Origin of the sequence: Corynebacterium renale, from assembly GCF_002563965.1 — a bacterium.
Taxonomy (GTDB): domain Bacteria; phylum Actinomycetota; class Actinomycetes; order Mycobacteriales; family Mycobacteriaceae; genus Corynebacterium; species Corynebacterium renale.
Genome location: NZ_PDJF01000001.1, coordinates 2,070,702 through 2,127,690, shown reverse-complemented (window position 1 = coordinate 2,127,690; position 56,989 = coordinate 2,070,702). Strand labels below are relative to the sequence as shown.

The 56,989-nt window shown below is 58.8% G+C and carries 54 protein-coding genes and 2 tRNA genes (2 of these 56 only partly in view); 44 read left to right on the top strand and 12 right to left on the bottom strand.

Annotated features, from left to right (window positions below; translation table 11 throughout):
- The 12 genes from ATK06_RS09970 to ATK06_RS09915 all read left to right on the top strand — a co-directional run.
- Positions 1-87 carry the 3' end of a F0F1 ATP synthase subunit epsilon gene (locus ATK06_RS09970; RefSeq protein WP_048380571.1) on the top strand. It extends 285 nt beyond the left edge of the window, so the window shows 87 of its 372 coding nt (coding positions 286-372); the start codon falls outside the window, past its left edge; its stop codon occupies positions 85-87.
- Positions 88-294: 207 nt separating this feature from the next.
- Positions 295-816 carry a DUF2550 domain-containing protein gene (locus ATK06_RS09965; RefSeq protein ID WP_143341417.1) on the top strand — a complete coding sequence of 174 codons (522 nt, stop codon included), beginning with the start codon at positions 295-297 and terminating at the stop codon, positions 814-816.
- A gap of 46 nt (positions 817-862) precedes the next feature.
- On the top strand, positions 863-1,555 hold the full coding sequence (nucS, locus tag ATK06_RS09960) for an endonuclease NucS (RefSeq protein ID WP_048380575.1): 693 nt from the start codon (positions 863-865) through the stop codon (positions 1,553-1,555).
- A gap of 34 nt (positions 1,556-1,589) precedes the next feature.
- Complete coding sequence (locus tag ATK06_RS11455; protein ID WP_098389285.1) at positions 1,590-1,877, top strand: hypothetical protein; 288 nt, start codon at positions 1,590-1,592, stop codon at positions 1,875-1,877.
- A 61-nt stretch (positions 1,878-1,938) separates the two neighbouring features.
- Positions 1,939-2,259: an MTH1187 family thiamine-binding protein gene (locus ATK06_RS09950; protein ID WP_048380577.1), complete on the top strand. Its 321-nt coding sequence runs from the start codon at positions 1,939-1,941 to the stop codon at positions 2,257-2,259.
- A 5-nt stretch (positions 2,260-2,264) separates the two neighbouring features.
- Positions 2,265-3,194, top strand: a complete 930-nt coding sequence (locus ATK06_RS09945; RefSeq protein WP_098389284.1) for a tetratricopeptide repeat protein — start codon at positions 2,265-2,267, stop codon at positions 3,192-3,194.
- A 44-nt stretch (positions 3,195-3,238) separates the two neighbouring features.
- Positions 3,239-4,066 carry an ABC transporter ATP-binding protein gene (locus tag ATK06_RS09940; protein ID WP_098389283.1) on the top strand — a complete coding sequence of 276 codons (828 nt, stop codon included), beginning with the start codon at positions 3,239-3,241 and terminating at the stop codon, positions 4,064-4,066.
- 112 nt (positions 4,067-4,178) lie between these two features.
- Positions 4,179-4,982 (top strand): NUDIX hydrolase, encoded by an 804-nt coding sequence (locus tag ATK06_RS09935; protein WP_048380579.1) that lies wholly within the window; start codon positions 4,179-4,181, stop codon positions 4,980-4,982.
- 30 nt (positions 4,983-5,012) lie between these two features.
- Positions 5,013-6,152 (top strand): THUMP-like domain-containing protein, encoded by a 1,140-nt coding sequence (locus ATK06_RS09930; RefSeq protein ID WP_098389282.1) that lies wholly within the window; start codon positions 5,013-5,015, stop codon positions 6,150-6,152.
- Between the two features lie 50 nt (positions 6,153-6,202).
- A complete protein-coding gene (locus tag ATK06_RS09925) occupies positions 6,203-6,982 on the top strand; it encodes an electron transfer flavoprotein subunit beta/FixA family protein (protein WP_098389281.1) in 780 nt (259 codons plus the stop codon).
- Positions 6,983-7,936, top strand: coding sequence for an electron transfer flavoprotein subunit alpha/FixB family protein (locus ATK06_RS09920; RefSeq protein WP_098389280.1), 954 nt, complete (start codon positions 6,983-6,985; stop codon positions 7,934-7,936). It begins immediately after the preceding gene.
- Between the two features lie 7 nt (positions 7,937-7,943).
- Entirely contained in the window at positions 7,944-9,080 is a 1,137-nt protein-coding gene (locus tag ATK06_RS09915) for a cysteine desulfurase family protein (protein WP_098389279.1), read from the top strand.
- A gap of 18 nt (positions 9,081-9,098) precedes the next feature.
- Here the strand turns inward: ATK06_RS09915 and ATK06_RS09910 are convergent, their stop codons facing one another.
- Positions 9,099-9,935 (bottom strand): spermidine synthase, encoded by an 837-nt coding sequence (locus ATK06_RS09910; protein ID WP_231913496.1) that lies wholly within the window; start codon positions 9,933-9,935, stop codon positions 9,099-9,101.
- Positions 9,936-9,973: 38 nt separating this feature from the next.
- Here ATK06_RS09910 and ATK06_RS09905 point away from each other — a divergent pair, with 38 nt between their 5' ends.
- From ATK06_RS09905 to ATK06_RS09895, 3 genes are read left to right on the top strand one after another with little or no spacing between them, the layout of a single operon-like run.
- Entirely contained in the window at positions 9,974-10,477 is a 504-nt protein-coding gene (locus ATK06_RS09905) for a GNAT family N-acetyltransferase (RefSeq protein WP_053072806.1), read from the top strand.
- Between the two features lie 46 nt (positions 10,478-10,523).
- A complete protein-coding gene (gene mnmA / locus ATK06_RS09900) occupies positions 10,524-11,603 on the top strand; it encodes a tRNA 2-thiouridine(34) synthase MnmA (protein ID WP_098389278.1) in 1,080 nt (359 codons plus the stop codon).
- A 2-nt stretch (positions 11,604-11,605) separates the two neighbouring features.
- Complete coding sequence (locus tag ATK06_RS09895; protein ID WP_098389277.1) at positions 11,606-12,472, top strand: hypothetical protein; 867 nt, start codon at positions 11,606-11,608, stop codon at positions 12,470-12,472.
- On the opposite strand, the gene ATK06_RS09890 is transcribed toward ATK06_RS09895, so the two are convergent.
- The 3 genes from ATK06_RS09890 to ATK06_RS09880 form a co-directional block, all read right to left on the bottom strand.
- Positions 12,447-13,838 carry a DHA2 family efflux MFS transporter permease subunit gene (locus ATK06_RS09890; RefSeq protein WP_083986077.1) on the bottom strand — a complete coding sequence of 464 codons (1,392 nt, stop codon included), beginning with the start codon at positions 13,836-13,838 and terminating at the stop codon, positions 12,447-12,449. The genes ATK06_RS09895 and ATK06_RS09890 overlap by 26 nt on opposite strands.
- A gap of 26 nt (positions 13,839-13,864) precedes the next feature.
- Positions 13,865-14,077, bottom strand: coding sequence for a heavy-metal-associated domain-containing protein (locus ATK06_RS09885; RefSeq protein ID WP_048380588.1), 213 nt, complete (start codon positions 14,075-14,077; stop codon positions 13,865-13,867).
- Between the two features lie 69 nt (positions 14,078-14,146).
- On the bottom strand, positions 14,147-14,818 hold the full coding sequence (locus tag ATK06_RS09880; protein WP_098389276.1) for a 3'-5' exonuclease: 672 nt from the start codon (positions 14,816-14,818) through the stop codon (positions 14,147-14,149).
- 205 nt (positions 14,819-15,023) lie between these two features.
- On the opposite strand from ATK06_RS09880, the gene ligA reads away from it, so the two are divergent.
- Positions 15,024-17,030 (top strand): NAD-dependent DNA ligase LigA, encoded by a 2,007-nt coding sequence (ligA, locus tag ATK06_RS09875; RefSeq protein WP_408608308.1) that lies wholly within the window; start codon positions 15,024-15,026, stop codon positions 17,028-17,030.
- On the opposite strand, the gene ATK06_RS09870 is transcribed toward ligA, so the two are convergent.
- Entirely contained in the window at positions 17,027-17,689 is a 663-nt protein-coding gene (locus ATK06_RS09870) for an ACT domain-containing protein (protein ID WP_048380593.1), read from the bottom strand. The genes ligA and ATK06_RS09870 overlap by 4 nt on opposite strands.
- 152 nt (positions 17,690-17,841) lie before the next feature.
- Here ATK06_RS09870 and gatC point away from each other — a divergent pair, with 152 nt between their 5' ends.
- From gatC to ATK06_RS09825, 9 genes are all read left to right on the top strand, one after another.
- Positions 17,842-18,135: an Asp-tRNA(Asn)/Glu-tRNA(Gln) amidotransferase subunit GatC gene (gene gatC / locus ATK06_RS09865; RefSeq protein ID WP_048380595.1), complete on the top strand. Its 294-nt coding sequence runs from the start codon at positions 17,842-17,844 to the stop codon at positions 18,133-18,135.
- A 3-nt stretch (positions 18,136-18,138) separates the two neighbouring features.
- On the top strand, positions 18,139-19,623 hold the full coding sequence (gatA, locus tag ATK06_RS09860; RefSeq protein ID WP_098389274.1) for an Asp-tRNA(Asn)/Glu-tRNA(Gln) amidotransferase subunit GatA: 1,485 nt from the start codon (positions 18,139-18,141) through the stop codon (positions 19,621-19,623).
- A gap of 145 nt (positions 19,624-19,768) precedes the next feature.
- Positions 19,769-20,800, top strand: coding sequence for a 6-phosphofructokinase (locus tag ATK06_RS09855; RefSeq protein WP_048380597.1), 1,032 nt, complete (start codon positions 19,769-19,771; stop codon positions 20,798-20,800).
- Positions 20,801-21,862, top strand: coding sequence for a ribonuclease H family protein (locus tag ATK06_RS09850; RefSeq protein ID WP_048380599.1), 1,062 nt, complete (start codon positions 20,801-20,803; stop codon positions 21,860-21,862). It abuts the gene before it with no gap.
- A 129-nt stretch (positions 21,863-21,991) separates the two neighbouring features.
- Positions 21,992-22,963, top strand: coding sequence for a bile acid:sodium symporter family protein (locus ATK06_RS09845; protein ID WP_048380601.1), 972 nt, complete (start codon positions 21,992-21,994; stop codon positions 22,961-22,963).
- Positions 22,964-23,091: 128 nt separating this feature from the next.
- On the top strand, positions 23,092-24,594 hold the full coding sequence (gene gatB, locus ATK06_RS09840) for an Asp-tRNA(Asn)/Glu-tRNA(Gln) amidotransferase subunit GatB (RefSeq protein ID WP_048380602.1): 1,503 nt from the start codon (positions 23,092-23,094) through the stop codon (positions 24,592-24,594).
- A gap of 147 nt (positions 24,595-24,741) precedes the next feature.
- The gene (locus ATK06_RS09835; protein ID WP_048379053.1) at positions 24,742-26,100 is read left to right on the top strand and encodes a YkvI family membrane protein; all 1,359 of its coding nucleotides are present in this window, start codon (positions 24,742-24,744) and stop codon (positions 26,098-26,100) included.
- Between the two features lie 18 nt (positions 26,101-26,118).
- On the top strand, positions 26,119-27,201 hold the full coding sequence (locus ATK06_RS09830; RefSeq protein ID WP_143341416.1) for an aldo/keto reductase: 1,083 nt from the start codon (positions 26,119-26,121) through the stop codon (positions 27,199-27,201).
- A gap of 46 nt (positions 27,202-27,247) precedes the next feature.
- Complete coding sequence (locus ATK06_RS09825) at positions 27,248-28,192, top strand: aldo/keto reductase (protein WP_048379593.1); 945 nt, start codon at positions 27,248-27,250, stop codon at positions 28,190-28,192.
- 42 nt (positions 28,193-28,234) lie between these two features.
- Here the strand turns inward: ATK06_RS09825 and ATK06_RS09820 are convergent, their stop codons facing one another.
- On the bottom strand, positions 28,235-29,356 hold the full coding sequence (locus ATK06_RS09820; protein WP_098389273.1) for a glutathione S-transferase family protein: 1,122 nt from the start codon (positions 29,354-29,356) through the stop codon (positions 28,235-28,237).
- An 87-nt stretch (positions 29,357-29,443) separates the two neighbouring features.
- Between ATK06_RS09820 and ATK06_RS09815 the strand changes: the two genes are divergently transcribed.
- Positions 29,444-30,172: an HNH endonuclease family protein gene (locus tag ATK06_RS09815; protein WP_083985917.1), complete on the top strand. Its 729-nt coding sequence runs from the start codon at positions 29,444-29,446 to the stop codon at positions 30,170-30,172.
- Positions 30,173-30,220: 48 nt separating this feature from the next.
- On the top strand, positions 30,221-31,246 hold the full coding sequence (locus ATK06_RS09810) for a DoxX family protein (RefSeq protein ID WP_098389272.1): 1,026 nt from the start codon (positions 30,221-30,223) through the stop codon (positions 31,244-31,246).
- Positions 31,247-31,329: 83 nt separating this feature from the next.
- Here ATK06_RS09810 and ATK06_RS09805 read toward each other — a convergent pair whose 3' ends face one another.
- Genes ATK06_RS09805 through ATK06_RS11335 form a run of 4 tightly spaced genes read right to left on the bottom strand, consistent with a single transcriptional unit; the run spans position 31,330 to position 36,473 of the window.
- Positions 31,330-32,589 carry a glycosyltransferase 87 family protein gene (locus ATK06_RS09805; RefSeq protein ID WP_098389271.1) on the bottom strand — a complete coding sequence of 420 codons (1,260 nt, stop codon included), beginning with the start codon at positions 32,587-32,589 and terminating at the stop codon, positions 31,330-31,332.
- A 22-nt stretch (positions 32,590-32,611) separates the two neighbouring features.
- The gene (gene ilvD / locus ATK06_RS09800) at positions 32,612-34,453 is read right to left on the bottom strand and encodes a dihydroxy-acid dehydratase (protein ID WP_098389270.1); all 1,842 of its coding nucleotides are present in this window, start codon (positions 34,451-34,453) and stop codon (positions 32,612-32,614) included.
- A 30-nt stretch (positions 34,454-34,483) separates the two neighbouring features.
- Positions 34,484-35,011 (bottom strand): PH domain-containing protein, encoded by a 528-nt coding sequence (locus tag ATK06_RS09795; protein ID WP_231913497.1) that lies wholly within the window; start codon positions 35,009-35,011, stop codon positions 34,484-34,486.
- Between the two features lie 10 nt (positions 35,012-35,021).
- On the bottom strand, positions 35,022-36,473 hold the full coding sequence (locus ATK06_RS11335) for a mechanosensitive ion channel family protein (protein WP_048379597.1): 1,452 nt from the start codon (positions 36,471-36,473) through the stop codon (positions 35,022-35,024).
- A 354-nt stretch (positions 36,474-36,827) separates the two neighbouring features.
- On the opposite strand from ATK06_RS11335, the gene ATK06_RS09785 reads away from it, so the two are divergent.
- From ATK06_RS09785 to ATK06_RS09750, 8 genes are all read left to right on the top strand, one after another.
- The gene (locus ATK06_RS09785) at positions 36,828-38,696 is read left to right on the top strand and encodes an acetolactate synthase large subunit (protein ID WP_098389269.1); all 1,869 of its coding nucleotides are present in this window, start codon (positions 36,828-36,830) and stop codon (positions 38,694-38,696) included.
- Positions 38,696-39,211, top strand: coding sequence for an acetolactate synthase small subunit (ilvN, locus tag ATK06_RS09780; RefSeq protein WP_048379068.1), 516 nt, complete (start codon positions 38,696-38,698; stop codon positions 39,209-39,211). The genes ATK06_RS09785 and ilvN overlap by 1 nt, the downstream gene beginning before the upstream one ends.
- A gap of 99 nt (positions 39,212-39,310) precedes the next feature.
- Positions 39,311-40,324, top strand: coding sequence for a ketol-acid reductoisomerase (ilvC, locus tag ATK06_RS09775; RefSeq protein ID WP_048379070.1), 1,014 nt, complete (start codon positions 39,311-39,313; stop codon positions 40,322-40,324).
- 153 nt (positions 40,325-40,477) lie between these two features.
- The gene (locus tag ATK06_RS09770; RefSeq protein ID WP_048379072.1) at positions 40,478-42,184 is read left to right on the top strand and encodes a DUF262 domain-containing protein; all 1,707 of its coding nucleotides are present in this window, start codon (positions 40,478-40,480) and stop codon (positions 42,182-42,184) included.
- Positions 42,185-42,284: 100 nt separating this feature from the next.
- Positions 42,285-43,877, top strand: coding sequence for a hypothetical protein (locus ATK06_RS09765; protein WP_098389440.1), 1,593 nt, complete (start codon positions 42,285-42,287; stop codon positions 43,875-43,877).
- 90 nt (positions 43,878-43,967) lie between these two features.
- Positions 43,968-45,554 (top strand): phosphoglycerate dehydrogenase, encoded by a 1,587-nt coding sequence (gene serA, locus ATK06_RS09760; protein ID WP_098389268.1) that lies wholly within the window; start codon positions 43,968-43,970, stop codon positions 45,552-45,554.
- 19 nt (positions 45,555-45,573) lie between these two features.
- The gene (locus ATK06_RS09755; protein WP_098389267.1) at positions 45,574-46,590 is read left to right on the top strand and encodes a 3-isopropylmalate dehydrogenase; all 1,017 of its coding nucleotides are present in this window, start codon (positions 45,574-45,576) and stop codon (positions 46,588-46,590) included.
- Between the two features lie 79 nt (positions 46,591-46,669).
- The gene (locus ATK06_RS09750) at positions 46,670-47,455 is read left to right on the top strand and encodes a fumarylacetoacetate hydrolase family protein (RefSeq protein ID WP_083985881.1); all 786 of its coding nucleotides are present in this window, start codon (positions 46,670-46,672) and stop codon (positions 47,453-47,455) included.
- 102 nt (positions 47,456-47,557) lie between these two features.
- On the opposite strand, the gene ATK06_RS09745 is transcribed toward ATK06_RS09750, so the two are convergent.
- Positions 47,558-48,652: an isochorismate synthase gene (locus ATK06_RS09745; protein ID WP_098389266.1), complete on the bottom strand. Its 1,095-nt coding sequence runs from the start codon at positions 48,650-48,652 to the stop codon at positions 47,558-47,560.
- Between the two features lie 20 nt (positions 48,653-48,672).
- Here ATK06_RS09745 and gltX point away from each other — a divergent pair, with 20 nt between their 5' ends.
- The 9 genes from gltX to ATK06_RS09700 all read left to right on the top strand — a co-directional run bounded on the left by gltX (position 48,673) and on the right by ATK06_RS09700 (position 56,261).
- Positions 48,673-50,169 (top strand): glutamate--tRNA ligase, encoded by a 1,497-nt coding sequence (gene gltX / locus ATK06_RS09740; RefSeq protein WP_098389265.1) that lies wholly within the window; start codon positions 48,673-48,675, stop codon positions 50,167-50,169.
- 106 nt (positions 50,170-50,275) lie between these two features.
- Positions 50,276-50,347: transfer RNA gene (locus tag ATK06_RS09735), tRNA-Gln, on the top strand.
- A 28-nt stretch (positions 50,348-50,375) separates the two neighbouring features.
- Positions 50,376-50,448 (top strand) — tRNA-Glu (locus tag ATK06_RS09730).
- Between the two features lie 369 nt (positions 50,449-50,817).
- The gene (locus tag ATK06_RS09725) at positions 50,818-51,168 is read left to right on the top strand and encodes a GntR family transcriptional regulator (RefSeq protein WP_098389264.1); all 351 of its coding nucleotides are present in this window, start codon (positions 50,818-50,820) and stop codon (positions 51,166-51,168) included.
- The gene (locus ATK06_RS09720; RefSeq protein WP_098389263.1) at positions 51,165-52,091 is read left to right on the top strand and encodes a DUF1648 domain-containing protein; all 927 of its coding nucleotides are present in this window, start codon (positions 51,165-51,167) and stop codon (positions 52,089-52,091) included. The genes ATK06_RS09725 and ATK06_RS09720 overlap by 4 nt, the downstream gene beginning before the upstream one ends.
- Before the next feature lie 20 nt (positions 52,092-52,111).
- Positions 52,112-52,501, top strand: a complete 390-nt coding sequence (locus tag ATK06_RS09715; RefSeq protein WP_048379599.1) for a hypothetical protein — start codon at positions 52,112-52,114, stop codon at positions 52,499-52,501.
- 49 nt (positions 52,502-52,550) lie between these two features.
- Positions 52,551-53,381 (top strand): sulfite exporter TauE/SafE family protein, encoded by an 831-nt coding sequence (locus ATK06_RS09710; protein ID WP_098389262.1) that lies wholly within the window; start codon positions 52,551-52,553, stop codon positions 53,379-53,381.
- 231 nt (positions 53,382-53,612) lie between these two features.
- Positions 53,613-56,021 (top strand): cytochrome P450/oxidoreductase, encoded by a 2,409-nt coding sequence (locus ATK06_RS09705; protein WP_048379601.1) that lies wholly within the window; start codon positions 53,613-53,615, stop codon positions 56,019-56,021.
- A gap of 12 nt (positions 56,022-56,033) precedes the next feature.
- A complete protein-coding gene (locus ATK06_RS09700) occupies positions 56,034-56,261 on the top strand; it encodes a hypothetical protein (RefSeq protein WP_048379082.1) in 228 nt (75 codons plus the stop codon).
- A gap of 8 nt (positions 56,262-56,269) precedes the next feature.
- Here ATK06_RS09700 and ATK06_RS09695 read toward each other — a convergent pair whose 3' ends face one another.
- A protein-coding gene (locus ATK06_RS09695; protein ID WP_143341415.1) for a hypothetical protein crosses the window boundary here: on the bottom strand, positions 56,270-56,989 show its 3' portion. The gene runs 324 nt beyond the window's last position; only the last 720 of its 1,044 coding nucleotides appear in the window; the start codon falls outside the window, past its right edge; the stop codon is at positions 56,270-56,272.

Genomic DNA, 56,989 nt, shown 5'->3' with positions numbered 1-56,989 from the left:
GAAGAGCAGAGCTCTTCTGACGACGAGCTCACCGCATCACGAGGCGTTGCTTCGTTGAAGGCGCTGCGCCGTCTGCAGTCTGCGTAAGCCTTAAACTCACCGCTGCCTGGTCCATACTCGAATGAGTACGGGCCAGGCAGTTTTTTTATCCGGTTCGGGTGCACGGGGACATAACCTGCTCCCGCTAAACAGTTAGCGTGACCCATGACTATTGGTTAAACTAGGACTGCATAAAGACAAAGGTATTTTTCACTTAGTCTTCTGTTAACATTGGTTAATCCGTCCAGTGACGGGGTGAAAGTACTCAAAGCGGACGCACTGAAGAAGTGCTCTATGGAGCGAGGGCCGTACGGTATGTCGTTTGTGCAATGGATTCTGGTAGCCATCATCGTGATTGTCGCTGCCCTCGCCGCGTGGCGTTTCTTCTTCGTGCGTTCGGCTGGTACCTCCGTGGTTATGCGTATGCTCCCCGCCGACGATGGTCGCCATTGGCGCCACGGAACCATCGTGTACAAGGGGGATGTACTGCATTTTTTTAAGCTGCGTTCGCTGGGGCCACTCGCCGACGCAGCTTTTAACCGCCAAAACATTAGCCTCACGGGCCGTCGTCATGCGACAGACCGTGAGGCTTCAGTTTTAGAGCCTGTGAACGGAATCGTCACCTTCACTGTGGGGGACGTGGAGTGGGAGCTGTCAGCTGATTTGCGCACTGAGATGGCTTTCACCGCCTGGGTAGAAGCTGCGCCCGATGTCAGGCAGCAGAGGCCTGATTTTCACCGGCTGCGCGATAGGGTTTCGCGGTCGCGTCGTCGATAAGCACGCGAAACGTTAGCCGCCATGCGGGTGCGATAGGGTGGTGCGCATGCGTTTAGTTATTGCTCGGTGTTCTGTCGATTATGTGGGCCGATTGGATGCCCATCTTCCGTCTGCTCTTCGACTTATTTTGATGAAGGCGGACGGCTCGGTGTCCATTCACGCAGACGACCGTGCGTATAAACCGCTGAACTGGATGACTCCACCGTGTACCGTCGCGGAGACGTCGGTTGTTGATGAAGACGGAGAAGATACCGGCGAGCAGCTGTGGATTGTGGAGAATCCGAAAGGGGAACAGCTGCGCATCACTGTGGAGGAGGTCCTGCAAGATGAGACCTTTGAGTTGGGGCAGGATCCGGGGCTTGTAAAAGATGGGGTTGAGGCACACCTGCAGGAACTCTTGGCGGATAACATCGAGACCCTGGGTGAGGGCTATTCGTTGATTCGTCGCGAATACCCCACAGCAATTGGGCCCGTAGATATTCTGTGCAAAGACCATGCCCATGGCACTGTTGCTGTTGAAATTAAACGCCGCGGAAATATCGATGGCGTAGAACAATTGACGCGGTACCTCGAATTGCTGAATCGTGATCCGCTGCTTGCTCCTGTGCGGGGTATTTTCGCAGCCCAAGAAATCAAACCTCAGGCACGTGTGCTCGCTGAAGACCGTGATATTCAGTGCGTGACACTGGACTACCAAGAGCTCCGCGGAATCGAGTCTGATGAACTCCGTCTTTTCTAAGTGATAGCAGGGGTGAAGACAGGAAGGAGGATACGTGGGTCGGAAGAATAGGCGTATCCGAGGACGCGATACTCGCCCGCTCCCGCGTGACGGGGCTACGCTGTACGGGTTGGAAGAGACTGAAGGGCCCTCGTGGACGCACGGGGATATTTACTTGGTACGACGCATCGGGTCAGCGCGGGCAGTGAAGTACTACGTGTGCCCTGGGTGTAACCAACAGATCGTTCCCGGGGTGGCACACGTTGTTGCGTGGCCGAAGTATACGGGGCGTCAAGGTGAAGATCGTAGGCATTGGCACAACCATTGCTGGCAGCGTCGATAAGCAGCAGAGGTGCGGCTTACATTTCGGCAGCGGCCGGTAAAACGTGGCTAAGCTTTAAGGCATGTTGATTGCTTTTTCGGTTGCCCCAGCCACGACAGACACACCAGATGCAGAAATGGCGGATGTTGTGTCCGAGGCGATTCGGGTGGTCCGCGATTCAGGTCTGGATTATGAGACGAACGCAATGTTTACTCTGGTTGAGGGTGAATGGGATGAGGTTATGGCTGTAGTCAAAGAGGCTACGGAGGTCGTGGCTCAGCACTCGCCGCGGGTGTCGCTGGTCCTGAAAGCAGATATTCGGCGTGGCTACACTGGGACGCTGTCGCGCAAGGTGGAAGCAGCCCGTGAACGTATTGGTGATGTGAACTCGGTGAAGGAGTAGACGCTATGGCAGTTGGCGATCAGTTTATTGGTGGAGCGATTGATTTGGGGCAGTTCCAGAAGAAGCCCCAGGCCGGAACTGGTGCGGCACCAGCTAACGGCAGTGGCGTGTCTGCGTGTACCACGGTCACTCGGGACAATTTCGAGACCGCAGTGGCGCGCCGTTCGACCCAGGTGCCCGTCATCGTGGTTGTAGGCTCAGCGCAGGCGCCGGAGTCTAAGACGCTTTGCGACGACCTCACCGGGCTTGCCGAAGCATCAGATTTGGCCTTCGTTGTGGCCTACGTTGATGCCGACACCACACCTGAAATCGCGCAGGTTTTCGGCGTCACGGCGGTGCCTACTGTCATCGTTTTGGTCCAAGGCCAGCCGGTAACGAGCTTCAGCGGTGCGCAGCCCAAGGACGCGTTGCAGCAGTGGACTCACGCTCTGGTTGCTCAGTTGGGTAGCCAATTGCCCGGTATTCCTGCCAGCGAACGTGGCGGAGAGGCTTCACCCCAGGATGATCCGCGTCTACAGTCTGCCGAAGCGGCACTGAATGCGGGGAAGTGGGATGAGGCGATCGCAATCTATGATCAGCTCATTAAGGAAAATCCCCACGAGACGTACTTGAAGCAGGCTCGGGGAAACGTCGGGTTGTTGCAGCGCCTAGCTGAGTACAAGGCGGGTATCGGAGCAGATGACGCCGATCCGGTTACAGCAGCGGAGCAGAATCCATCCGATCTGAATGCGGCACTTGCAGCAGCGGATGCTGAAGTGATTTCCGGTGCCCCAGAACGGGCATTTGAACGTCTTATCGGCTGGGCTACCACGGCCACTGATGCCGACGAAAAGACTGCCGCTAAGGAACGCCTCTTTGAACTGTTTACGCTTTTCGAATCTGACGATTCCCGCGTCTTGGACGCTCGCCGGCGGCTAGCGAGCGCTTTGTTCTAAACGCGGCCTTGCTAAACCCACCCCCGAGCGGAATCTGGGGCACAATGGGCAGTGTGACTGAACGCGATGATTTATTAATTGATTTCCACGACGTATCCCTGCGCCGCGGCGGTAACACGCTGGTTGGGCCGGTGTCCTGGCAGGTGGAGCCTGGTCAGCGGTGGGTCATCATCGGTCCAAATGGTGCTGGTAAGACTTCGCTGATCCGCATAGCTTCGGCTGAGGAATTCCCGTCGGAAGGTACCGCTGCGCTTCTGGGTGAAACCTTGGGCAAGACGGACTTGCGTGATTTGCGGGCTGCAATCGGGATGTCCTCGTCAGCATTGGCGCACCGCATTCCTGATCATGAAAATGTGGGGGATCTGGTCATCTCGGCTGGTTACGCCATTTTGGGGCGGTGGCGTGAAGAATACGATGAGACCGACTTTGACCGTGCTCACGATATTTTGGAGCAGCTTGGTGCGTTGCATCTGCGTGACCGAGAGTGGGGCACTCTTTCTGAGGGTGAGCGCAAACGCGTGATGGTTGCCCGCGCACTCATGATTAATCCTGAATTGCTCATCCTTGACGAACCCACCGCAGGTATGGATCTGGGTGGGCGTGAGGATTTGGTCGCGTACTTGACGGAACTCGCTGCCGATGAGGATGCCCCGGCGATCATCATGATTACCCACCACGTTGAGGAAATCCCCCAAGGTTTCACCCACGTGATGCTTCTCGACGAAGGTGAGATCGTGGCACAAGGCCCAATCGCAGAGGTTATGACCAGCGAGAATTTGTCAAAGACGTTCCACCAGCCGGTGACTTTGGACACTATCGATGGGCGGTTCTTCGCGCGTCGTGCACGTCGTGGTGGGGCGCATCGCGCGTAGCGTGTTCGGGTTAGGCTGTGCTGCTCCGATACCGTGCGCAGGTGCAGAGTAGACTGTGGGCTGTTGCACACGTCGTAGGCAGTAGCGGTCAGGCGGGAGTGTTGTTTGCACCATGACGCAAAGGGTGTATACCGGCCACGGTGGTTCGCGGCTCGCGGCCACCGTCATGCTGGTGCGCGACGGTCGTCTGGGCCTTGAGGTGTGGGTCCAAGAACGAGTGACTTCCATGCCTAATTATCCCGGCGTGACCGTTTTCCCGGGTGGCGGCGTTGACGTGCGTGATTTTCCGATGGAAGAAGGAAAGACGGATGCATCGCTGTGGTCCGGTCTTCCGGTGGAAGACCTAGCAGCGCAGTTGGGGACAACCACATCGCAGGCGCAGGCCCTTGCTTTTGCTGCCGTACGTGAACTTTTTGAAGAAACGGGCACTCTGCTAGCCACGCACTCTAACGGGACGGTGGTGGCGGATGCTTCCCCGTTCCACCCTGAGCGGTTGGCGCTGGAATCGCACCGCTTGTCGTTGACCCATGTGCTCTGGGACAATAATTTGCGTATTAACAGCGATTTGCTCCATCCCTGGGCGCGGTGGGTGGGGGCTAGTGAGTCGGGTAATGAATTTGATAATTTCACGTTCCTCGCTGCTCATCCCACTGGTCAAGAGCCTGATGACGATACCTCTGAGGCGGACTCGGGCGGTTGGTTCCCGCCACAGTTGCTGCTTGAGGGGTGGCGCGCAGGGCTTGTGCGTTTTGTGATTCCCACATGGGCTCAACTGCTGCGGCTTTCGCGGTGCGCGTCGGTGGAGGAGGCACTGGCAGAGGCTGCGAAGTCGGACATGACCCCGGTGGTTGGTGATCCCATCGACGATCCGCAGTACCGAGAGTTTTTCACAGTGAAGCCACACGTCCGCATTTAATGCTTTTCGACGACCACAGATCGGATACCCGTGAGTTTTAGTCCTCCCGAAGTACATTTCCTAGCGGAACACCGCGCCGAGATTGAGCGTTGTGCACAGGCCCTGGAGTTTTCGCCGGCCCACGCGGTCTCGAACGCGGAGGTATTTCGCAAAGAGTTCGGGCAGTGGGGGCGCGCTGCTGCAGAGTGGGCGGAAGTGAATAGAAAAGATAAGTTTCCGGTGTCTGGATGGTTGGCTGATAACGAGTCCACCCAGCAGGCCACCCCGCATGAGGTTGCTGCAGCCCGCGCGGCATTCATCGCGGAGAGTATGCCTAGCGCGGTTGTTCATGATGTGACGTGTTCGGTCGGCAGCGAAGGGTACGCTCTTACTGAGGCCGGGATGGGTTACGTGGGCTCTGATCTTGACTTTTCACGCTTGCTCATGGCGAGCTACAACGTCCCGCACGGTTTATTTGCGCACGCCGATGCGCTAGTCCCGGTCAGTAACGCGGACGTGATTGTCGCTGATCCGGCGCGCAGATCCGGTGGGAAGCGCATTACTAAGCCGGAGAATCTGATCCCACCGTTGCCGGATCTCGTCACGGCTTATGCAGGGTGTCAACTTGCTATTAAATGCGCACCGGGACTGGACTTTTCGTCTTGGGAGGGACCGGTTGTTGTCACGAGCGTGGATGGTGGAGTCAAAGAGGCGTGCCTGTACAGCCGTGGTTTTGGGCCGGAAGGTCGTCGAGAAGCGTGGGTGCTTCGGGGTGAGAACCGGGAGACGGTGACCAACGAGCACCCCGCTGAGGTCGCTGCGGCCGCACCCGGGAAGTTCATCATTGACCCGGATGGGGCAATCGTACGAGCGGGTCTGGTGCAGCACTGGGCCGCCCGCCATGGCCTGTGGATGTTGGACCCGCGTATTGCTTACGTCACTGGCGACTCGTTGCCACCTGGTGTGAGCGGTTTTGAATTCATCGAGCAGGTTCCATTAAAGAAGCTTTCCGCAGCGCTGAAAGGCAAGGACGTGGGCGCGCTGGAAATCCTGATTCGAGGAGTGGATATTAACCCTGACCAGCTGCGCAAGAAATTGAAATTGCGCGGAAGTAACAGTATGGCGGTCGTTATCACGCGCATCGGGCGCGCGGGAGTGGCGCTCGTGTGTGGCCCACGAACTTTTGGGTGAGTAGACTTGGCGGGCGATTGAATCATAAGTATTAGGAAAGGCGAGCGTGCATGCCCACTATTGCAGTGTTGGTAAAAAATGTTCCAGACACGTGGTCGACAAAGTCTCTTGAAGCTGATTACACGCTGGACCGCGACAATGTGGATTCCATCCTCGACGAGGTCAATGAGTTCGCAGTAGAAGCGGCCTTGCAGCTGAAGGACAACCACGAAGGCTACCGGGTCGTAGCAGTAACCATGGGCCCAGCAGGCGCCGACGAGGCGTTGCGCAAAGCCCTCGCTATGGGCGCCGACGATGCCATTCACGTCCAAGACGATGCGCTCGCTGGCTCGGACTTGCTGGGCACTGCCTGGGCGCTGACTAACGCACTGAATACGATTGCGGATCTCCAGTTGATCGTCGCAGGTAATTCGTCGTCCGACGGCCAGATGGGTGCGCTGCCTGGAGTGATTGCCGAGTACCGTCAGGTTCCTGCCCTGACGCAGGTTACCGGGGTAGAGCTCAGTGCCGACGGCACGACCGTTACCGCACACCGCGACGACAATCATGGCCGCTACACCGTCAGCGCATCCGTGCCTGCGATTGTGTCCGTTACGGACCAGGCCGGAAAACCTCGCTTCCCGAACTTTAAGGGCCTCATGGCCGCCAAGAAACACCAGGTGACGGTGTACTCGCTAGCAGATTTGGGAGTGGCACCAGAGCAGGTCGGCGGCAGCCACGCTGCGACGGCTGTTGTTGCAGCCCAACCGCGTGCAGAACGCGCTGCTGGTGAAATGCTGCGCGGTGATGTTGCAGTTGACCGTGCCATTGAATTGATTGCGGAGGTTTAAATGTCTCAGGTATATGTTCTCGCCCCTCAATCTGGTGGCCAGGTGGATCCCGTTGCCGCCGAGCTCATCACGGCAGCCCGCGTCTTTGGTGACGTCACTGCGGTTGTCGTAGGTGAACCGGGCGTTGGCTCTGCGGTCCAGCCGGCGCTTGCCGAAGCCGGTGCGGCGCGCGTTGTCAGTGCAGAAGCTCCTGACTACGCACAACGTCTTCTGCTGCCCGAGGTGGACGCGGTGTCCATCCTCGCTGCACAAAACCCGGCGCCCATTGTGCTGCCTGCAACCCCGGCCGGTAATGAAATCGCCGGACGTCTGGCTGCGCGCGTTGCTTCCGGTGTCCTCTGCGACGTTGTTGCGCTGAACCCGGATCGTACAGCGCGCCAGTCCATCTTCGGGGACACCGTTGAAGTATCGTCCGCGGTTGGTGGCAACAGCCCGATTTACACCGTGCGGCCAGGCGCCGTAGCGGCAAACCCCCAGCAGGCTGCTGGTGCCCTCGATGTGCTGCCGTTACCTGGAGCGTCCGTTAAGGATGTGAAGGTTACAGACTTTGCCCCGGCCGTGCGTGGTTCGCGCCCAGAATTGACGCAGGCCAAGATTGTCGTGTGCGGCGGTCGTGGCTTGGGGTCGAAGGAAGAATTTGAACGCCTGGTCGGTGGCCTTGCGGACGCCCTGGGTGCCGCTGTTGGCGGTACCCGCGACGCCGTGGAACTGGGGTACATCGACGGCCAGTACCAGGTAGGCCAGACGGGTGTGACTATCTCGCCTGACGTGTACATCGGCGTGGGTATTTCGGGTGCGATTCAGCACACCTCTGGGATGCAGACGTCCACCAAGATCATTGCTATCAACGAGGACGAAGACGCTGACATCTTCAAGATTGCCGACCTCGGCATCGTAGGCGATCTCTTCGACATTGTTCCGCAGCTCATCGACCGTCTTCCACAGGAGAACTAAGCACTCAATGGGTCAGTCCACGTACTACTTCGACCATGCCGCAACCGCGCCGATGCGCCAGGTTGCTATCGATACCTGGGTGGAACACGCAGGCGCGCTTAACCCCGGTGGTAACTACGCATCGGGGCGGGCTTCGGCTAGCGTGCTTGACCAGGCGCGCGAGAAAATTGCGGAGCTCATGGGCGCGGACCCAGTGGAGGTTATCTTCACTGCGTCCGGCACAGAGGCTGACAACATTGCAGTGCAAGGGCTCTTTGCAGCTAGTGCGTCCAACCGGGTCGTGACTTCGTCGGTTGAGCACTCCGCAGTGCGCGACACAGTAGGGTACCTGCGTGACAAGCATGGGGCAGAGGTCGCTGAACTGCCGGTTAGTGGAAACGGGCACGTCGAAGACCTTTCCGCCCTCGACGAACCCGCAGCTGTGGCAGCCGTGATGCTGGCCAATAATGAAACTGGCGCAATCCAACCAGTCGAAGAGATCATTGCGCGGGCACACGCAACCGAAACCCCGGTGCATATCGACGCAGTCCAGGCCATCGGCCGCGTGCCCATTCATTTCCACGCACTGGGTGCAACCACCCTGGCATCGAGCGCCCACAAATATGGTGGCCCGCGTGGCATTGGATTTCTGCTCGCTCGCCGCAGCCCAGCCCCAGCTCCCATTCTTTTTGGCGGTGGTCAGGAACGCGGCATACGGCCTGGCACCGCAGATGTGGCGTCCGCAGCAGCAATGGCCGCAGCTCTGGAAGCAGCGCTCGGGGAAGCACACGAGGAAAATAGGCGGCTCCGTGAATTGCGCGACCAGCTGCGTGACCGCATCGTGGATTCGGTCCCCGATGTTCGCGTGAACACTTTCGAGCCCGCACTGCCTGGGCACCTCAACCTGTGTTTCCCGGGAGCGGAGGGCGATAGCCTTCTCATGCTCTTGGACAACGCTAGTTTCGCCGCATCGACGGGGTCTGCGTGTTCGTCGGGTGTGAACCGGGCGAGCCGCGTCCTCTTAGCGATGGGCGTGCCGGAGCACGATGCCCGCGGAACCCTACGCTTTTCCCTGGGGCGCACCACCACCCAAGAGGACGTGGACGCACTTGTCGCGGTTCTGCCGGAAATCGTGCAGAAAGCACGCGCCGCGGGCATGGCGTAACTCCCGGGGCACTTCCGATTAGGAGGATGCTTCGGCCGGAGGCTCGTCGTGAAGCGGGCTTCCACCCGAGGCAAACCTATCTAGCCATCCGCCCGTGTGGTACTGCGCGGGTACAGCCCCACCAAGCAGTTCGCGGGCGAACTCGGGCGCATTGTCTTGGGGAAGTGGCGCATTCGAACCAACCAGCACGATGTTCCCGTAGCGGCGCCCCTTGAGCATGGCCGGATCTGCGATGACGGCCACGTTGGCGAAGACTTCACGCATGCCCGCGATTTCGGCTTTCGCGACGCGCAGGTCGGAGTGGTCGCCACAGTTGGATACGTAGAGGCCGCGTTCGGATAGGGAAGTGGCGCAGAGGCGGAAGAATTCGACTGTGGCCAAATTCTGTGGGGTTTTTGCGTCGGTGAATACATCCCGGATGATGACATCGCGCGACTGTGGCACGAATGTTTCGGTGACCGCGCGGGCCTCACCGACTCGAATCTTCACGCTGGGGCTGCGCGGGATGTCGAAGAGCTCACGCGCCAAGTGTGCCAACGCAGCGTCGAGTTCCACAACCGTGTTGCGCGAGCGCGGGTACACCGCCGCGAGGAAGCGGGCCATCGTGCATCCGGCCCCGCCAAGGTGCGTGACCCGCAGCTTGGCGGAGTCGAGGTGGTTGTCCACGTGATGCTGGATGATGGTGGACATCCAGCGCATGTACTCAAAATCCAGGTAGAGGGGCTGCCCGACCGCAACGTGGGAGCTGGGCACCCCGTTGATGGTCAGTACCCACGCGTCGGCCATGTCCGGGTCGGGGACAAGTTGCGCGATGCCCTGGTCAATCTCGTATGTGTCGTGTGCGCTTCGGTCCATTCTCAAAACCATACCGGGCGCCTATTAAGATGCCTGCCATGACTGTTACGCTGCGTGATGCCACGCTTCTCGACGCCTCCCGGCTCGGAATCGTGAAATACGAATCCTGGATCGCCGCTTTTTCGTCCATCGGAATTGCTGAGCACCTCATTGCTCCTGGCCCAGAGGGGTATGCGGATCAATGGCGTATAGACATCGCAGCAGCGAAACCTGGCGAAATCGTGGTGGCCGAAGAAAACGGTGTGGTGATTGGATACCGCGTTATCGGGACGGGTCGCGGCCACGCCCAACCCGGGGAGCTGGAATTGGAGACCATCTACCTGCACCCGGACTCCTGGGGGAAGTCCGTCGGTTCCTTACTCATGGCTAATGCGATAGAAAATATGCGTGCCCGCGGCGCCACGCGCGCTTTCCTGTGGATGCATCCACTCAACCAGCGTGCGGAAGGATTCTACGAAGCAAAGGGGTGGCGTAAGGACGGCCCGCCGCGCGACGACGTCTATGAGGGTACGCTCATGCAACGCATGATTGTTGACTTATAAACATCTCGTTTTTACACGCCTAAAAACCAAGTGTACGGTATCTGGCATGCGTGTTTTAGCAGCTATGAGCGGAGGGGTTGATTCGGCAGTCGCCGCAGCCCGCGCAGTCGAGGCCGGCCATGAGGTTATAGGGGTTCACCTGGCATTATCCAGGGACCCCCAATCGGTGCGCGAATCTTCCCGAGGCTGCTGTTCCCTAGAGGACTCTGCCGATGCGCGCCGGGTGTGTGACAAGCTGGGCATCCCGTTTTATGTGTGGGATTTCTCTGACCGCTTCAAAGAAGACGTCATCGACGATTTCGTGGATTCCTATGCCCGCGGTGAAACACCGAACCCGTGTCTGCGGTGTAATGAGAAAATCAAGTTTGCGGCACTTTTAGAGCGCGGCATTGCGCTGGGTTTCGACGCCGTCGTCACCGGCCACTATGCCCGCATCGATGACAATGGCTACCTGCGTCGCGCTATTGACCCGCGCAAGGACCAGTCCTACGTTTTGGGCGTGCTGGGGGCACATGAGGTTGCACATTGCATGTTCCCGGTTGGGGATACGGAGAAGCCGCAGATTCGCGAGGAGGCCGCCCGCCACGGGTTTTCGGTAGCGAAGAAGCCGGATAGTTACGACATCTGCTTTATCCCTGACGGGAACACCCAGGCGTTCCTGGGGTCGCACATCGGGATGCGCCCGGGCATGATCGTGGATCAGTCCGGTAAGGAACTGAAGGAACACGACGGAGTCTACGGCTACACAATCGGCCAGCGTAAGGGCTTGGACATCAAGACCCCGACCGCTGACGGTAGCCCCCGCTACGTCACCGGTATCGACGCTGCGACGGGGACTGTGACCGTGGGCAGCCGCGAGGACCTGAAGGTGGGGGTGATCCACGCTGACCGCCTGAAGTACCTGCACCCGGCAATGGATGGCCGCGTGGAAGGACAGGTCCAGGTGCGTGCCCACGGAGGGCTGGTGGATTGTATCGCGGAGATCGACCGGGAGAATGATTCCATGGTCTTGCATCTGCACCAGGAGCTTTCTGGTGTGGCACCGGGGCAGGCTGCTGTCTTGTACTTGCCGGACGCTGATGGCGATATTGTGTTGGGCTCGGGCACGATTTTTAAGACCAGCTAGCCATGGTTGATGTTTTCGTGTGCGGGGCCTTGCCCGGTCCGCACGCCGATGCCATGGAGGTGATGGCGGGTGAACTTGCCACGCCGACTATCCCGACCGGCCCAGATCACGTGGCCGAAACACTAGCCCTGACTGGTTTGAATTTTGACCGTGGCCCGCGGCGTTATGAACTTTCCCCGCACGGACGCACGGTCTCCCGGCACTGGCGCGACGGGTGGGCGTATTACTGGGATCTCCTGGAGGAACAGTGGTCAGGACGCTACGAGGACGTAGCGATCCTCGTGTGCGGCCCGTGGACTCTGGCTGCCCGCGTGGAACTCTCTAATGGACATAGGGTTGTCAGCGACCGCAGCGCAACCCGTGATCTCCACGATGAATGGCACGGCGCCGTCGACGAATTACGGGCGACAGCCAGTACCCGGTTAGGCGCGGGGCTCACAGTGCTTATCGACGAGCCCGACCTGGAATTTCTCTCTGCGGGCGGGTGGGCAGATACGCACGATTTTGACCACGTGGCTCCCATTGATGAAGAGTGGCTCCACTCCGACTACACCGACATGTGGGTACGTACTCCTGCTGCACGGTTCGTTGGGGGACCGCTGGTGGTGCCGTGGGGCAGGCTGCAGGATACTGTGGGGCGTGACCTGCTGGCCGCCCGGCTTGCTCAGGGCGCGCCGACTGCTGTGGAGAACCCGCCGGGGCCGAAAGAACTGGTGCACCTGTGGGAGGACGTAGGCTTTGATCCTGAATTACTAGCCACAGTGCCGTTGGGGGTTTCGTCGGCGTGGCCGGATTCGCTGACCGCTGCCGCCGATATTGCCCAGATGCGAAAGTGCGCGGAAGTTATCCGCGCCGGCGGTCTTGGATAGCGGTCCATACTGTCACGCCTACCGCCGCGAGCATCGCGACGATGAGCACACTGATAGAGAATCCATAGGCTTTCGCACCCTGGTCCGCGCCAACCCCGAGTTGGAGTAAAGCGCCGACAGCTGCCGTTCCCACGACCGCGCCGACTTGACGGGTGGTGTTGTACACTCCGGATCCCGCGCCGGCGAGGTCGCCAGGGAGGTCGCCGAGGGTTGAGCGCGAGTTAGGCGCCCAAATGAATGCGTTGCCAATTCCCAACCCGGCTAGCGCGATGCCGATTGCCCAGAGTGGAGCGTGCGTGACCATTGCCAGCGAGAGGCCGGTGATGGATAAGGTCATCGTCGAAAAGCCAAAAACGGCAAGGAGGGTGGGGCTGGACTTGTCTACAAGCTTTCCTACGAGCGGGGAGAGCAGGAAGGAAATGCCTGCCTGGCAGATCATCATCGCGCCTGCTGCAGACGCGTTGAGGCCGTGGACTTTCTGGAAGTACAGCATGAGTGGCAGGGGGATGGAGGCCACGGTCATGCCCATGGCGAAAATTCCCACATTGCCGGTGGAGAAATGGATGTTGGAGAAAATCCGCAGTGGTACCAAGGGCTCGTCGTGGGTGGTGGCTTGCCTACGGATGAAAATCGCAAACACAGCTAGACCAGCGACAAGAAGCACCCAGATCCACCACGCCCAGTTAAAGACCTCGCCTTGCTGAATACTAAAGACAACGAGGAAAACGGCAATGATGCTCAAGATGATGGAGCCAGGATCCAGACGGCGTGGTAGTGGGGGAAATTCGGGAAGCCACCGTGCGGCGGCAAGGACCACGCAGATGCCGATGGGTACGTTGATCAGAAAGATCCACTGCCAGCCCCAGTATTCGGTAATGAATCCGCCGGCGATGGGACCGGTCATGCCCGCGATGCCGGCCGTGGCACCCCAGATTCCGAGCGCGGAGCCGAGTTTGTCTTTTGGGAAGATGCGGTTGATGATGCTCATTGTTTGTGGGCTGAGCAGTGCTGCACCTAACCCTTGAAGCGCACGCGCTGCGATGAGCCACCCTGAACTTGGGGCGAATGCGCAGGCCACGGAGGCAAGTGTGAATACAGCCATGCCGGTGATGTACACCTTCTTGGGCCCAAATTTATCGCCGAGCCGCCCCGTGACTAGGAGCGGGACAGCGTACGTAAACAGGTATGCGGCGGTAATCCAGACTATGGCGTTATAACTGGCACCTAAATCTGCTTGAAGGTGCGGGGTTGCTACGGCCACGATGGATTGGTCCAGCAGCATCATGAAAAAACCGACGCACAACACTGCCAGTGCGGGCCAGGCTTGGCGCGCGGGCAGGGGGAGCGTCGGTGAAGGGGTGCTCATTGCACCCATTATGCACAGCTTGCGGGTTAGGCGGAAGGGGTGGCCTCGTATCCGGCCTCCTTGATGGCGTCGATCACAGCTGCGTCATCGACGGTGCCTTCGGCGGTCACTTCTACCTTGCCGGTGTTGTGGTCAGCGGTCACGGCGGTAACGCCTGCGATATCGCCTACTTCTTCACGGACTGCTGCCTCGCAGTGGCCACAGGTCATGCCGGTGACATCATACGTTTGGGTAACCATTGAGTGTGCCTTTCTGTGTGCGCTGTTTTACGCCACCACCATATACCCCCTGGGGGTATGTTTCAAGGGTTAGGACTGGATGGGCCAGCTGGTCGAAACGTTCGATCCATCTTTGCCTCGGGACTCCAGATACTTCTTGAAGTCTTCTTGTACTTCGTAATAGCCCACAGCTTGGAACTCCATGAGCTCTTCGCCGGATTGTTCAAGCAGGTCTGGGTACTTGCGCGCCTGCATCCATGCGATGCGGGCGGCGGCAAGTGCGTCGGCGGTGGCTTCGTGGGCGTTATCCAAGCGGACGTTGTAGTGCGCGCAGACGTCGGTGAGTGTGCGCTTTCCCGTCCGGTACCGGTCAAGCACTTTATCGACGACGTATGGGTCAAAAACCGCACCATTGACAGTAAACGTGGGGTCCAGGCTATGCAGGACGGTGAGGTCGTAGTTCGCATTGTATGCGACTACCGCGTAGTCCTCTTCCCACGCCTTGTAGAGCGTCTGGATGGTCTGTGCCAAGACCTCCTCGTGCGGTGCGCCGTGTTCACGTGCGTATTCGGTAGAGATGCCGTGAACTTTCTGGGCGGCCTCGGGGATTTCTACCCCGGGGTCTGCAAGGAGTTCTTCGGGGTGGGCACCGTCGGGGTCGATCCGTACCAACGCAGAGATAACAATCCGCGCTTCGGTGGGTTTTGCTGACGTGGTCTCAAGATCGAATGCCAACATCTTCTTGGGGTTGAAAGGCAACATGGCTACCACCCTAGTAAATGGGGCAGAGACTCATTCGAACATCCGCCTGGCCACGCATGATGTGGCGTAACCGGACGTGCGCCACAGGTTTCACGCCGGGGTCGGGCAGAAACGGATACACTACGGTTCTGTGACTAACCCGCAAGAATCTGCAGCAGAATCTGGAAACGCAGCCACCCCCGAGGTCCGTAAAGAATGGGACACGCTGGCGGAGAAGGTCCGGCACCACCGAGACCTGTACTACAACGCGCAGCCAGTAATTTCGGATGCTGAATTCGATGAGCTTTTCCAGGCCCTTCAACGTCTTGAAGAGCAGTACCCGCAGCTGAAAGTTCCGGAATCTCCGACAGTGGAAGTTGGTGCACCGACTCCGGAATCAAGTGCCTTCGCCGACGTGGAGCACCCGCAGCAGATGTATTCGTTGGATAACGTCTTCTCCCCGGAGGAGATGTCGGATTGGCTTAGGCGGACGCCAGCGGAGACGTACCTGACTGAGCTGAAAATTGATGGCCTGTCCATTGACTTGGTGTACCGAGACGGCCGCTTGGTGCAAGCGGCAACGCGCGGTGATGGGCGCGTGGGCGAAGATATCACCGCGAATGCGCGGGTCATCTCTGATATTCCGCATGAGCTCACTGGAACTGCGGAATACCCCGTACCGCAGCTCGTGGAGATTCGTGGCGAGGTGTTCATCGCGATCGAGGATTTCTCTGACATCAATGCAGAGCGCGTGGAGTCAGGAAAACCCGCCTTCGCCAACCCGCGGAATGCGGCTGCCGGGTCGTTGCGGCAGAAGAATCCAGAAGAGGTCCGCAAGCGGAAGCTGCGCATGATCTGCCACGGTATCGGGGCGCGCGTTGGATTCGAACCCGAATCACAGCACGATGCTTACCTTGCTTTGGCGGCCTGGGGGCTATCCGTTTCCCCGTATACGAAGCAGGTGCACTCGGCGAAAGAGGTCCTCGAAGCCGTGGATTATTGGGCCGACCATCGCCACGATGCGCTCCACGAAATGGATGGGGTCGTGGTCAAAGTGGATTCTTTGGCCGAACAGCAGGAGTTGGGTGCTACCAGCCGCGCACCCAAGTGGGCAATCGCCTACAAGTACCCGCCAGAAGAAGTGACCACAGTCCTGCGTGATATCCACGTCGGTGTTGGGCGGACCGGCCGTGTCACCCCATTTGCTGTCATGGATCCGGTCTTTGTCGCGGGTTCCACGGTCTCCATGGCCACGCTACACAACCAGACAGAGGTTAAACGCAAGGGCGTGCTGATCGGCGACACCGTGGTCCTCCGGAAGGCCGGCGAGATCATCCCCGAGGTCCTCGGCCCCGTCGCTGACCTGCGCGACGGCTCTGAACGGGAATACGTTTTCCCAACCCTGTGCCCGTCGTGTGGCACACGGCTGGCTCCCCAGAAAGAAGATGACGCTGACTGGCGATGCCCCAACCACCAGAGTTGCACGGCACAGCTTGCAGCACGCCTGACCTACCTGGCCGGACGCGGCGCCTTCGACATTGAGGCGCTAGGGGAAAGGGGTGCACAAGACATGGTTTCACGAGGCGTTCTGTCGTCTGAAGCCCAACTTTTCGACCTCACAGAGGAAGACCTGCTGAAGTCATCGGTGTACACAACCAAAGCCGGCAAGGTCAATGCACAGGGCAAGAAGCTGATAGAGAACTTGCAGCAAGCAAAGAAGGCCGATTTATGGCGCGTCCTCGTGGCCTTGTCAATCCGCCACGTAGGCCCAACGGCCGCGCGTTCCCTGGCCACCCGTTTCCGCAGCCTGGATACCATCAAGCAGACTCCTGTCGAGGAACTGGCAGAGACAGACGGCGTCGGTCAGGTCATAGCAGAATCGGTCCGGGACTGGTTTACTGTGGACTGGCATCGCGAGATCGTCGATTCATGGGCCGCTGCAGGCGTCACGATGGAAGACGACGCCTCCGAACTACCGCCACAAATCCTGGAAGGCCTCACCATCGTGGTCACCGGAACGCTGGAGGAATTCAGCCGTGACTCAGCGAAGGAAGCGATTGTTAGTCTTGGCGGCAAGGCAGCGGGTTCGGTCTCCAAGAAAACCAGCTACGTCGTTGCAGGCGCCAATGCAGGATCGAAAGAAACCAAGGCCCGCGACCTCGGAGTGCCCATCCTCGACGAAGCCGGATTTAAAACGCTTCTCGACGACGGCCCCGCCGGACTCGATTCTTAAGAAAGAATCGCGCCACAAACCTGGGCCAAGTTGCCCAGGTGTGAAACCTCACCAGTAATAAAGTCCGGCCCACCCGTGCGGCCCACAACAACTACCAGTGAGGTACCCGCCAGCGGCGCTGCAACAAGCGCAGAGTCCAACAACGTCCACGACTCCGGAACCCACGTGTCCTTCTCCGGCAACAACACGCGCGCCTCAGAAATGTGGATATCCCCCGGGGTTGTACCGTCATCCTCCGGAGCTGCCTGCGACGCCGCAACCCGCGAGATAGGCCCCTCAGTATCCAGGACCAACGCCCAAGAAGACGTCATCGAGCGCGGAAGCACGCCCACGAGTTTCTCCATAGATTTATGGATATCGTGATTAGCCGAAGCGACGTCGGCAAGCATCTCAATCTGCCCGCGCCGATCCACCCGCCCCGAAAACGGGCGAATCGAATCCACCAGGACCCCATCGACCGATTGCGCAGCACTAATCAGCGAATCAGCCATCGCCCCGTGCGGAAGCTCAATAACCAAATCGTCCATGACGGTGCCATCGGAGAAGCGTTCCACAACGTCAACTGATTGGATGTTGCCACGAACATCGCCAATTGCCGCGGTCAGCGACGCCAGCGCGCCGGGGGCGTCGGGAAGCAGTACTCGGATGAGGAAAGACATGACCTACATGATAGCGGTTAGCGTCTCTAAAATATGTGAAGGCCGACACAGATTTCGGGCAGGTGGGCGCGTGAACCGGGAAACTCTGCGTGGACTAGGATGTGAAATCGAATCTATTACAGGACCAACGAACTGCGAAGAAGGAAGTATTCATGTCCGATATTTCGCGTGAAGAAGTCGCTCACCTGGCCAAGCTCGCTCGCTTGAGCTTGCCTGAGGAAGAGCTTGACCAATATGCGCAGCAGATTGACGGAATCGTGGCGACGGTGGCGCAGGTACGCCAGGTCGACACCGAAGGCGTCGAACCCATGAGCCATCCGCACTCTATTGCCACCACCATGCGCGCAGACTCCGCCCGCGATGTGCTGACCCCTGAGCAAGCATTGGACCAGGCTCCGGATGCAGAAGACCAGCGTTTTGTCGTTCCACAGATTTTGGGGGAATAAGCAATGACTGATTACACCGTTCCCGAATCCGGGCTTACTAGCCTGACCGCCGCAGAACTTGCAGGCAAGATTCACGCCCGCGAAGTGTCCTCGCGCGAAGTTACCCAAGCACACCTCGACCGCATTGCGGAGACCAACAGCGAGCTCAACGCTTTCCTCCACGTGGGTGCTGAAGAGGCATTGGCTGCAGCTGACGCCGTCGATAAGGCTTTGGACGCAGGGCAGGCGCCGAGCTCGGCCCTTGCAGGCGTGCCAATCGCGCTGAAGGACGTCTTTACTACTACTGACGCCCCAACGACTGCGGCGTCGAAGATGCTTGAGGGCTACATGAGCCCTTACGACGCAACCCTGACCAAGAAGTTGCGTGCAGCCGGCATCCCGATTCTGGGTAAGACCAACATGGATGAGTTCGCCATGGGGTCTTCCACAGAGAACTCCGCATACGGTCCGTCGAAGAATCCGTATGACATTGAACGCACCCCAGGCGGTTCCGGTGGCGGCACTTCGGCCGCTATCGCCGCTGGCCAGGCGCCGCTGGGTATCGGTACGGACACCGGTGGTTCCATCCGTCAGCCGGCCGCGCTGACCAACACCGTGGGTGTCAAGCCAACGTATGGCACGGTATCCCGCTACGGCTTGATTGCCTGTGCTTCTTCCCTGGACCAGGGTGGTCCTTCGGCACGCACCGTTCTCGATACGGCGCTGCTGCACGAGGTCATTGCCGGGCACGATCCGCTCGATGCAACGAGCGTGAACAAGCCGGTCGCACCAGTCGTCGACGCTGCGCGTGAGGGCAGCCGCGGCGATCTCAAAGGCGTGCGCGTGGGCGTCGTGAAGCAGTTTGATCGTGAAGGATTCCAGCCTGGTGTCCTTGAGCAGTTCCGCGCTGCAGTTGCGCAGCTGGAATCTCAGGGCGCAGAAATCGTTGAGGTAGACTGCCCGCACTTTGAAGATGCGCTCGGCGCGTACTACCTGATTATGCCGTGCGAAGTTTCCTCCAACCTTGCGCGTTTCGACGGCATGCGTTACGGCTTGCGCGTCGGTGACGACGGCTCCCACTCCGCGGATGAGGTCATGGCACTGTCGCGTGCAGCTGGCTTCGGCCCTGAGGTGAAGCGTCGTATCATCCTGGGCACGTACGCCCTGTCTGTGGGCTACTACGACGCCTACTACTTGCAGGCACAGCGCGTTCGTACACTCATCGCCCAGGACTTTGCCAAGGCTTATGAGAAGGTTGACGTTCTGATTTCCCCAACCACGCCTACGACGGCATTTAAGCTGGGAGAAAAGAATGAAGACCCACTGGAGATGTACAACTTCGACCTGTGCACCCTGCCACTGAACCTGGCAGGTCTGTGTGGCATGTCCGTCCCTGCAGGTTTTGCCCCGGACACGGGTCTGCCAACGGGCCTCCAGATCATGGCGCCAGCATTCGCCGATGATCGCCTCTACCGCGTGGGCGCTGCCTACGAGGCAGGCCGCAAGTAGTTTCAGCCTGCTCGGTACTAAAAGCCAGATTCACTGCCACGTGAATCTGGCTTTTGCTTCGCCACATAACTTGTCCGATTAGGCCAAAAAGAGCGGGCCAGTCCCGCCGTGGCAGGGCCAGGACAGACAGTCTAAAGTAGTAATCATGCGTTTAGCGACACTTACTTCTGGCGGCGACTGTCCTGGCCTCAATGCTGTTATCCGAGGAATTGTGCGTACTGCGAGTGCAGAATACGGTTCTACGGTCATTGGCTACGAAGACGGCTGGGTTGGTTTGCTCGAAGACCGCCGAGTACAGCTCTACGATGACGAAAACATGGACAAGATCCTGCTTCGTGGTGGCACCATCTTGGGCACGGGCCGCTTGCATCCTGACGACTTCCGTGCCGGAATTGACAAGGTGAAAGCCAATCTCAAGGACGCCGGTGTTGATGCTCTGATTCCTATCGGAGGCGAAGGAACCCTTAAAGGTGCGAAGTGGCTCGCAGACAACGGTATCCCGGTCGTGGGCGTGCCGAAGACCATCGATAATGACGTCAATGGCACCGACGTTACCTTCGGTTTCGACACCGCAGTCTCTGTGGCTACCGAGGCCATTGACCGGCTGCACACCACCGCTGAATCCCACAACCGCGTGATGATCGTGGAGGTCATGGGCCGCCACGTTGGGTGGATTGCACTGCACGCCGGTATGGCCGGCGGCGCGCACTATACTGTGATTCCCGAGGTTCCGTTCGACATTGCAGATATTTGCAAGTCCATGGAACGCCGTTTCCAAATGGGGGAGAAGTACGGCATCGTGTGCGTGGCCGAAGGTGCCCTTCCGAAGGAAGGCACGATGGAGATGAAGATCGGTGATGTGGACCAGTTTGGCCACCGCACCTTCACGGGCATTGGGCAGCAGATTGGTGATGAAATTCACCGTCGCCTTGGACATGACGTTCGCACGACGGTCTTGGGGCATATTCAGCGCGGCGGCACTCCAACCGCCTACGACCGTGTTCTGGCCACCCGCTATGGTGTGCGTGCGGCGCGTGCTGCACACGAAGGCACTTTTGGCACGACGGTGGCACTCCACGGCGAGGTCGTGGTGAACATCCCTCTCGAGGAAGCCGTGGGCACGCTGAAGCAGGTTCCGGAACACCGCTACCACACTGCACAGGCAATGTTCGGCTAAATGGAGGTTTTTAGCGTCTCCGCCGGGTTTGTCGTTGGCCGTAACCGAGCGGGAAATGTAGAGATTCGGTTTTCCGCGGTGACGGTCATCGGCAAAGATCAATGGTGGTGGACCACCACGCGACACGCTGCGCAAAGGCCATTCAAGTTCCGGCGCGGGCGTCGTCTCAATATGTTGCGCATCGATCAGTGGCGTACAAACCCGAAGCGTAAGAGCGAAGGTTTGGCAATCTGGTCCCTCGTCATGGACATTCTGGATGAGTGGACTGCTAGTTGCGATCAGCTTCGTGCTATGGGTTTGAACGTGCACCAGTTTGTGGGCAACATGCTCTATGACTATTCAATTACGAGCCGCTGGACGGATAGTTCGGAGCCACGTGCGTTGCGCAGCCTGGAGCTTGCCAAACAGTGCCTGCCACGTATGGATCGTGGCTTGCAACCGCTGACCGGGAAAAGGCCCCCACGCAATGCTGCGGGCAAAGTTGTTTTCGATGAGTGGGGTTACCCCGTCGGAGTGACGGGCTTGGAAAAAGAATTTGCTGGCCGCGACGTTGGCGCGGTGGACGCGTCGGTACTTCATGAACCCGGCATGCCTAAGAAAGCGATTTTCGGAGCCGTTATCACGACGAGTGGTGTGTGCAAGGTCCAGCAGTTTCCCAATGCGCGGACCAGTTTCCGGGCAGAGGGCCAAGCACTCCGTTGGGCCTTAGAGACCCTGTTCAGAAGAGGAAAACGCAAGTCAGGCAAACCGCTTTTGCTCTGTGATTCAGCCGATACTGTTTCCAACCTAGCGGTCCCACGACCACTAAGCGGGGTAGCAACCGTCAGGTGGGTCCCGGGACATATCGGGCACCCGCTTAACGAGGCCGCGCACCATTTAGCTTTTGGGGCGAACAGGGCGTACGCCTTGGGGAAAATGCAGGTTTTCCATGACACGGTCAAGCCTCAGATTGTGCGTGAGGCTAAGCGCCAATGGAAGAAATTTCACAATGGCGAGCACGTAACAGCTACGCCGTACCGCAAAATCCTCCTTGCTGCGGGGCTGGTGGAAATTAAAGATTAGTGGCGTTGTAAAATGATGCTCCATTGGTAGCACCACAACCCTGGTGTTCGGTGTGACCAGCACGTATCCGCCACCCTTTGGATAATGTGCTGGCACCGTTTCTATTGGTGTGTAAAGAAATGTGGTGTCATGTCTACGACGACTCAATCTGAAGATAAAAATGCGTACATCGCCTCCCTGGGCTTTCCGGTTTTGGTGATTATCGGCGGAATTATTGGTTACGTGTTCTGGGAGCCGGTGCAGCAGATTTCCTCCTGGACAACGCCACTTTTGGGCATCATCATGTTCGGCATGGGTTTGACGATGAAGGCATCCGACTTTGTGCTCGTCGTCAAGCGTCCTTTGCCAGTGCTGATTGGTGTGATTGCCCAGTACGTCATCATGCCGGCAATCGCGGTGTTTGTTGTGTGGGTCATGCAGTTGCCGCCTGAGATTGCCGCCGGTGTGATCTTGGTGGGCTGTGCGCCGGGTGGTACCTCGTCGAATGTGGTGTCGTACTTGGCGCGTGGTGACGTCGCGCTTTCTGTGACGATGACCTCTGTGTCTACGCTGCTGGCGCCGATTATGACTCCGCTGTTGACGCAGTGGCTGGCGGGCCAGTACATGCCGTTAAATGGGGCAGCTATGGCGTGGTCGATCGTTCAGGTTGTTTTGGTTCCGATTGCAGCCGGCCTGTTGGTCAGCGCACTGCTGCCTAAGCTGGTCGCACGTTTTGTGCCGGCGATGCCGTGGATTTCTGTGGTGGCAATTTCCACGATTGTGGCGATTGTTGTTTCCGGCTCCCGCGATGTCATTTTGACCGCTGGCCTCACCGTGGTGATTGCTGTGATTGTTCACAACGGTTTGGGTTACGGGTTGGGCTGGGCGACTGGCAAGGTCACCGGCCAGCCCCAAGCTTCTCGACGCACGATGGCCGTGGAAATCGGCATGCAGAATTCCGGCCTTGCTGCTTCCTTGGCCACCCAGTACATGTCGCCGCTTGCTGCGCTTCCTGCCGCAGTGTTCTCGGTGTGGCATAACCTGTCGGGCGCGATGCTTGCTGCATTGTGCCGGACGATTGACAAGCGCAACGCAGAGGCCACACAGGTGGAGTCTGCGTAGTTTACAATGGCCGTAATCGGCGTGGCGGGCAGGGAATTTTCCTGCCCGCCACCGGCATTTTTGGTGGGGGTATGTGCAGGTAGGTAGTGCTGCACAATGGTTCAGGGGTATCGGCTAGACTGTGCCCCATGACTGGTGCGATTTATGATGTGATGGATTTCGATGAAGTCCTAGAAAAGTATGACCCAGTGATGGGCCTTGAGGTCCACGTTGAGTTGGCTACAGAATCGAAAATGTTCTCCTCTTCGTCCGCCCATTTTGGTGGCGATCCGAACTCTCACGTGGATCCTACGTGTCTTGGCCTGCCGGGCGCTCTGCCGGTTGTGAATGCACAGGGTGTGGAGTGGGCCATCAAGATTGGCTTGGCTTTGAACTGCAGCATTGCGGAGTCTTCCCGTTTTGCCCGGAAGAATTACTTCTACCCGGATCAGCCGAAGAACTACCAGATTTCGCAGTACGATGAGCCCATTGCGTACGACGGCTACTTGGACGTCCAGCTCGACGATGGCACCGAGTGGCGCGTGGAGATTGAGCGCGCACACATGGAGGAAGACACCGCGAAGCTGACGCACATCGGTGGCGCTGGCGGCCGTATTGCTGGTGCGACGAAGTCACTTGTCGACGTCAACCGTGCCGGCGTTCCGCTCATTGAGATTGTTACGAAGCCGATTGAGGGCGCTGGTGCCCGCGCACCTGAGGTTGCTCGCGCCTACGTTACGGCGCTGCGCGACCTGGTGAAGGCTTTGGGCGTGTCGGATGCGCGCATGGACCAGGGGTCGATGCGTGTGGACTCCAACTTGTCCCTGCGCCCGGTGGGCACCACCGAATTTGGCACCCGCACCGAGACGAAGAACATCAACTCCCTGAAGTCGGTAGAGCAGGCTGTCCGCTTCGAGATGCAGCGTCAGGCTGCAGTGCTTGACGACGGCGGCGTCATCGACCAGGAAACGCGCCACTACCAGGAAGACGGCACGACGAAGAAGGGCCGCCCGAAGGAGACGGCGGAGGATTACCGCTACTTCAACGATCCTGACCTGCCTCCTGTTATCGCTCCGCGCGAGTGGGTCGAGGAAATTCGGGCCACCTTGCCAGAGCTGCCGTGGGTACGTCGCGCACGTATCCAAAAGGAGTGGGATCTGTCTGACGCTGAGATGCGTGACCTAGTCAACGCCGGTGCGCTCGACCTGATTATTGAGACCACTGAGGCAGGTTCCGCGCCGGACGAGGCTCGTGCCTGGTGGGTTTCTTACATCACTGCGAAGGCTAACGAGGCCGGCGTCGACCTCGATGCGGTTGGTATCACCCCGGTTCAGGTCGCGCGCGTGATTGAACTGGTGAAGGAGGGCAAGCTGACCACCAAGCTGGCTCGCCAGGCAGTTGATGGCGTCATCGCCGGCGAAGGCGACGTGGACAAGGTTGTCGCAGACCGTGGCCTAGAGGTCGTCCGCGATGATGGGGCAGTGGAGAAGGCCGTCGACGATGCTTTGGCTGCCAACCCGGATATCGTAGAGAAGTACCGTGCCGGAAACACGAAGGTGACCGGCGCCATCGTAGGTGCTGTGATGAAGGCCACACGCGGTAAGGCTGACCCGCAGCAGGTGAACCAGATTATCGCCAAGAAGCTGGGCTAACACCGCTAAGGGGGCTCGGGGGGATTTCGGGGCTGGGGTGCCAATTGCGTGAAAAAGTCTGCTATCTGGCACCCATTTCCTCTAGTGTGGTTCGGGTACCTGAACAAGCTCAAAAACGTGAGCTGTAACACTTTGAGGAATTTTTATATGGTAAGACGGATTATTTCCATCTCCCTCGCCTTGATTGGTTTGCTGGTTGGCGCTGGCTTTGCCACAGGCCAGGAGACTATTCAGTACTTTATTTCCTTCGGTAGTAACGGCATTTGGGGTGCCATCATCGCCGGCACTGTTATTGGTATCGGCGGCATGGTGATTCTCCAGTTGGGTAGCTACTACATGGCCGATGAACACCAAGAGGTGTACAACTCGATTGCGCACAAGTGGGTATCCCGTTTCATGGATATTGCCACGATGATTACTCTTTTTGCGCTGGGGTTTGTCATGCTCGCAGGCGCGGGTTCCACCTTGGAGCAACAGTTTGGATGGCCAGCCTGGGTCGGATCCACGATTATGTTGATCCTCGTTCTGGCTACGGGCTTCTTGGACATCGACCGCGTATCCAAGGTTATCGGTGCAATCACTCCGTTGATTATCATCGCCGTGATTATTGCGTTCGTCTACGTGATGACCAACCTTCCAGAGGATCTCTCGACGGTCGAGGCGCAGGCTACGGCGCTCGAGCCAGCTATGAGCAACTGGTTCCTTTCCTCTATCAATTACGCAGGTCTTTGCCTGATTCTGGCTGCGTCCATGGTTTTGGTTATCGGTGGTTCCTTCCTGAGTCCGCGCGAAGCCGGCCTTGGCGGCCTTGTCGGCGGTATCTGCTACACGATCTTGCTGCTCATGATGGTCGTGATGATGTACTTCGGCGTGGAGATGATCGCAGATGCTGAAGTCCCGACGTTGAAGATCTTTGACCAAATTGCGCCATGGATGGCGCTCGTCGTGGTCTGGATTATCTATGCGATGATTTACAACACTTGTATCGGCATGTTCTACGCCTTGGGGCGTCGACTAGCGGCCGGTAAGCAGTCGAAGTTCCGTCCTTACTTCTTTGCTGCCACGCTGGTAGGTTTTGCCGTAAGTTTCGTTGGGTTCTCCGACTTGATGGGCATTATGTACCCAATCTTGGGCTACCTGGGTCTGGTATTGATTGCGGTTATGGTCTTCGCGTACTTGAAGGACCGCAAGCTGATTTCCGCGGAAGCAGAACGCCGCGTGCGTATCCGCTCCCTGTTCACGCAGCAGCATCATCCGGATGAAAAGTTCACCCGCAAGGATGAGCGTGAGGTTAAGGAGCTGCTGGCCGAGTCGGTGGCTAACGACTCCAACCTCCGTCAAACGGTGCTCACGGAGGTCGTTGAGGAACTTGTGAATGACGACGAGGTGCCATTGGACGGCGACGTTGAAGAAATTGTGGAAGAAATTCTTGACGAATCTACTGAGGCAACCTTGGCTACAGAGACAGAGGCCAACACCAATGAGGAGGAATCCCCGAAAAACTAAACCGTGCATAATGGGGGCATGACGTATATTCCCGCAGAAGATCGTTATTCCTCCATGCAGTATCGCCGGGTGGGCCATTCTGGCCTGAAACTCCCGGCGATCAGCCTCGGTTTCTGGCACAATTTTGGTGCCGATAAGCCCCTCGAGACGCAGCGTGCCATCATGCACCGAGCGTTTGATCGAGGGGTTACGCATTTCGACTTGGCTAATAACTACGGCCCGCCTCCGGGGGAAGCAGAAAAGAATGTCGGCCGTATCCTCAAAGAAGATTTTGCCGACTACCGCGACGAACTGATCATCTCCTCCAAAGCGGGTTGGCAGATGAACGATTCGCCGTACGGCTTTGGGGGCTCGCGCAAGTATCTCGTAAGTTCGCTCGACGCTTCTTTGCGCCGGCTGGGGCTCGACTACGTGGATATTTTCTATCACCATCGCCCCGATCCGGAGACCCCGCTAGAAGAAACCATGTATGCGCTGCGTGACATCGTGGCCTCTGGCAAGGCGCTTTACGTGGGTATTTCTTCCTATGGCCCTGAGCTCACGGCGCAGGCTGCTGAATTCATGGAAGAAGAAGGATGCCCTTTGCTGATCCACCAGCCTAGTTATTCCATGGTGAACCGCTGGATTGAGCAACCGGATGAGCACGACCAGTCAGTTCTTTCTGTGTGCGCGGAGCAGGGCTTAGGTGTGATTGCGTTTTCGCCGCTTGCGCAAGGGCTGCTCACTGACCGCTACCTGCACGGAATCCCAGAGGATTCCCGAGTGGCGGCCAACAAGTCTTTCAAGAAGGAATTCTTAAGCGACGAGAACCTAGAGATGGTGCGCACTCTCAACGACATCGCGAGCGAACGCGGTCAGACCCTAGCCCAGATGGCTCTGGCGTGGGTTTTGCGTGAGCAAAGTGATGGTGACCTCGATACCACGGTAACGAGTGCGCTGATTGGAGCGTCGTCAGTACAGCAACTCGACGACAACCTCGATGCATTGGGTAATCTAGAGTTCTCTGACGCTGAACGTGACGCCATCAATCAGGCGGCACGTGAGGCAGGAATCAACATTTGGGCTGGGGCTACTCAGTCCAAGCTTTCGGAAGAATCCTAACCGCTTTTCCCGTTATTTGAGATAGGAGTTTGCAAGAACCTTGACTATTAGTTCACGCGTATCGATTCCGAACACAGACCTTTCTGTTTACCCGTTGGTGCTAGGTGCGAACACGTTTGGGTGGACGTCACCTCGTGATGAGTGTTTCCAGGTCATGGACGAATACTGGCAGCACGGCGGAAACTTCATTGACACCGCCGACAGCTACTCTCACTGGGCGCCGGGTAATAAGGGTGGCGAATCTGAACAGCTCATCGGTGAGTGGATCGCCCACCGCGGAAAGCGCAATGTGATTGTGGCGACCAAGTCCGGCGGTCTCGAAGGCGTAAAAGGTCGTTCTCGTAAGGCTACTACGGAGGCTGTCGAAGGGTCTCTGAAGCGTCTGCAGATGGAGTCAATTGACCTCTTCTACTACCATCACGACGACGAATCCGTCAGTATCGATGAACAGGTATCCATCGCCATTGACCTGATTAACGAAGGCAAGATTCGGTACCTGGGCCTATCTAACTACAGCCCAGAGCGCATGCGTGAATTCTTCCAGAAGTCCCGCGGGACCAAGGCTCAGCCGGTCGCGATCCAGCCGCATTACAACCTGCTGCATCGCCGCGATGCCGAGCGTGATTACATGCCGATCGCACACGCACACGAAGCCGCCGTATTCCCGTATTTTGCTCTCGCGGCGGGCGTACTGACCGGCAAGTACTCCAAGCGCTCTGATCTTGAAGGGAAGGCGCGCGAAGGTATGGCAGCTCAGTATCTGGAACCAGGCGCACAGCCTGTCATCCAGGCGGTGCGTGAAGTTGCGCAGAACCGCGGTCTTGAGCCAGCGACGGTTGCGTTGTGCTGGATTCGCGCCCAGGGTGCCGAGGCACCGATTGCTTCGGTGTCCCGTCCCGAGCAGCTTCCGGCGCTCATCGCTTCCGTGGGTTATGACCTCAACCCGCGTGAGCTGGCTTTCTTGAACGAAGCTTCGAATACCTTCGCATAGCAAAAGGGCCGTGTTTAACCACGGCCCTGAGCATATGCGAGTTTAGATCGTCCCTGCTTCTTCGGCTGTCCGGCCGTGGGCGGGGGCGATTCCGTTTTCTAATGGGTTCTTGACGCGTTCGCCAGCTGGTACTGGCCCGGGTGCGGTGGCGCCTTCGGCGAATGGCGTCCCGCCGAGTTTCTCGCGGCCGTGCGGGGTATCCAGGCCACTGAGGTCGGGGCCGACAGGCACGATCTGGGTGGGGTTAATTTCCTTGTGGACGATGTAGTAGTGCTCCTTGACCTCTGTGAGGTCGGTGGTATCACCAAAGCCTGGGGTCTGCCACAGGTCGCGCAGGTAGCCCCACAGGTTGGGCAGTTCCACGATCTTGTTCCGTGCGGCTTTAAAGTGGCCGTAATAGGCAGCGTCGAAGCGGATCAAGGTGGGGTAGAGGTAGACGTCCGCAAGCGTGATGTGTTCGCCAACCAGGTAGCGCCGTGTGGCAAGGCGTTCTTCAAGCCAGTCCATCGCAGTCCATAGGCGTTCGTAGGCTTCCTCATACGCGTCCTGGGAGCCGGCGAAACCGCAGCGATAAACACCGTTGTTCACTTCTGTGTATACGCGCTTGGTTATCGCATCGATTTCGTCGCGCAGTTCCTCGGGGTAGAGGTCGGGGGCGCCTTCGCGCTGGAATTTCTTCCACTCGCTGTTGAAATCAACCGGGATCTGGGGGAAGTCGTTCGTGACAACTTTGCCAGATTCGACTTCCACAAGTGCTGGCACAGTAATACCGCGCGGGTAGTCGGGGAAGCGGGCGAAGTATGCGTCCTGGAGTCGGGGGATACCGAGTACTGGGTCCACCCCACCTGGGTCGAGGTCGAAAGTCCAGGAACGCTTGTCATGGGTAGGGCCGGCCAGGCCGAGGGAGATCACGTCTTCGAGGCCCAAGAGGCGCCGGGTAATAATTGTGCGGTGTGCCCACGGGCAGGCGCGGGCACCGATGAGGCGGTAGCGTCCTGCCTCGACGGGCCAGTGGAAGGTGCCGTCGTCTTGGGCTTGCGGCTGGCTTCCGGCGGGGAGATCTGCGACGATGCGGTCCTCAATGTAGGTGGTGTCGCGGACGAATTCGCCGTCGGGGGAGGCGTTCTGGGCGTCGCCGGCCCAGTCGGAATTGGTGGTAGCCATTTTTAATCCTTTCGTTGACGTGTCACCGACATTAGTAGATGAGGGCGAATTCTGCCACCGGGGCCCATGCTAAAGTCACTAGACACTATGCGCACTTTCGGTATTGCCTGCATGATCGCCGCTGCCGCGACCACGCTTGTCGCCTGCGAGCCACTCGCCACGGCCCCCGTGACCTCTACCGCCTCCGTCACCGTGCCGGAGGTAGAGACGTCGATAAGCACTGTCACCACAACCGTCACCCCTGCAGCCTCGCTGCACACCCAGCTTCTCGACGGCCTCCCGGTGAAAGGCCGCGCCCCCAAAACCGGGTACGCGCGCGAGGAGTTCGGGCAACGCTGGTCTGATGACGTCACCGTGGAATTTGGCCACAACGGATGTGATACCCGCAATGACATCCTGCGCCGCGACCTGCAGGACACCGTGATTCGCCCTGGGACGCATGGTTGCCTCGTGGAAAGTGGAGTCTTGCAGGACCCGTACTCCGGGCAGCCAATCAATTTTGTGCGCGGGAAGAAAACCTCTAGTGCAGTGCAGATTGACCACGTGGTTGCCCTCGCGGACGCCTGGCAGAAAGGTGCCCAACAACTCACCCCAGAGGAACGGGCTAACTTTGCCAATGACCCGCTGAACCTCTTAGCTGTCGACGGCCCCCTGAACTCTCAAAAGGGTGCCGGCGACGCGGCCACGTGGCAGCCGCCCAACAAGGATTTCCGCTGTCGATACGCCCAGATCCAGGTGGAGGTCAAAGCCAAATACGCACTGTGGGTTACTCAGGCTGAACATGATGCTCTAGCCCGTGAGCTCGGCAGGTGTTAACGGCGCGCCAAGCCCCGTGCGTCGGTGGCCTGGAATAACCTACTTCCTATGAACCAACGCCCCCACGATAAGAACCATGAACCAGACACCGGCTTAGGGTTCGAAACGGCACCTCTGGATGCCGAAGACTCCCTAGGCGTTGACGACGCCGACATCCCGGCCTACCGCGAACGCCCCGCGCGGACTGCTCCGCCTCCGGGACCTTCCATCTATGAGTTAGCTGGGCGTGCGAAGCCGCAGCATATTCCGGCACGCAAGCCAGAACCGGAACCCGTGCCGGAGGCCGAGGCTGAGCAGGAGCCAGCAGTGACCTCGGATGCTGCGGCTGGCACACCGATTGTCGAAAAACCGACCAGGCCAGCTGCTCGCCCGGATCATCGCACTGATGCGTTGCTCTCTGATGCGCCGACGACCGCATACGATCCGATCCCCGTCGAAGAGCCTGAGCCGGCTACGGCGATTTTTCCCGTCGAGGATGCAGAGTCGGGTGAAGCGGAGACGTCAGAGTATGCAGATCCGGCAGCTGCTACCAGCCCTGAAGTAGCGCCTGCAGCCACCGATACTGCAGTTGCGGTCGTCCCTGCGCAGCGCGGTACCACTGATTTCGGTTTGTTGATCCTGCGGGTGGTCCTCGGGGTGTTCCTCGCGGGTGAAGCAATCACACGCTTCTTTATGATGGGCGGCTCGACGGGACTCAACGGGCTTACTGAACAATTCGCCGGTTACGGGAATCCACAGGTTTTGGCGGTCGTCGTCCCTGGTCTTCAGCTGCTTGCCGGAGCCTTCTTGATCCTTGGCCTGATTAACCCTTTGGGATCGGCGCTTGCGATCGCAGCTACCGGAGTCACGGTGTTGCATGGCGTGGTCGGGAATGGAAATACGCAGGATGCGGTGCTCCTAGCGCTTCTTCTCTTCGCTGTTTCAGTTGCTGTAGCTTTCACTGGACCGGGACGTTACGGTTGCGATTACGCACGTGGCTGGGCTGTCCGACCGCGCGCAAGTGCATGGGTTGCTGCCCTTGTGGGCATCGCCGGTGCGGTTGCGGTGTGGTTCTTCCTCGGAGGCGGGTTCTAGTTTCCAGGGTGACACCCGAAAGCGCCCCGAAGAACGATTGCGTTCTTCGGGGCGCTTCTCTTGCGTACCGGCCCAGCGGGACTTTAGGAAAGAGGCGCGGTGGCTTGCTTTTCCTGAAACGTCGTGGCGTCCGGAGCCTTCGGCGCCCGCCCCATGTCCACAGCGATCGTAGCCATGAGAGCAAGCGCTAGCCAGACGAAGTCCGCTACGAGGAATTGGCCGAACAAAGAAAGTCCGGAGGACGCGACGATACCGTCGCCGAACCACCATTTCGGCGGCAAAGTCAGAACCAGGGCTGCCCAGATTCCCACAACCACCAGCGACGGTTTCCACTGGGGCAGTGCGGTGAGTCCGACGTACGCGACCGTCGGGATAATCACCGCCAACCACACCCAGTGGTGGGACCACGAGATCGGGGAGATAAGCAGCATTATCATGGCGTTGACCTGCCAAGAGAGGGTGTCGTAGTCCTTTCGCTGCAGTGTCCACATGAGCCAACCACCGCCGATAATGAGGCCGAGTACTAGCACCACCCAGATCAGATTGAGAAGCGTTGAGTTTTCCGCCTCACCTGCCATGCGCAGGAGGACACCTTTAAGTGAACTATTTGACGAATAGGAGGGGTCTACGCCAAAGTCCCCGCTCGCGCCCATGTCCAGGAGCGTGGTTTTGAAGAAAGTGACGGATTCTTCCCAATTGACCAGCGCTGAGAGCAGGGTGGCCACAGCTGCGGTAACGCCGGCAGTCACGATGGGCCAGATTTTCTTCTTCAGCAAGAAGTACAAGAGCATCGCTGCCGGCGAAATCTTAATCGCGATAGCCAGGCCAATCAGCCAGCCTTGCGGCAGCCACCTCCTGCGTGGCACCAGGTCAAGGATGACCAGTGCCATAAGGACTATGTTGATCTGTGCGAACCCATTGTTGAGGGTCACCGGTTCGATGAGCATTCCCACCGCCCATGCTGCGGCGGTCACGGGCCAGAGCCATTCGCGTGCCACACCAACAGCCCGGAACACGAAGAAGAGGCAGAGCAAAAGCAGCGCGGCCGAGACTCCGATCATGATGTCGCCGGCCACGGAGTGCGGCAGTGAGGTAGAAGATAGCGGCCACAATGCCACCGCCCCGAACGGCGGGTAGATAAACGGCAATGCCAGGTCACCGGCGTACATGGGGACTGCGTAGACGTCGCGTCCACCGAAGAACGCCTGGACACCTTCGCGGTAGATGATCATGTCCACGGGGAAGTCGGTTTCTTGCATAGAAATCGACGTAGCCCCGATTCCGGCTGCTAGCCCGAAGAGGGTTAGTAGCAGTGGAATCGGGGCTATCTTCTGAGTGCGCATAGGGGGTTATCCTAGTGCACGTTTAGTCAACTTGACGCACCGCACCCTTGTCCGCGGAGGTTGCCATCTTGGCGTAGGCACGGAGTGCTTTAGAGACCTTGCGGTCGCGGGCCACGGGGGTCCAGGGCTTCTCGCGTGCTTCTTGTGCTTGACGACGACGCTCAATCTCCGCATCGTCAACGTTCAAGTTGAGCACCCGCTCGTGGACGTCAATGGTGATTTCATCGCCGTTTTCGATGAGGCCGATGAGCCCACCGTGGGCGGCTTCGGGGGAGATGTGGCCGATGGAGAGTCCGGAGGTGCCTCCGGAGAAGCGTCCGTCGGTAATGAGTGCACAGACCTTGCCCAAGCCCGCGCCCTTGAGGAAGGAGGTAGGATGCAGCATCTCCTGCATGCCTGGGCCACCTGAAGGGCCTTCGTAGCGGACGACGACCACATCACCAGGCTGGACCTCGCGCTTTAAGATCACCGAAACGGCTTCTTCCTGGGATTCTACGACGCGAGCTGGGCCGGTGAAGATCCACTGGTCTTGGTCCACACCGGCGGCCTTGATGACGGCGCCGTCGGGAGCAATGTTGCCGCGCAGGATGACCAAGCCGCCGTCGGCGGTGTAGGCATTCTCAACGGAGTGGATGCAACCGTTTTCGGCGTCAGTGTCCAGGGTTTCCCAACGGTTGGACTGGGAGAACGCCTCGGTGGTGCGTACGCCACCAGGGGCGGCGTGGAACAGTTCGATGGCGTCCTCGGTCGCCTTGCCGCCGCGGATGTCCCAGTCGTCAAGCCAGGAATCTAGCGAATCGTAGAGCACGGTGTGGACGTCCGAGTTCAGTTTGCCGGCGCGGCGTAGTTCACCCAGGATGGCGGGGATACCGCCGGCACGGTGGACGTCTTCCATGTGGTAGTCCGAGTTCGGGGACACCTTGGACAGGCATGGAATTTCGTAGGAGAGGCGATCGATGTCGCTGAGGTCGAAGTCGATTTCACCTTCTTGTGCTGCTGCGAGGATGTGCAGGACGGTGTTGGAGGATCCGCCCATCGCCATGTCCAAAGCCATGGCGTTTTGGAAGGCGTGCTTGGTGGCGATGCTGCGTGGCAGGACGGATTCGTCCTCTTCGCCGTAGTAACGGGAGCACAGGTCCACGATGGTCTTGCCGGCCTTGACGAAGAGGTCACGGCGCGCGCTGTGCGTGGCCAGGGTAGAGCCATTGCCCGGCAGGGAAAGACCGAGAGCTTCGGTCAGGCAGTTCATGGAGTTTGCCGTGAACATGCCCGAGCAGGAACCGCAGGTGGGGCAGGCGAAGTTTTCGATTTCGGTCAAGCCCTCGTCCGTGACGGCATCGGAGGCTGAGGCCGTAATTGCGGTGAGCAGGTCGGTCGGTGCCTTGGTCACACCGTTGACGGCGACAGCTTTACCTGCTTCCATCGGACCACCGGAGACGAACACGGCGGGGATGTTCAAGCGCATCGCTGCGTTGAGCATGCCTGGGGTGATCTTGTCGCAGTTGGAGATGCAGACCATGGCGTCGGCGGTGTGCGCGTTGACCATGTACTCCACGGAGTCCGCGATAATTTCGCGGGAGGGGAGGGAGTAGAGCATACCGCCGTGGCCCATGGCGATGCCGTCGTCGACAGCAATCGTGTTGAACTCCTTGGGAACGCCACCTGCCGCGCGTACGGCTTCGGCCACGATGTCGCCCACGTTCTTGAGGTGGACGTGGCCTGGGACGAACTGGGTATACGAGTTCACAATTGCCACAATTGGCTTGCCGAATTCATGTTCTTTGGTGCCGGTGGCGCGCCATAGTGCGCGGGCGCCAGAAGCATTGCGGCCGACTGTGGTGACTTTTGACCTTAACGGGATCAACGGGTGCTCCTTGAAAATGTGTTGTTACTGCTACGCATCGTTGGCGGTGTCGTCCGCATCTGAGCGCTGAACGAGCGGATCTTCATCGTGTGCGTGAATCCGGGCGTATTCTTCGCGGGTGACTAGCACCTCGCGACCATCCTTGTTGACGATTCGAACCATGTCGTCGATAGCTTCCCGGCTTTGAGTAAGGGCGTCTGGGATGCGTCCATCGGAGGCCTCGGACAGGACCGGCAGTGAATTGAAGGTTACTGCGGGGAGGGTGATGTTTTCACCTGCATGGGTAGAGGCAAATGTGGTGGCGCCTTTAAACCCGATTCCAGCCAACTCGTCCCATGGTACGTGTTTGTTACCGCGAAACGCATATTGGGCGGTTATTCCCGAATCGTCAATGATAGTGGCGGTTTTTTGAATCCACCAGAAATACAGAATGGGAACGATGATAAGCCATCCCAGAACTAGCGGTGCGGACCCGATCGGGATGAGCATGATGCAGGTCATCACCGCAGCGACAAGAAGGTGAGTGCGGTCTGGCCGCAGCGTGGTGGGAGAACTCATGGGGAACATCTTAACTATTGGTCTGGGTGGGTGTGCCAGTTACTGTCTCCGATGGTGTGGGTTCTGCCTCAGTAGGAGTCGGTTCCACAGGCGTGGAAGTCTCGGTCGGCTCTTCGGGCAGTGTTGGTTCAGTGGTGTCCACGGTTGGGGTTGGTGTGGTGGGTTCCGGGGTGAAAGTGGGCTGCGGTATGTACTCCGGTTCCGGGGTTTGTGGGTAGCTGGTGTGCGAGGACTGCGGGGGAGCAAGCCATCCGTCGCCTCCTTCCCATTCGGCGCTGGTCTGGATAGTGGAGACCCACAAGAAGAGCAGGAAGCCCAGCGCGGCAAGTAGGAGAGTCGTGGATGGTCGAATCTTTCCGCCCAGGCTGAGTATCCAGCGTTTGCGGCTGATATGCGTGGACTTGTCTGCTTCGTCCGTGCTGTCGTGCTTCTCGACGTCCGTAAGCTGTGAACCCTCGCCCGCCATGTCTGCCGCGGGGTCTGCCTCCGGGAGTACTTCTGTTGTCGCTGAATCAGAAGGGATCGTATGGGGAGGGGCTGGCGTTTTCTTCCGCGGTGTGGGGTGAGGTGGGGTGCCGTTGGCGTCGATAAGCTCCTGCTGGAGGGAACCGTCAACGGTGGGGGCTGAGCCGTACTCGTCCCAGAATTCGTCGACGATGCTGGTGCGAATCGCGCGTTCTACCTTCCACTGACTGCCGGCTTCGACTTGGACCATAAGGCGCATGTCGATCATCCAGGGCATGCCCACGGTGGCCGGTGGCTTGATACTCACGGCGGGCTGGACGTCCAGGGTGCCCAAGACTTCGCTGGCGATGTCGGGTTCGGCAAGCGCGCGCTCCGTTGCGGCGGTGGTGCGAGCGATGGCGTCGTGGACGTTCTCGGAGCCCAGGAGCGGTACCGGGATAACAACGACTGCCCGCGACCAGAAATTCGAACTGTTGATACAAATCTTGGCGGTGGAATTCGGGACCGTCACCGTTTCTTGCGACAGCGTGCGAATCCGAGTGGCGCGCATAGTGATTTGGATGACGTCACCCTCTACCTTGATCCCGTTACCTTCGAACCGCACCCAGTCGCCGATGCCATATTGCTTCTCCGTGAGGATGAAGAAACCTGCCAAGAAGTCCGCGATGATCGACTGCGCGCCAAGACCGAGTGCGGCAGAAGCAACGGTCGCAGGGATAGCGGCGCCTGTCAGCGAGAATCCTAGGGTTTGCAAGGCCATCACAAACAGGAAAAAGTATGCAATCAGCTGAGCGATATAGACACCTACGCTGGTTATTGCCAGGCGTGACTTGTTCTCCTGGGAGGTGTCCGTGTCTTCGATGTAGCGGTTAATCCGCGAAATAAGGAAGCGGCCAATCCTTGGAACAAGGCAAGCCACCACAATGAGAAGCGCGAGGGTGATGCCTTGATCGGCGATCCACAGCCACGCCGTATTAAACAGATAAGACCACGGCATGACCCCATAGTAGGAAAGGTTCACTTGTACGGCGCTGGGTGTGCCCTGAACAACTGCGCAGAAAGCCCTAGAGAAATACTCGGACGCAGTACGTTTACAGCGCTATACCCCCGAATTACCCCCACCCGTGAGATACGTGTTGCGCGGCATGGGATGGTTTTGTGTAGGATGTCTCACATGAACATTATTGGACTTGTACTTGTAACCGCGCGGCGTTTGCCGTGACGGACTACTTTTACTAGTCCTCATCGCAAACGCCCTCACCGCACACAGACAGTGCGGCGGAGGGTGTTTCTTATATGTTCAGCAACTCACTACTAGAGAGCCACACCACAGTTTGAGAAGGAGTCAACAGTGAATTCGGCAGATTCTTCTACACCGAAGCCCGCGGCACCCGCTGCGCGGGCGGGCCGCAATCCCGAACCCGAACGCATCACCGGTGCCCAGGCAATCGTCCGTTCCCTGGAAGAGCTCGGCGCAGACCTTGTATTCGGCCTGCCGGGTGGAGCAGTACTTCCGCTGTATGACCCGCTGTATTCTTCGGAAAAGGTCCGCCACGTGCTGGTCCGCCACGAGCAGGGCGCAGGTCACGCGGCTGAAGGCTACGCGCTGGCGTCGGGTCGTGTCGGTGTCTGCATCGCGACGTCTGGGCCAGGCGCGACCAACCTGGTGACTGCTCTCGCGGACGCTAATTTGGACTCCGTCCCTATGGTTGCAATTACAGGCCAGGTCGGTAGCTCGCTTCTGGGCACGGATGCCTTCCAGGAGGCTGACACCCGCGGCATCACCATGCCGGTGACCAAGCACAACTTCATGGTCACCGACCCCAACGACATTCCGCAGGCGATGGCCGAAGCTTTCCACCTGGCAGCCACTGGCCGCCCCGGCCCCGTGTTGGTGGACGTTCCGAAGAACGTCCAAGAGGCAACTCTCGACTTCGTCTGGCCACCAACCATCGATCTGCCTGGCTACAAACCGGTGACCACACCACACAGCCGGCAGATTGCTCAGGCAATTGAGCTGATTCAGCAGTCCAAGAAGCCTGTCCTCTACATCGGCGGCGGCGTTATCAAGGCCAACGCTTCCCCCGAGCTGCTGGCATTTGCAGAGGCCACGAACATTCCAGTGGTGACAACGCTCATGGCTCTCGGAGCGTTCCCACACTCGCACCGCCTCAACATGGGCATGCCAGGCATGCACGGCACAGTTCCTGCCGTCGGTGCCCTGCAGGAATCGGACCTCTTGATCACCATCGGTGCGCGTTTCGACGACCGCGTCACGGGTAAAGTTGACTCCTTCGCCCCGCACGCCAAGGTCATTCACGCCGACATTGACCCTGCAGAAATCGGTAAAATCCGCGCCGCTGATGTCCCGATCGTTGGCGACGCCAAGGAAGTTCTGCAGCAGTTGGCGGAAGCGTACCGGAAGGCGTCGTCAAGCACGCTGGACACCGGCGAGTGGCTTGCCCACCTCGCTGACCTGCAGGAGCGTTTTCCACGTGGCTACGACAAGCCCGATGAAGGCAAGCTGACCCCGCAGTTCGTGATCGAGACCCTGTCCAAGGAAGTTGGGCCTGAGGCTATCTATGCAGCAGGTGTGGGGCAGCACCAGATGTGGTCCGCGCAGTTCCTCGACTTCGAGCACCCACGCACCTGGCTGAACTCCGGTGGCCTGGGCACCATGGGTTACGCAATTCCTGCAGCGCTCGGCGCCAAGGCCGCAATGCCGGACAAAGAAGTCTGGGCTATCGACGGCGACGGCTGCTTCCAGATGACCAACCAAGAACTCACCACCGCCGCGGTCGAGGGCTTCCCATTTAAAGTTGCGCTGATCAACAACGGAAACCTGGGCATGGTCCGCCAGTGGCAAACGCTTTTCTACGAAGGCCGTTACTCCAATACCAAGTTGCGTGAACAGGACGAATACGTCCCTGATTTCGTTGGGCTGGCACAGGCGCTCGGTTGCGAAGCCATCCGTGTGACCACGGAAGAAGAAGTTATCCCAGCTATTCGCCGCGCACGCGAAATCAACGACCGCCCAGTGGTCATTGACTTCATCGTCGGCGAAAACTCTCAGGTCTGGCCGATGATTTCGGCCGGCACCTCAAATTCTGAAATCCAGTACGCCAAGGGTCTGCGTCCATTCTTTGACGACGCCGACTCCGCAGCCGAAGCACCCGCGACCATCAGCGAGGTCATCGAAGAAAACGAGGAGCAGAACTAATGGAGCAACCAACTCACTCCCACATCATCAGCGTCATGGTCGACGACGGTGACGGCATCCTGTCCCGCGTCGTGGCCATGTTCACCCGCCGTGGTTTCAGCGTCCGATCCCTGGTGTCCGCAAAGACCCACGAAGAGGGGATTAACCGCCTGACCCTGGTGGTTGATGCTAACGATCACGCCGTCGAGCAGATTACGAAGCAACTGAATAAAATCGTTCCAGTGCTCAAGGTCGTGCGACTGGAGGAGGACACCTCCATCGCGCGTGCCCTGCTCATGGTCAAAGTGGACGTCGACAACCACAGCCGTCCACAGGTCGTTGACGCGGCAAACATCTTCCGTGCCCGAATCGTTGACGTTGCGCCCGAATCGTTGGTTATCGAAGCAACCGGCACTGAGGGTAAGCTACAAGCACTATTGGATGTTTTGGAACCGTTCGGAATCCGCGAATACCTGCAATCCGGTGTAATCGCGCTGCACCGCGGGCCAAAGACCATGGCGCCCACCCGCGCCTAAATCCGATAAACGCCCAAATTCACCCACAATTGGGCAAACAAAATCAAAAATCTCACCTATACTGAAATCTACATTTTTCTCGAAGAAAGGTTTCGTCACATGGCTATTGAAGTTCTGTACGACGCTGATGCTGATCTGTCCATCATCCAGGGCCGCAAGGTCGCCGTTATCGGTTACGGCTCCCAGGGCCACGCACACTCCCAGAACCTGCGCGACTCCGGCGTAGAGGTTGTTATCGGTCTGCGCGAAGGCTCCAAGTCCACTGCCAAGGCTGAGGAAGCCGGCTTCAAGGTTCTGCCAACTGCTGAGGCTGCTGCATGGGCGGACGTCATCGTCCTCCTGGCACCGGACACCTCCCAGGCAGAGATCTACAAGAATGACATCGCACCAAACCTCAATGACGGTGACGCTCTGTTCTTCGGCCACGGCCTGAACATCCACTACGGCCTGATCAAGCCTGAGGCAAACATCACCGTCGCCATGGCCGCTCCTAAGGGCCCAGGCCACCTGGTTCGCCGCACCTTCGTCGACGGCAAGGGTGTCCCAACCCTGATCGCTGTTGAGCAGGACCCAAAGGGGAACGGCCGTGAGCTGGCGCTGTCTTACGCTGCGGCAATCGGCGGCGCCCGCGCTGGTGTTATCCCAACCACCTTCAAGGAAGAGACCGAGACCGACCTCTTCGGCGAGCAGGCCGTTCTGTGCGGTGGCCTCGAATTCCTGATCATGAATGGTTTCGAAGTCCTCACCGAGGCTGGTTACGCTCCTGAGATGGCGTACTTCGAGGTTCTTCATGAGATGAAGCTGATCGTCGACCTAATCTACGAAGGTGGCATCGGCAACATGAACTACTCCGTTTCCGACACCGCAGAATACGGCGGATACCTGGCAGGACCACGCATCATCGACGAGTCCGCAAAGGACAAGATGCGTGCCGTTCTCAAGGACATCCAGGACGGTACCTTCGTCAAGCAGCTGGTCAAGAACGTTGAAGAGGGCAACAAGGACCTCGAGTCCCGTCGCCAGCAGGTTGCTGACCACCCAATCGAGGCAACCGGCGAGAAGCTGCGCGACCTGATGAGCTGGGTCAAGAACCCACTGAATGAGACCGCTTAAGGTTTCACTCCTTATATATAAGGAATAGCAGCCGGCCACCTCCATCACGTGAGGTGGCCGGCTTTACTATGCCCGCCGCCTTATCGGCCAAGCCTGCAAAGTTGGTCCGACCTATTCCAGCGCGCTGAGGCACGCCGTTCTACACTGTGAAGCATGGGATTTTCCACACCAAGCTATGGACTCAGTGACCTCTTTGAACGCGTGGATAGGGGAGACATTCAGCTCCCAGATTTCCAGCGTGAATTCCCCTGGACTGTCGACGGCGTCCGGTCCCTCATCCTCACTGTTCTGCGATCCTTCCCAGTCGGCTGCTTCATGGCCCTGGACACCCGTGGCACGCAACCACGTTTCCGCGCCCGACCGCTAGCCGGCGCCCCCGATACCGGTGCCGAACCTGGTTTATTGCTTCTCGACGGCCACCAGCGCCTAGCAACCTTGTACCACGCATTCCGCGGGGACGGTTTCGTCGAAGCGATTGATTACCGTGGACGCAATGTGCGTCGCCGCTTCTACGTTGACGTGCAGCGTGCGGTATCGGCAGACGTGGTTCCAGATGAGGCGGTCTTTGCCGTTGACGAGCGCGGCCACATCCGCTCGCATTTCGCGCCTGCGGAACTTACGCCAACGGCGATCGCAGTATCGGATCTTCTGCAGCAGAAAGTGACTGACCGGCTGTTCGACCTGGTAGCCAGCGATGATGACACCACTGTCTCGGCGGCGAAGGATTTCTTTAGCTCTGTTGTGCGTCCACTGTCGGCATATGAAATTCCGATTATCCGCCTCGATCGTCACACGGCCAGTGCTGGCGTGGGCTCGGTGTTTGCGCAAGCTAATTCCGCAGGACAGCAAATGGATGCGCTTGATTTGCTCACAGCTGTATTCTCCAGTGAGGATCCGGAGTTTGGATTGCGCGAGCACTGGGAGAGCGTGCGTGGTGAGTGGGGCAGGTATCCGTCGTTAAGCAGGGTGGATTCCACTGATTTCCTCACTGCTGTTGCGCTTCTGACGACGTCTCGTCAAGGGAGGGCAGCCGGTAACCGCGAGGATATCCTGCGGCTCAGCTTGGAGGAATACAAGTTAGGCGCGGAACATATCGCTGTGACGATGAAAGAGGTTGGCGAGTTCCTGCTGCAGCGCGGGATTGTGGAGGCCACTTCGGTTCCGTTTACGGCGCAACTGGTTCCCCTCGCGGTGATGCTGGCACGAGCGAGCGATTACAACGACATTTTGGCGTTGTCGTCGTCGTGGGACAAGCTTGATCGCTGGTTCTGGGCTGGTGCGATTGGCGAGCTGTATAGTACGTCGGCAGCCGTGAACCGCATGGCCTACGACGTTGACCAGGTGGTGGAATGGCTCATCAATGATGAGGCGCCCCTGCCGGCAACCGTGCGTGATGCTGCGGTGGACATGGAACGTGTAGAACACGCCGCTCCGACGACCGGGCTGCATAAGGCAATCATGGCGTTGCTGCGCGCTCGCGGGGCGAAGGATTGGCGCACCGGCGAACAGTTTGACCGCTGGAATTGGCCTGAACTGCGCCCAGTTGTCAGCCATATTTTCACCCCGAAGTACTGCCTCCGGAACAAGATTGATCCAACCCTTGCTGATTCGGCGTTGAACTTCACCCCGATGGGTGCGCGAACCGCGACGATGGTCGATGACCATGGCCCGGCCCGCTACCTGCCGCGAATTGAGTCGAAGTCCTTGATGAACGCCGCGGAATTTGATGCAGTGTTGGCTACACACTTCGTGGATCCACGGCTCCTTAACGCAGGCGATGCCGAGGGTTTCTTCGCCGATCGCAGTAAGCGTTTTGAACAAATGCTGACAAATGTGCTGGAGGGCCGCGCGTTAGGCTAAACTGGGCCACCATTTAACAATGTGACGCTGATGAGGTAGGTGGCTTTGAGTGAATAAGAAGTTCGGTGTGCGCGGACCGGTCAAGCGTGGGGTGGCTGTGATGGCTGCTTTGATGATTGGTGCTGGTTCGTTAGCGGCCTGTTCTTCGTCTGAAGGTGACACCACCGCGGCGACGCAGAAGGCAAAGACCATTGATCCACGTTTCGGAGATAGCCCTCGCACCGTAGCCGATGGGGCAGGGCTGGAGTCGTCGAAGCTATTTTTCGACACTTCAGAGACCGCGATTATCACGGCTGACGACGTCGCCTCGCGCGCCCGGGCCGCTTCCTTGTCGGTGGTAACGCATGCCCCGGTGCTCGTCGATACGCCCGAGACGCGCGCAGAAATTGAGCGTTTGGGTGCTACGAAGGTGCTCCTGGTAGGTGTGCCGCAGTTCGCTGCTGAGGGGGTGGAGACGATCGTGGATCCGGGTACCGCGGAGGCGTTGAGTGAGCTCACCTCGTTGCGTTTTGAAACCCGGGAGGTGGGTTCTCCAGAGGAATTGCCAGCGGCGATTGCGCAACTAGATCCAGAACAGCCGGTGGAATTGAAGGTGGCTGGCTTCCCGCTGGAAACTCATCCCGCACCTGAGGATGCGAATCTGACGTTCCCGGTGTCGAGCTCCCGTGACGGCGGCCAAGCCCCGGTCATCTTGGCCAGCCCACAGACCGACCCGGTCGATGTAGCGAACGCACGCGCCTACGGTGCCGAAGTGAAGCACTTGGCGTTTGCGGATCCACGCATCCGACCCGACGAATTCGAAGGTGTTGCAGGTACCCCGGTTGTTGCGCTCGGTTCGGCGTTTGGTTCGTCGGAGCAGTTTGCGCACACCTTGGAACTGTTGGAAAACACGAAGACTGAGATCAACGGGGGCGGACAGCTGGTGTTCCCGGGTCGGCGCATGATCGCTTTGTACGGACACCCTTCGGGTGGTGCCTTGGGCGTCATGGGCGAGTTCGATCCAGCGGGTGCGGTGGCGCACGCGCAAGAACTGGTGGCGCAATACAAGCAGGCGGATCCGTCGGAGAACGTGATGCCCGCGTTTGAAATTATTGCCACGGTGGCCTCGGAGTTTCCAGGCGTAGACGGCGATTTTTCCAATGAAGCTGACCCAGAGGAATTGAAGCCGTACATCGATGCGATTGTTGATGCCGGCGGCTACGTTGTCCTTGACCTTCAGCCCGGGCGCGCTCGCTTCATTGACCAGGCGCGCCGGTACGAGGAACTGCTGAAGAACCCGAACGTGGGCTTGGCATTGGATCCGGAGTGGCGCATCGGCCCTGATGAGATGCCGTTGCAGCGCGTGGGCAGCGTCGAGGCTGCGGAAGTCAATGAGGTGGCCCAGTGGTTGGCAGACTTGACCCGCGAAAACCAGTTGCCGCAGAAGGCATTCGTGCTGCACCAGTTCCAGGTGCAGATGCTGCGTGACCGCGACCAGATTAATACGGCGCACCCCGAGTTGGCGTTTGTTTTGCACGCGGACGGCCACGGTGTCCCGGAGCAGAAGTTCGATACGTGGAATGTGCTGCGCCAGGATTTGGGTCCAGGCTGGTTCATGGCGTGGAAGAATTTTATTGATGAAGACACTCCGACGTTTACGCCGGAGCAGACGTGGGCGATTGATCCTCGTCCGTGGTTCGTTTCTTACCAGTAATAAAATTCTGGGGGTAAATCGGACATAATCGGGTGGCAGGGGCTACAATTTCGGTAATTGTAGTTTCTACCGTATTTACAAGGAGTGTTCGTGAGCCGCCCGGTCGTTCTCATTGCAGACAAGCTTTCCCAATCCACCGTCGATGCGCTCGGCGATTCTGTCGAGGTGCGCTGGGTTGATGGCCCTAACCGCCCTGAACTTCTCGAAGCCGTGAAGGACGCGGACGCACTTCTGGTGCGTTCGGCGACCACGGTGGACAAGGAAGTGCTTGAGGCAGCACCGAATTTGAAGATTGTTGGCCGCGCTGGTGTTGGCTTGGACAACGTTGATATTGAGACCGCTACTGAGCGCGGTGTCATGGTGGCTAACGCACCGACGTCGAACATTCACTCAGCATGTGAGCACGCTATCGCCCTGCTGCTGTCGACTGCTCGCCAGATTCCTTCCGCCGACAAGACCCTTCGTGAGGGGGAGTGGAAGCGTTCCTCGTTCAAGGGCGTTGAAATTTTCAACAAGACCGTCGGTATCGTCGGTTTCGGCCACATTGGTCAGCTGTTCGCGCAGCGTCTGACGGCTTTCGACGTCGCCAAGATCGTTGCATACGATCCTTACGCTAACCCGGCTCGTGCTGCCCAGCTCGGTGTTGAGCTCGTTGAGCTGGAAGAGCTCATGGCTGTGTCGGACTTCGTGACGATTCACCTGCCAAAGACTTCTGAGACTGCAGGCATGTTCAACGCGGAGCTGCTGGCGAAGTCGAAGAAGGGCCAGATTATCATCAACGCCGCTCGCGGTGGGCTTGTCGACGAGCAGGCGCTGGCAGACGCCATCGAATCCGGCCACATCCGTGGCGCTGGTTTCGACGTCTACTCCACCGAGCCGTGCACTGATTCGCCACTGTTCGGCCGCCCAGAGACTGTTGTAACCCCACACTTGGGTGCTTCTACCGAGGAAGCTCAGGACCGTGCTGGTACCGACGTCGCCGAGTCTGTGCTCAAGGCGCTTGCTGGCGAGTTCGTCCCAGACGCTGTAAACGTGTCTGGCGGCAAGGTTGGCGAAGAGGTTGCTGCATGGATGGATCTGGCACGCAAGCTAGGTCTGCTCGCTGGCCGTCTGCTGCGCTCCGGTGCAGATACCGTCGTGGTGGAGGCTCGCGGTGAGCTCTCCACGGAGAACATTGAGGGCCTTGGCTTGTCCGCTCTGCGCGGCCTGTTCTCCGGTGTGACCCAGGTTCCAGTGACCTTCGTGAACGCGCCTCGTATCGCGCAGGAGCGTGGCGTCAAGCTGGAGACCAAGACCCGCACCGAGGCTGTGAACCACCGCTCCGCGCTTGAGGTTCGTATCATCGGCGCTGATGGCCAGCAGGTTTCCGTCATTGGTGCGCTGACCGGCCTGGATCGCGTGGAGAAGATTGTTCGTATCAACGACCGCGGTGTGGATATGCGTGCTGAGGGCCGTACCCTCTTCCTCGAGTACACCGACGTCCCAGGTGCTCTGGGCAAGGTTGGCACCCAGCTGGGTAACGCGGGCATCAACATTGAGGCTGCTGCTTTGACCCAGACCACTGATGGTGAGGGTGCTGTCCTGATCCTGCGCGTTGGCCAGCCTGTTGAGGATGAGCTTGTGGCTCAGATTGAGGAGTCCTTGAACGCCAAGGCCCTGCAGCTGAACCTGGATTAAGAGGCGAAGGAAGAACTACATGAAACTTGCTGTCATTGGTGGCGACGGCATCGGCCCAGAGGTCGTTGCCGAAGCCCTCAAGGTATTGCACGCGGTCCGCGACGACATTGAGACCACTGAGTATGACCTCGGTGCCTGCCGTTACCTGCGTAATGGTGAGTTGCTTACCGACGACGACCTCGCCTCCCTACGCGAACACGATGCAATTCTCCTCGGTGCGATCGGTGCCCCAGGGGAGGTTCCCCCGGGTGTCCTCGAACGCGGGCTGCTGCTGAAGATGCGTTTCGCGTTGGATCACCACGTGAATCTGCGGCCGTCGAAGTTGTACCCAACCGCCACGTCTCCGCTGGCGAACCCGGGTGAGATCGACTTCGTTGTGGTTCGCGAAGGCACCGAGGGCTTGTACGCCGGCAACGGTGGTCTGCTGCGTGAGAACACTCCGCACGAAGTGGCGTGTGAGGTTTCGCAGAATACTCGTTACGGCGTGGAGCGCGTTGTGCGCGATGCGTTCGATCGTGCGATGACTCGCCGCAAGCACGTGACCTTGGTCCACAAGACCAATGTGCTGGTGAACGCCGGCGGATTGTGGCAGCGCACCGTAGACGAAGTGGCTCAGGAATACCCAGAGGTCACGGTGGATTACAACCACATCGATGCTGCGACTATCTACATGGTCACCGACCCAGGCCGCTATGACGTGATCGTCACCGATAACCTGTTCGGCGATATTCTCACGGACCTGGCAGGTGCCGTCACTGGTGGTATCGGCCTGGCAGCGTCGGGCAATATTGATGCCTCCGGGGTTAACCCGTCGATGTTCGAACCGGTGCATGGTTCGGCACCAGATATTGCTGGCAAGGGCATCGCTGACCCAACCGCGACCATTCTGTCGGCAGCGATGCTACTGCGTCACCTCGGCGATGAGGAGAATGCGGCACGCATCGAAAAGGTTGTTGCAGACGATGTTGCCAGCCGCACTGGTGAGGTCAAGACCTCCGAAGTTGGCGATCGCATCGCCGCGGCGCTGAAGGCCTAAAGCCCTACACTACATAGGCAGGCGGATGTTACGTTGATGCGTAGCATCCGCCTTTTTAATTCCTAGTAGTATGTCCGTTATGCGATTTGCCAGAGTAGCTACCCCAGAAGGAATGACGTTTGCCGTCGTCGAAGGCGAGACCGTCAAACAGATTGAGGCCACCCCATTCACGGCGCCGAATTTCACCGGCAAGGAATGGTCCCTTGACCAGGTTCGCCTCTTAGCTCCGATGCTTCCCAGCAAGGTGGTTGCTATCGGGCGCAATTATGCTGACCATGTCAAGGAAGTGTTTCAGCAGTCGGCCGAGCACCTGCCTCCGACGCTGTTCATTAAGCCTCCGACTTCAGTCACCGGCCCGGGTGCTCCGATTAAGATTCCCGAGTTCGCCACAAACGTAGAGTTTGAGGGCGAGCTGGCGCTGGTTGTGAAGAAGCCGTGCAAGAACGTGAAGGCTGCGGACTGGAAGTCCGTGATTTTGGGGTACACCGTGGTTAACGATGTTTCATCGCGTGACCTGCAGTTCTCTGATGGCCAGTGGGCGCGTGCGAAGGGTATTGATACGTTCTGCCCGCTGGGTCCGTGGATTGAGACGGATTTGGATTCCATCGATGTGGAAGACCTGCCAATCAAGGCGTACCTGACCCACGACGGCAAGGAAGAACTCAAGCAGGATTCCAATTCGAACCAGATGATTATGTCTATCGGGGAGATCTTGGAGTTCATCACTGCGTCGATGACACTTCTGCCTGGCGACGTCATCTGCACCGGCTCGCCGGCCGGCACTGCGGAAATGGTGCCGGGTGATACGATTCGCGTGGAAATCCCGGGCGTCGGCGTCCTGGAAAACCCAGTCGAGCGCGCCTAAAGAACTGCACACGGATAGCTCGCTTAAGTTCGGGGACCATTCTGGCTAGTTTTTCAAAAAAGTTGCCGTTAGTGGTCCCCGCACTTTCTCTCTACCCTAAAACTACAGGCCGAGTGATTTCATAATTGTTTGCAGCTTCGCGGTGGTTTCGTCCAGTTCTTCCTCTGGAATGGAGTCGGCGACGAGGCCTCCGCCAGCCCATGCCCGCGCCCGGTTGCCGGCGACTTCAGCACAACGGATTGCTACCATGTATTCGCCGGCGTCTTCTGTGGACCAGCCCACGGCACCGGCGTAGAAGCGGCGGTCGCTTTCGGCCCCGAGGATGAAGTTTTCGGCCGCATCGGTCGGGGTCCCGCAGATGGCGGGGGTGGGGTGCACCGCAAGAGCTAGTTCCAGGGCGGTCAGCGGCTGGGCCAACTTTCCCCGGATAGGGGTGGCCAGGTGCCACATCTCTCGGGTGGAGGTCAGCTCCGGTTTTTCGGGGATCTTCAGAGTGGCGCATAGGGGCTCTAGGGCAGCGCGAATATGGTCGACGACGAACTTATGCTCGGCGTGGTCTTTGGCGGATCCGGCCAACCGATCTCGCGCGGCAGCGTCCTGAGCCGGGTCCGAAGAACGCGCTGCTGAACCGGCCAGCGGGTAGGCCGTCACAACATCGCCGTCTTTACGAACCAACACTTCAGGCGAGGAGCCGACCAGGAAGTGGCCCGCATATTCTGGTCCGGCGGGGGAGAGGTCTGCAATGTAGCCGTCGCGGTTGTTCTGGATGAGTCTGGCGGCGACGAGGCGTGGGTCGACGTCGTTGTCAAATTCGATGTCTACGGCCCGGGCAAGGACGATTTTTCCTACCGCGGAGGTGCGGATGTGTTCCACCGCTGCGGCCACGCGGCGCAGGTGTTCTCCTGGGGAAGGATCGTATCCCACCACGCGCGCTTTCACGTGGGAGCCTTCGCCGGTGAGGTAGAAGGGGTGCGGGTGCAAGGAGGAATCCTCCCAAATCACGGATTCCGGGACGGTCAGAGCCATGGGTTCCCCGCGCTGGAAGGGGAGGGCGCCTACGACGAGCTCGCCGCGTCGTAAAGCTGCAACAGCGTCTGCTGCATTGTTGAAAGTCGCCTTCGCGCCTTGGGTGCGCACTGAGCCGTGCGGGCGGGAAAGGAGAAAATCGGGGGCAGTCACGGGGCGGGTTGCAGACATGATTTCGTAGTGTAGCTACCATAAGGGGCATGACTGAAGTTCGAGTGAGATTCTGCCCATCACCTACTGGGACCCCGCATGTCGGTATGGTCCGCACCGCCCTGTTTAACTGGGCTTATGCCCGCCATGAAGGTGGCAAACTGATCTTCCGTATTGAAGATACGGACGCAGCCCGCGACTCTGAGGAGTCTTACCAGGCGATCATCGATTCCTTGACCTGGTTGGGCTTGGATTGGGATGAAGGCATCAACATTGGTGGCCCGCATGAGCCGTACCGGCAGTCGCAGCGTGGCGACATTTACGCCGAGGTGCTGCAGAAGCTTATCGACGCCGGCGAGGTCTACCCGGCCTACTCCACGAAGGAAGAGGTCGAGGAACGTCACAAGGCCGCAGGCCGCGACCCACAGCTGGGTTACGACAACTACGACCGCGACCTCACCGAAGAGCAGATTGCCGCTTACGAGGCAGAAGGCCGCAAGCCAGTGTGGCGCCTGCGCATGCCGGACCAGGATTGGACCTGGAACGACCTCGTTCGCGGAGAAGTCACCTTCAAGGCCTCCACCCAGCCTGACTACGTGGTTGCTCGCTCGAACGGTCAGCCACTGTACACACTGGTCAATCCGGTCGATGACGCCCTCATGAACATCACCCACGTCCTGCGTGGCGAGGACCTACTGTCCTCCACGCCACGCCAGCTGGCACTCTACGAAGCGCTCAAGCGCATTGGTGTTGCGGAGCGCACCCCAGAGTTTGGCCACCTGCCATTTGTGATGGGGCAGGGCAACAAGAAGCTATCCAAGCGTGATCCAGAGTCTAACCTGTTCAACCACCGCGACGCCGGCATCATCCCCGAAGGCATGATCAACTACCTGGCGCTTCTGGGCTGGTCCCTGTCCGCGGACAAGGATATCTTCAGCCGCGAAGAGATGGTGGAAAACTTTGACATCCACGACGTCCTGGGCAATCCAGCACGCTTCGACCAGAAGAAGCTGGAAGCAATCAACGCGGACCACATCCGCCTGCTGGAGCCAGAGGACTTCAAGAACCGCTTGCGCGACTACCTCACCGAATTCACCGACTTCCCGGTGGATTACCCGGAGGACAAGTTCGCTATTGCCGCTGACCTCGTTCAGACGCGCATCAAGATGCTTGGCGACGCCTACGGCCTCCTCAAATTCCTGGTCACTCCGGATGAAGACCTGGAGCTGGATGAAAAGGCTGCCCGGAAGAACCTGAAGGAAGATGCCATCCAGCCACTCGAGGTTGCCATCGAGCGCCTGGATGCCCTGGACGAGTGGACCACCGAGAACATCGAGAAGACGCTGTCCCACGCCCTCATCGAACAGCTGGAGCTGAAGCCACGTAAGGCTTATGGCGCGCTGCGCGTTGCGATCTCCGGCGAGCAGGTTTCCCCACCGCTGTTCGAATCCATGGAACTGCTGGGCAAGGAATCCACCCTCGCGCGCCTCAAGGCGGCCCGCGAAGTTACACCGGTGGAAGCTGCACCGGCAAACTAGCCTTGTGTGGCTGCATGAATTGTGGCCTGAACTGGCGATTTGTGTTCTTTCAGCGCCTCGGGTTATATTATTACCCGTTGCACAGCGCAGGGCGCTGAAACAACATTGGCCTATGGTGTAATTGGCAACACAACGGTTTCTGGTACCGTCATTCTAGGTTCGAGTCCTGGTAGGCCAGCTGCAAACAATTAAGTTTGCGTCCTAATGCCCCGTTCGTCTAGCGGCCTAGGACGCCGCCCTCTCACGGCGGTAACACGGGTTCAAATCCCGTACGGGGTACAAAACAGCCGGGAGTCACTCTGATGGAGTGGCTCCCGGCTTTCGTTTGCCTTGAGCTCAAGGTTGAGAATCAGACTCCTTAAGATAGAGTTGCTCGCATGCAACGGGTCTTCGCGCCCGTAGAATACAGGTCAGGGTCCTCGCATGAGCGGGGGCCCGCCTTTTTATTTGGACGTTCCCCGCTGCTGCTGGCGGAGATAGGGGTTTACCCGAATTAGATTCGCAGTTGCATGACGGGGTGTATGCGAGATCCAAGACGAAGAGCTGATGCAATCCAGCCCTGCGCTTTCTATTCCCTTCCCATGTCCCCTAAGAAAGTATCGATTCTAGAACTAGCACAACTAGTACAACTAGTACTATGCTGAAGGCATGCTGATAGTAACTGACCCCGCAGATCCACGCCCGATTTTCAGGCAGATTGCCGGTCAGATTCGCAGCCAGGTAGAAAGCGGCGATCTTCCCGAAGGGGAGAAGCTGCCCACTGCCGCCAGTTTGGCTAAGACCTTGGGTCTGAACCGCAATACTGTCCTTGAGGCGTACCGGTTGCTCAGGGATGAGAAGGTGATTGAGCTGCGCCGTGGTCGTGGGGCGATAGTTCTGGGGCTCGCGCACAGTAAACAATCGCCGGAGCTTGCACGCAGGTTAGCGCGGGTCGCTCAGGCGGAGGGCCTTGGTCTCCAGGACGTTGTAAAAATTTTGAAAGAAGAGGGATTGGCATGACACGGTACGTTTGGCCCGCAGTGGGCATCGCAGCCCTTGGGCAGGCGGTGGCAGCATTTTTTGCGAATCGGATCACTGGGCAGATGCCGGTGCATTTCACGTTTAGTGGAGAGCCGGATAACTTCATGCAACCGTGGGCTTTCTGGTGGGCTATGGCTGCAATGCAGGTGTTCCTGCTGGCTATGTTCTGGTGGATTGGGCGCAATGCGGCACCCGCCGGGAAGTCTGCGCGCGTCAACATCGGTGGCGGGTATTTCGTGGCCACGTGCATCGCTCTTATTACGGCGTGGACTTTCTACATTTCGGCCGCTGACCCGAGTCCGCGTCTGGGCCTCGGCGCAATGTTGTTGATCATGGCTATGAGCGGTGTGGTCGGGGTGGTAGCCGGCGCGCTGGTGAACGTGCCTGAATCCAACACGGACCTCATTACCTACGAACCGCGCCAGATTAACGTTGCTCCCGGCGCGGAGATCGTGTGGGTGGGGTACGCGCATCCGTCGAGTGGCATTGCGAGCACCATGTATGCCCTGGCGGTGGTCCTTTTCCTGATAGGTCAGATCGCGATGGATTGGATCATCCTCTTGGTCGCGCTTCTGAGCAGCGTACTGATGGCGGCCACGCTGTGGTTCACGGTGACCTTGAACAAAGGTGGGTTGGAATACCGGTCTGCTCTGGGCCTTCCGAAGAAGCATATCCCCCTGGCAGAGATCACTGACATCACAGCTGTGGATATCACGATCGCGGAATATGGCGGTGTGGGCCTGCGTATTTCGAATGCTTTCGACGGCCGCCGTGGCCTGATAACCCGCAGTGGTGAAGGCATCCGCGTGACGTACGGGGAGGGCAAGGTCCTGGAAATCACGTGCTCGGATCCGCGTGGGGCGGCTGGGGCGTGGGAAGTGCTTAGTCACCGCGACGCGTAGTCGGGGCTATTGTGGTCAGCATGACTACGCAATCCCGTCCGGTGTATACGCGCCTACAGTTGCTCATTATTCCGAGTGTGTGGCAGGAGACCCAGCAGGAACTGCCCGCCACATTGGAGCAGGCGGGTCTGACCAACCCGCAGGTGTGGTCGGCGGAGACGAATTTCACCTGTGAGCCGGACAGCATGCTAGCTACTGAGTTTGCGCAGCGTGAGGGCCATGCCCCGATTGCGGAGGTCCTGCACCGCGCAACAATCACCGCTGTCACGGATATGGAGCTTCGCGACGTCACCAAGGCCGTCGTCGCCGCCCTCCCAGAAGGGACGTACTGGTATGGTTCCACGTATGAGGGGACCGTGGACCCGGAAGATGGGGATACGAATTCTGCGGCGTGCGCGTGGCAAAGTTAACAGTGCGAGAGTTTGTTGCTGGTAACTGGCGTGGAGCAGACTTTTAAGCATGATTGACGTGATGGCTTCTGGGCTGCCGTGGGACGCTTCACTGGGCGAGCCCACTTTATGGGTAGCGCTGCTGATTCTTCTGCTCATCGGAACGGCTGCGGGCATCGTGGATGCGACGACTGGCGGCGGCGGGATGATCCAGATTCCGGCGTTGTTTGCGTTCGCCGGCCCGAATGCTAGCGCCGTGGCGCCGATTATGGCGCTGAATAAGGTGTCGGCGGCGGTGGGAAATGCGGTGTCTTTCAGCCGTTTTCGTCGGACGGAAGGCGTCGCCAGCCCGGATACCCGCACGGCGCTCGCAGCACTCGGCGGCGGTCTGCCAGGCGTGCTCATTGGTGTGTGGTTGGCCAGCCGGATGAATACGGACCAGTTCACGCCGCTGCTCGTGGCGTCGCTGGCGGTGGTTTTGGCGTACGTGTTGTTTATCCAGCCGCGCATTAAGGTGGCCCCGCGCACGGGTGCGCCCACCGCGGGCTTGCTTGGCGGGTTGGCGTGTGGAACCTTGCTGCTTGGGTTTTATGATGGCCTGCTTGGCCCGGCGACCGGAAGCATGCTGATCTTGGTTATGCAGTTCGTGCTTGGCGCTGGGCTGCGCGCGGGTCTGGCTACTGCGAAGCTGGTTCAGTTTCTGTTTAACCTCACGGCTGCGATTGCGTATGCGTTCATAGCGATGCCGGCGCTCGGGGCTGTTGTGGCACTGTCGGCTGGTAATGCGATCGGTGGCTGGCTGGGCACCAAGATTGTGGCGCGTATCGACGACCGCGTGCTGCGCCTCCTCGTCGCAGTGGGCGTGGCTGGGTCTATCGCGTTAACCGTGTTCAGTAGCTAGGCCCCCAAGAATGATCTAGTGGTCTGGCGCTGAACGTGGAGTAGCGCTAAAAGTGGTGCGACCTTTTAAACGCACTGGTCACGGGCTCGCTTTCACCCCTTTGGGGGTAGGCCTTTAGTTGGGATTCCCAAAATTAATTGCTTTGCAATCTGGCTCACCTTTACGCTGGCCGATGTAACGCAGAACACATGTAAGTGAAATGCAGTTCAGGTCACCAGAAAGGGAGCAATGATGACTGAAACACTTTCGCGCTTGATTGACCAGGTCAACGATTCTGACCGCGCATTCGACCCCAACACCGCAGAGACGAAGTGCCCGTACCTCAACGGTGAGCTGGATGACCTTTCAGTGGATGAGGCACTGGAAATCTTCGGCCACCCCGGCGAGGGCGCCGATAAGGACTTCGACGCCCTGGGGCAAGAATTCGTCGACGACCCCTGGAAGCATACCGAATGGGCTTTTAAAAACCAGCCGGTCTTCTATAGCCACAAGCTGGACTACTGGGTGGTCACCCGCTATGAAGATTGCCTGAAGATCTTCAAAGAGACCGACAAGTACACCGCCTTCACCGCGCTGGAGAAGGTCGTCCCGTTGACTGATGAGGCGAAGGGCATCCTCAACGCCTACGGCTACGACTTCCGCGATACCATCGTCAACACGGACGAGCCGATCCACAATCCCCGCCGCCGTGCGCTTGAGGCGCCGTTTATGGTTGAGGAACTGCGCAAGCTTGAGGATACGGTGCGTGCGACCGTCGATAGTTACATCGACAAGTTCATCGACAAGGGTGAAGTGGACATCTACAAGGAGCTGCTGCACATCTCCCCGCTGACCGTTGCCCTGAAGTTCATGGGTATCCCGGCCGAGGACATGCACAAGATCCACGAGTACTCCATGGGCCACGCTACTGCGACGTGGGGTAAGCCCACCCCGGAGACCATGAACCACGTCGCTGAGACCAACGGTAAGTTCTGGCAGCATTCCCAGCGTGTGCTCAATAAGCTGCTGCGCGCTGAGGAAGAAACTCCGGGTACCGGCTGGGTTCCGCACTCCATCCGCGCGCACCGCGAGGACCCGGAATCTGTCCCGATGTACTACCTGCGCTCGAAGACGATGTCGGCGGTGACCGCGGCGCACGACACCACCGCGAACTCGGTGTCTAACCTGTTCATCTACCTGCTCACCGAGCGCCCGGACATCTGGAACCTGCTCAAGGACAAGCCAGAACTCATCCCGAACGCGATTGAGGAATCCTTCCGCCTCAACGGTGGTTCCCATGCTTGGCGACGCCGCACCCTGGAACCCGTGGAAATCCGCGGTGTCAAGATTCCGGCAGGCCAGCGCATCCTGTTGGTCACCTCGGTGGCCAACCGCGACCCAGAGATGTTCCCGGACCCGCACACGTTCGACCTGTACCGCGACAACGTGACCAAGCACCTGCTGTTCGGCTACGGCATCCACCAGTGCATGGGACGTAACCTGGCCCGCCTGCAGATGCAGATGCTGCTGCAGCAGATGCTCAAGCGCCTGCCGCACATCGAGTTGGTACCGAACCAGGACTATGGGCGCTTGCCGTCGGTATCGTTCCGCGGGCCCCAGTCGATCATGGCCCGCTGGGACGTGTCCAAGAACCCGGAGAACTTCGGCCCGATCTCTGATGAAAACCCGGAGATCGTTTACAACGGCCCAAGCCGTGCCTTGAAGACCCGCACCATGCGCGTTAAAGAAGTGGAAAACGTCACCGATTCCATCCGCCGGATCACCCTGGAGTCCGAAGACGGGCAACCATTGCCATTGGCGTTCTCCGGCGCACACATCGAGATCAACGCGGGTGGCCTGAACCGCCAGTACTCCCTGGTCCGCATGAACCACGAGGAGTGGGAGATTGCAGTCCAGCTGGAGGAGCAGTCCCGCGGTGGTTCCAAGTGGATTCACGAAAACCTGCACGAGGGCGCAATCGTGGAGGTTCGCGGCCCACGCAACAACTTCCGCTTCAACAAGGAAGCCACGAAGCTGATCCTGGTCGGCGCGGGTATCGGTATTACCCCGATGCTGGCAATGGCGGACGAGGCCAAGGCTGCGGGCATTGACTACGAGCTGCACTACTCGGGTAGCGCGAAGGGCAAGATGAGTTACCTGGAGGACATTGTCCGCGACCACGGTGGAAACGCCACGCTGCACATTTCCGAGGAGGGTTCGCGCATGGACTTGAGCCAGTTCGCGGACCGCTACGAAGACGGCGTCCAGCTGCTGACCTGTGGGCCGGACCGCTTCACCAACGAGGTCCTCGAGGTGACCAAGGACTGGCCAGAAGGCAGCGTCCGCCGCGAGTCCTTCACCGCAGTGAACCTGCTGGATCCGACGAAGAACGAGCCCTTTACCGTCCAGCTAAATTCCACCGGCGTGGAGTACAACGTCCCAGCGAATATGACCCTCCTGGAGACCCTGGAGGACGCGGGTATTGAACTCTACGCGGAGTGCCGCGAAGGTATCTGCGGTACCTGCGAGGTGGGCATCGTCGCCGGCGAGGCGGACCACCAGGACGCGGTGCTGACCCCGAAGGAAAAGGCTGCAAACAACTCGATTATGACCTGCGTGTCGCGCGGTAAGTGCGGCCAGAAGCTGGTCCTGGACATCTAAGGAGGAACGAACATGGCACACGTAGACCTGTGGGACATCTTCAAGGACGTTCCAGAAGACAAGTTGGTGGGGCACTTTAAGAAGTACCTCGACGGCCACGAGGATGAGAACCTGATCGAAGGCAAGAGCCAGGACGAGCTAGCTGAACTCCTGGTCACTGCCTCTACCGGGGCAGAAGATGACTATGCCGTGACGAAGGTCTTCGATTACGCACTGAAGTTCCTCCGCCACGACGGTTAAGCACCTACCTACTCAGCGCCCACGAACGCACCCGCCGAATCCACATTCAGGCGAGGGACGTACGTGGGCATTCCTGGGTCTCCCGGCAGCCAGAAATCACTAAATGGGGCGGTGATTTTAACCCGCTTATCGACGTCCTCCGGCCCAAAAACCTGAGTCCGCCCAGTGCCCCTGACAACTGGGAACACCTGGGCGACTTCCTCTGTAGGGTAGGAACAGCAGCCCTGCTTGTAGGTGATTGTCTTTGGATTATCCAGCTCGAGGACGTAGTAGACCTCGTTCGGATCATCACCGGTCTTGCCAGCTAGATCAGGGGCAATATCGTGGGCGGTTTTCGCCTTCACAACACCAGACAGCTTGGCTTCATTCGGTGCCTCATCGTCAGCAGACGCACCGAACGCGCCGTTTGCCAGTCCGTCGAGCCAACCGCGGTCCTCGACAGGAACCCACATCATGTCCTTGAGGGTGGTCTTGTCCACGGTCTCTTGGTATCCGGACTCACCAACTTTGACCGTCGTATTACCTTCGAGCCGATAATGCGAGCTGTTTATGCCGCTGACAACGGAGATGAGGTTAGTGATGTAGAAACCATCCCCATTTTCCGCAGCAAAGAACTTGTGCGTCGCACCGCTGGCAGGGGACTGGCCGTCTAGATGGTAGTTCTCCGTCAGGCGAGCATTCTTGCCGTCCTCAGACGACGCGATACGGACCTGCCCATACATGCTATC

Excerpts from the sequence above, each read along its gene's own strand:
- ATK06_RS11335 (WP_048379597.1), bottom strand. The coding sequence starts at position 36,473 with ATGCCGTGGTCTTATCTGTTTAATACGGCGTGGCTGTGGATCGCCGAT.
- ATK06_RS09815 (WP_083985917.1), top strand. The coding sequence starts at position 29,444 with ATGCGCACTTTCGGTATTGCCTGCATGATCGCCGCTGCCGCGACCACG.
- ATK06_RS09830 (WP_143341416.1), top strand. The coding sequence starts at position 26,119 with ATGACGTATATTCCCGCAGAAGATCGTTATTCCTCCATGCAGTATCGC.
- nucS (WP_048380575.1), top strand. The coding sequence starts at position 863 with ATGCGTTTAGTTATTGCTCGGTGTTCTGTCGATTATGTGGGCCGATTG.
- ATK06_RS09720 (WP_098389263.1), top strand. The coding sequence starts at position 51,165 with ATGACACGGTACGTTTGGCCCGCAGTGGGCATCGCAGCCCTTGGGCAG.
- ATK06_RS09880 (WP_098389276.1), bottom strand. The coding sequence starts at position 14,818 with ATGTTGCCTTTCAACCCCAAGAAGATGTTGGCATTCGATCTTGAGACC.
- ATK06_RS09940 (WP_098389283.1), top strand. The coding sequence starts at position 3,239 with ATGGGCAGTGTGACTGAACGCGATGATTTATTAATTGATTTCCACGAC.
- mnmA (WP_098389278.1), top strand. The coding sequence starts at position 10,524 with ATGCGTGTTTTAGCAGCTATGAGCGGAGGGGTTGATTCGGCAGTCGCC.
- ATK06_RS09870 (WP_048380593.1), bottom strand. The coding sequence starts at position 17,689 with ATGTCTTTCCTCATCCGAGTACTGCTTCCCGACGCCCCCGGCGCGCTG.
- ATK06_RS09795 (WP_231913497.1), bottom strand. The coding sequence starts at position 35,011 with ATGAGTTCTCCCACCACGCTGCGGCCAGACCGCACTCACCTTCTTGTC.
- ATK06_RS09935 (WP_048380579.1), top strand. The coding sequence starts at position 4,179 with ATGACGCAAAGGGTGTATACCGGCCACGGTGGTTCGCGGCTCGCGGCC.
- ATK06_RS09920 (WP_098389280.1), top strand. The coding sequence starts at position 6,983 with ATGTCTCAGGTATATGTTCTCGCCCCTCAATCTGGTGGCCAGGTGGAT.
- ATK06_RS09835 (WP_048379053.1), top strand. The coding sequence starts at position 24,742 with ATGGTAAGACGGATTATTTCCATCTCCCTCGCCTTGATTGGTTTGCTG.
- ATK06_RS09750 (WP_083985881.1), top strand. The coding sequence starts at position 46,670 with ATGCGATTTGCCAGAGTAGCTACCCCAGAAGGAATGACGTTTGCCGTC.
- ATK06_RS09895 (WP_098389277.1), top strand. The coding sequence starts at position 11,606 with ATGGTTGATGTTTTCGTGTGCGGGGCCTTGCCCGGTCCGCACGCCGAT.
- ATK06_RS09745 (WP_098389266.1), bottom strand. The coding sequence starts at position 48,652 with ATGTCTGCAACCCGCCCCGTGACTGCCCCCGATTTTCTCCTTTCCCGC.
- ATK06_RS09820 (WP_098389273.1), bottom strand. The coding sequence starts at position 29,356 with ATGGCTACCACCAATTCCGACTGGGCCGGCGACGCCCAGAACGCCTCC.
- ATK06_RS09905 (WP_053072806.1), top strand. The coding sequence starts at position 9,974 with ATGACTGTTACGCTGCGTGATGCCACGCTTCTCGACGCCTCCCGGCTC.
- ATK06_RS09805 (WP_098389271.1), bottom strand. The coding sequence starts at position 32,589 with ATGCGCACTCAGAAGATAGCCCCGATTCCACTGCTACTAACCCTCTTC.
- ATK06_RS09765 (WP_098389440.1), top strand. The coding sequence starts at position 42,285 with ATGGCTGCTTTGATGATTGGTGCTGGTTCGTTAGCGGCCTGTTCTTCG.
- ATK06_RS09770 (WP_048379072.1), top strand. The coding sequence starts at position 40,478 with ATGGGATTTTCCACACCAAGCTATGGACTCAGTGACCTCTTTGAACGC.
- ATK06_RS09755 (WP_098389267.1), top strand. The coding sequence starts at position 45,574 with ATGAAACTTGCTGTCATTGGTGGCGACGGCATCGGCCCAGAGGTCGTT.
- ATK06_RS09710 (WP_098389262.1), top strand. The coding sequence starts at position 52,551 with ATGATTGACGTGATGGCTTCTGGGCTGCCGTGGGACGCTTCACTGGGC.
- gatA (WP_098389274.1), top strand. The coding sequence starts at position 18,139 with ATGACTGATTACACCGTTCCCGAATCCGGGCTTACTAGCCTGACCGCC.
- gatC (WP_048380595.1), top strand. The coding sequence starts at position 17,842 with ATGTCCGATATTTCGCGTGAAGAAGTCGCTCACCTGGCCAAGCTCGCT.
- gatB (WP_048380602.1), top strand. The coding sequence starts at position 23,092 with ATGACTGGTGCGATTTATGATGTGATGGATTTCGATGAAGTCCTAGAA.
- ATK06_RS09845 (WP_048380601.1), top strand. The coding sequence starts at position 21,992 with ATGTCTACGACGACTCAATCTGAAGATAAAAATGCGTACATCGCCTCC.
- ATK06_RS09915 (WP_098389279.1), top strand. The coding sequence starts at position 7,944 with ATGGGTCAGTCCACGTACTACTTCGACCATGCCGCAACCGCGCCGATG.
- ATK06_RS09885 (WP_048380588.1), bottom strand. The coding sequence starts at position 14,077 with ATGGTTACCCAAACGTATGATGTCACCGGCATGACCTGTGGCCACTGC.
- ATK06_RS09945 (WP_098389284.1), top strand. The coding sequence starts at position 2,265 with ATGGCAGTTGGCGATCAGTTTATTGGTGGAGCGATTGATTTGGGGCAG.
- ATK06_RS09700 (WP_048379082.1), top strand. The coding sequence starts at position 56,034 with ATGGCACACGTAGACCTGTGGGACATCTTCAAGGACGTTCCAGAAGAC.
- ilvN (WP_048379068.1), top strand. The coding sequence starts at position 38,696 with ATGGAGCAACCAACTCACTCCCACATCATCAGCGTCATGGTCGACGAC.
- ATK06_RS09950 (WP_048380577.1), top strand. The coding sequence starts at position 1,939 with ATGTTGATTGCTTTTTCGGTTGCCCCAGCCACGACAGACACACCAGAT.
- ATK06_RS09925 (WP_098389281.1), top strand. The coding sequence starts at position 6,203 with ATGCCCACTATTGCAGTGTTGGTAAAAAATGTTCCAGACACGTGGTCG.
- ATK06_RS09910 (WP_231913496.1), bottom strand. The coding sequence starts at position 9,935 with ATGGACCGAAGCGCACACGACACATACGAGATTGACCAGGGCATCGCG.
- ATK06_RS09890 (WP_083986077.1), bottom strand. The coding sequence starts at position 13,838 with ATGAGCACCCCTTCACCGACGCTCCCCCTGCCCGCGCGCCAAGCCTGG.
- ATK06_RS09705 (WP_048379601.1), top strand. The coding sequence starts at position 53,613 with ATGACTGAAACACTTTCGCGCTTGATTGACCAGGTCAACGATTCTGAC.
- ATK06_RS09725 (WP_098389264.1), top strand. The coding sequence starts at position 50,818 with ATGCTGATAGTAACTGACCCCGCAGATCCACGCCCGATTTTCAGGCAG.
- ATK06_RS09855 (WP_048380597.1), top strand. The coding sequence starts at position 19,769 with ATGCGTTTAGCGACACTTACTTCTGGCGGCGACTGTCCTGGCCTCAAT.
- ATK06_RS09715 (WP_048379599.1), top strand. The coding sequence starts at position 52,112 with ATGACTACGCAATCCCGTCCGGTGTATACGCGCCTACAGTTGCTCATT.
- ATK06_RS09850 (WP_048380599.1), top strand. The coding sequence starts at position 20,801 with ATGGAGGTTTTTAGCGTCTCCGCCGGGTTTGTCGTTGGCCGTAACCGA.
- ilvC (WP_048379070.1), top strand. The coding sequence starts at position 39,311 with ATGGCTATTGAAGTTCTGTACGACGCTGATGCTGATCTGTCCATCATC.
- ATK06_RS09810 (WP_098389272.1), top strand. The coding sequence starts at position 30,221 with ATGAACCAACGCCCCCACGATAAGAACCATGAACCAGACACCGGCTTA.